This is a genomic window from Nonomuraea sp. NPDC003709 (genome assembly GCF_040610775.1).
Classification (GTDB): Bacteria; Actinomycetota; Actinomycetes; order Streptosporangiales; family Streptosporangiaceae; genus Nonomuraea; species Nonomuraea angiospora_A.
The window spans coordinates 57,672-99,891 of sequence record NZ_JBEXMW010000037.1 but is presented as its reverse complement, the minus strand read 5'-3'; the positions used below and the strand labels follow the sequence as shown (position 1 = coordinate 99,891).

General features: G+C 69.8%; 47 protein-coding genes (1 of these 47 running past the window's edge). 11 read left to right on the top strand and 36 right to left on the bottom strand.

Annotated features, from left to right (window positions below; translation table 11 throughout):
- The 10 genes from ABZX61_RS59125 to ABZX61_RS59080 form a co-directional block, all read right to left on the bottom strand.
- On the bottom strand, positions 1–491 hold a 491-nt coding region (locus tag ABZX61_RS59125), incomplete at its 3' end, for an NADH-quinone oxidoreductase subunit H (RefSeq protein WP_355210282.1).
- Positions 488–2,863: an NADH-quinone oxidoreductase subunit G gene (locus ABZX61_RS59120; protein WP_355210279.1), complete on the bottom strand. Its 2,376-nt coding sequence runs from the start codon at positions 2,861–2,863 to the stop codon at positions 488–490. The genes ABZX61_RS59120 and ABZX61_RS59125, both read right to left, overlap by 4 nt.
- Complete coding sequence (gene nuoF / locus ABZX61_RS59115) at positions 2,860–4,149, bottom strand: NADH-quinone oxidoreductase subunit NuoF (RefSeq protein WP_350739844.1); 1,290 nt, start codon at positions 4,147–4,149, stop codon at positions 2,860–2,862. Before nuoF ends, ABZX61_RS59120 begins: the two co-directional genes overlap by 4 nt.
- Entirely contained in the window at positions 4,146–4,802 is a 657-nt protein-coding gene (gene nuoE, locus ABZX61_RS59110; protein WP_350739842.1) for an NADH-quinone oxidoreductase subunit NuoE, read from the bottom strand. The genes nuoF and nuoE overlap by 4 nt, the downstream gene beginning before the upstream one ends.
- Positions 4,799–6,124 carry an NADH-quinone oxidoreductase subunit D gene (locus ABZX61_RS59105; RefSeq protein ID WP_350739839.1) on the bottom strand — a complete coding sequence of 442 codons (1,326 nt, stop codon included), beginning with the start codon at positions 6,122–6,124 and terminating at the stop codon, positions 4,799–4,801. Before ABZX61_RS59105 ends, nuoE begins: the two co-directional genes overlap by 4 nt.
- On the bottom strand, positions 6,121–6,726 hold the full coding sequence (locus tag ABZX61_RS59100; RefSeq protein WP_355210288.1) for an NADH-quinone oxidoreductase subunit C: 606 nt from the start codon (positions 6,724–6,726) through the stop codon (positions 6,121–6,123). Before ABZX61_RS59100 ends, ABZX61_RS59105 begins: the two co-directional genes overlap by 4 nt.
- Positions 6,727–6,821: 95 nt before the next feature.
- Positions 6,822–7,373: an NADH-quinone oxidoreductase subunit B family protein gene (locus tag ABZX61_RS59095; RefSeq protein ID WP_355210274.1), complete on the bottom strand. Its 552-nt coding sequence runs from the start codon at positions 7,371–7,373 to the stop codon at positions 6,822–6,824.
- Positions 7,374–7,375: 2 nt separating this feature from the next.
- Positions 7,376–7,771, bottom strand: a complete 396-nt coding sequence (locus ABZX61_RS59090; RefSeq protein ID WP_185069986.1) for an NADH-quinone oxidoreductase subunit A — start codon at positions 7,769–7,771, stop codon at positions 7,376–7,378.
- 64 nt (positions 7,772–7,835) lie between these two features.
- A complete protein-coding gene (locus tag ABZX61_RS59085) occupies positions 7,836–9,074 on the bottom strand; it encodes a geranylgeranyl reductase family protein (RefSeq protein WP_355210271.1) in 1,239 nt (412 codons plus the stop codon).
- A gap of 334 nt (positions 9,075–9,408) precedes the next feature.
- A complete protein-coding gene (locus ABZX61_RS59080; protein WP_355210269.1) occupies positions 9,409–10,125 on the bottom strand; it encodes a demethylmenaquinone methyltransferase in 717 nt (238 codons plus the stop codon).
- Positions 10,126–10,231: 106 nt separating this feature from the next.
- Here ABZX61_RS59080 and ABZX61_RS59075 point away from each other — a divergent pair, with 106 nt between their 5' ends.
- Positions 10,232–11,437, top strand: coding sequence for a hypothetical protein (locus tag ABZX61_RS59075; protein WP_350739831.1), 1,206 nt, complete (start codon positions 10,232–10,234; stop codon positions 11,435–11,437).
- Here the strand turns inward: ABZX61_RS59075 and ABZX61_RS59070 are convergent.
- Entirely contained in the window at positions 11,434–11,652 is a 219-nt protein-coding gene (locus tag ABZX61_RS59070; RefSeq protein ID WP_350739829.1) for a DUF4229 domain-containing protein, read from the bottom strand. The two genes, ABZX61_RS59075 and ABZX61_RS59070, sit on opposite strands and share 4 nt — an antisense overlap.
- 257 nt (positions 11,653–11,909) lie before the next feature.
- Here ABZX61_RS59070 and ABZX61_RS59065 point away from each other — a divergent pair, with 257 nt between their 5' ends.
- Positions 11,910–12,131, top strand: a complete 222-nt coding sequence (locus ABZX61_RS59065; RefSeq protein WP_026214226.1) for a BldC family transcriptional regulator — start codon at positions 11,910–11,912, stop codon at positions 12,129–12,131.
- Between the two features lie 136 nt (positions 12,132–12,267).
- Here the strand turns inward: ABZX61_RS59065 and ABZX61_RS59060 are convergent, their stop codons facing one another.
- Together ABZX61_RS59060 and ABZX61_RS59055 are read right to left on the bottom strand one after the other, a co-directional pair.
- Complete coding sequence (locus ABZX61_RS59060; protein ID WP_350739826.1) at positions 12,268–12,510, bottom strand: hypothetical protein; 243 nt, start codon at positions 12,508–12,510, stop codon at positions 12,268–12,270.
- 10 nt (positions 12,511–12,520) lie between these two features.
- Positions 12,521–13,303: a hypothetical protein gene (locus tag ABZX61_RS59055; protein WP_225963881.1), complete on the bottom strand. Its 783-nt coding sequence runs from the start codon at positions 13,301–13,303 to the stop codon at positions 12,521–12,523.
- Between the two features lie 414 nt (positions 13,304–13,717).
- Here ABZX61_RS59055 and ABZX61_RS59050 point away from each other — a divergent pair, with 414 nt between their 5' ends.
- Positions 13,718–14,008, top strand: coding sequence for a PLD nuclease N-terminal domain-containing protein (locus tag ABZX61_RS59050; RefSeq protein WP_185069979.1), 291 nt, complete (start codon positions 13,718–13,720; stop codon positions 14,006–14,008).
- A gap of 5 nt (positions 14,009–14,013) precedes the next feature.
- Here the strand turns inward: ABZX61_RS59050 and ccsB are convergent, their stop codons facing one another.
- The 6 genes from ccsB to ABZX61_RS59020 form a co-directional block, all read right to left on the bottom strand.
- Entirely contained in the window at positions 14,014–14,970 is a 957-nt protein-coding gene (gene ccsB, locus ABZX61_RS59045; RefSeq protein WP_355210262.1) for a c-type cytochrome biogenesis protein CcsB, read from the bottom strand.
- Positions 14,960–16,522 (bottom strand): cytochrome c biogenesis protein ResB, encoded by a 1,563-nt coding sequence (locus ABZX61_RS59040; RefSeq protein WP_355210259.1) that lies wholly within the window; start codon positions 16,520–16,522, stop codon positions 14,960–14,962. Before ABZX61_RS59040 ends, ccsB begins: the two co-directional genes overlap by 11 nt.
- On the bottom strand, positions 16,522–17,244 hold the full coding sequence (locus tag ABZX61_RS59035) for a cytochrome c biogenesis protein CcdA (RefSeq protein ID WP_350739815.1): 723 nt from the start codon (positions 17,242–17,244) through the stop codon (positions 16,522–16,524). The genes ABZX61_RS59040 and ABZX61_RS59035 overlap by 1 nt, the downstream gene beginning before the upstream one ends.
- Complete coding sequence (locus ABZX61_RS59030; protein ID WP_355210257.1) at positions 17,237–17,803, bottom strand: TlpA disulfide reductase family protein; 567 nt, start codon at positions 17,801–17,803, stop codon at positions 17,237–17,239. Before ABZX61_RS59030 ends, ABZX61_RS59035 begins: the two co-directional genes overlap by 8 nt.
- Before the next feature lie 71 nt (positions 17,804–17,874).
- Positions 17,875–18,513 carry a histidine phosphatase family protein gene (locus tag ABZX61_RS59025; RefSeq protein ID WP_350739810.1) on the bottom strand — a complete coding sequence of 213 codons (639 nt, stop codon included), beginning with the start codon at positions 18,511–18,513 and terminating at the stop codon, positions 17,875–17,877.
- Between the two features lie 54 nt (positions 18,514–18,567).
- Complete coding sequence (locus tag ABZX61_RS59020; RefSeq protein WP_350739807.1) at positions 18,568–19,488, bottom strand: LysR family transcriptional regulator; 921 nt, start codon at positions 19,486–19,488, stop codon at positions 18,568–18,570.
- A 184-nt stretch (positions 19,489–19,672) separates the two neighbouring features.
- Between ABZX61_RS59020 and ABZX61_RS59015 the strand changes: the two genes are divergently transcribed.
- A complete protein-coding gene (locus ABZX61_RS59015; protein WP_350739804.1) occupies positions 19,673–20,533 on the top strand; it encodes an EamA family transporter in 861 nt (286 codons plus the stop codon).
- Here ABZX61_RS59015 and hemL read toward each other — a convergent pair.
- From hemL to ABZX61_RS58980, 7 genes are all read right to left on the bottom strand, one after another.
- Positions 20,530–21,819 (bottom strand): glutamate-1-semialdehyde 2,1-aminomutase, encoded by a 1,290-nt coding sequence (hemL, locus tag ABZX61_RS59010; RefSeq protein WP_355210253.1) that lies wholly within the window; start codon positions 21,817–21,819, stop codon positions 20,530–20,532. The genes ABZX61_RS59015 and hemL overlap by 4 nt on opposite strands.
- 60 nt (positions 21,820–21,879) lie before the next feature.
- Entirely contained in the window at positions 21,880–22,509 is a 630-nt protein-coding gene (locus tag ABZX61_RS59005; protein ID WP_350739798.1) for a bifunctional DNA primase/polymerase, read from the bottom strand.
- Between the two features lie 273 nt (positions 22,510–22,782).
- Positions 22,783–23,766, bottom strand: a complete 984-nt coding sequence (gene hemB, locus ABZX61_RS59000; RefSeq protein ID WP_355210250.1) for a porphobilinogen synthase — start codon at positions 23,764–23,766, stop codon at positions 22,783–22,785.
- Positions 23,767–23,805: 39 nt separating this feature from the next.
- Complete coding sequence (locus tag ABZX61_RS58995) at positions 23,806–25,350, bottom strand: bifunctional uroporphyrinogen-III C-methyltransferase/uroporphyrinogen-III synthase (RefSeq protein WP_355210247.1); 1,545 nt, start codon at positions 25,348–25,350, stop codon at positions 23,806–23,808.
- Entirely contained in the window at positions 25,347–26,258 is a 912-nt protein-coding gene (hemC, locus tag ABZX61_RS58990) for a hydroxymethylbilane synthase (protein WP_355210244.1), read from the bottom strand. The genes ABZX61_RS58995 and hemC overlap by 4 nt, the downstream gene beginning before the upstream one ends.
- Entirely contained in the window at positions 26,258–27,514 is a 1,257-nt protein-coding gene (locus ABZX61_RS58985; protein WP_350739787.1) for a glutamyl-tRNA reductase, read from the bottom strand. The genes hemC and ABZX61_RS58985 overlap by 1 nt, the downstream gene beginning before the upstream one ends.
- The gene (locus ABZX61_RS58980; protein WP_350739785.1) at positions 27,511–28,188 is read right to left on the bottom strand and encodes a redox-sensing transcriptional repressor Rex; all 678 of its coding nucleotides are present in this window, start codon (positions 28,186–28,188) and stop codon (positions 27,511–27,513) included. The genes ABZX61_RS58985 and ABZX61_RS58980 overlap by 4 nt, the downstream gene beginning before the upstream one ends.
- 115 nt (positions 28,189–28,303) lie before the next feature.
- Between ABZX61_RS58980 and ABZX61_RS58975 the strand changes: the two genes are divergently transcribed.
- The gene (locus ABZX61_RS58975; protein WP_192789467.1) at positions 28,304–28,540 is read left to right on the top strand and encodes a glutaredoxin family protein; all 237 of its coding nucleotides are present in this window, start codon (positions 28,304–28,306) and stop codon (positions 28,538–28,540) included.
- On the opposite strand, the gene ABZX61_RS58970 is transcribed toward ABZX61_RS58975, so the two are convergent.
- Positions 28,530–29,993: an antibiotic biosynthesis monooxygenase gene (locus ABZX61_RS58970; protein WP_355210240.1), complete on the bottom strand. Its 1,464-nt coding sequence runs from the start codon at positions 29,991–29,993 to the stop codon at positions 28,530–28,532. The two genes, ABZX61_RS58975 and ABZX61_RS58970, sit on opposite strands and share 11 nt — an antisense overlap.
- Positions 29,994–30,171: 178 nt before the next feature.
- On the opposite strand from ABZX61_RS58970, the gene ABZX61_RS58965 reads away from it, so the two are divergent.
- Genes ABZX61_RS58965 through ABZX61_RS58955 form a run of 3 tightly spaced genes read left to right on the top strand, consistent with a single transcriptional unit; the run spans position 30,172 to position 32,396 of the window.
- On the top strand, positions 30,172–30,810 hold the full coding sequence (locus ABZX61_RS58965) for a sigma-70 family RNA polymerase sigma factor (RefSeq protein WP_350739779.1): 639 nt from the start codon (positions 30,172–30,174) through the stop codon (positions 30,808–30,810).
- Positions 30,811–30,869: 59 nt separating this feature from the next.
- The gene (locus ABZX61_RS58960; RefSeq protein WP_355210236.1) at positions 30,870–31,502 is read left to right on the top strand and encodes a DUF5667 domain-containing protein; all 633 of its coding nucleotides are present in this window, start codon (positions 30,870–30,872) and stop codon (positions 31,500–31,502) included.
- 18 nt (positions 31,503–31,520) lie between these two features.
- Positions 31,521–32,396 carry an HAD-IB family hydrolase gene (locus tag ABZX61_RS58955; RefSeq protein ID WP_350739774.1) on the top strand — a complete coding sequence of 292 codons (876 nt, stop codon included), beginning with the start codon at positions 31,521–31,523 and terminating at the stop codon, positions 32,394–32,396.
- Between the two features lie 16 nt (positions 32,397–32,412).
- On the opposite strand, the gene ABZX61_RS58950 is transcribed toward ABZX61_RS58955, so the two are convergent.
- The 9 genes from ABZX61_RS58950 to ABZX61_RS58910 all read right to left on the bottom strand — a co-directional run bounded on the left by ABZX61_RS58950 (position 32,413) and on the right by ABZX61_RS58910 (position 39,603).
- Complete coding sequence (locus ABZX61_RS58950) at positions 32,413–33,423, bottom strand: LCP family protein (protein ID WP_355210233.1); 1,011 nt, start codon at positions 33,421–33,423, stop codon at positions 32,413–32,415.
- A 2-nt stretch (positions 33,424–33,425) separates the two neighbouring features.
- Complete coding sequence (locus ABZX61_RS58945; RefSeq protein WP_185069958.1) at positions 33,426–34,004, bottom strand: sigma-70 family RNA polymerase sigma factor; 579 nt, start codon at positions 34,002–34,004, stop codon at positions 33,426–33,428.
- 59 nt (positions 34,005–34,063) lie between these two features.
- Positions 34,064–34,858 (bottom strand): SDR family NAD(P)-dependent oxidoreductase, encoded by a 795-nt coding sequence (locus tag ABZX61_RS58940; RefSeq protein WP_355210231.1) that lies wholly within the window; start codon positions 34,856–34,858, stop codon positions 34,064–34,066.
- A gap of 70 nt (positions 34,859–34,928) precedes the next feature.
- Positions 34,929–35,831, bottom strand: a complete 903-nt coding sequence (locus ABZX61_RS58935) for a lysophospholipid acyltransferase family protein (RefSeq protein WP_355210228.1) — start codon at positions 35,829–35,831, stop codon at positions 34,929–34,931.
- A complete protein-coding gene (locus ABZX61_RS58930; RefSeq protein ID WP_355210226.1) occupies positions 35,828–36,823 on the bottom strand; it encodes an NAD-dependent epimerase/dehydratase family protein in 996 nt (331 codons plus the stop codon). Before ABZX61_RS58930 ends, ABZX61_RS58935 begins: the two co-directional genes overlap by 4 nt.
- 22 nt (positions 36,824–36,845) lie before the next feature.
- Positions 36,846–36,944: an AURKAIP1/COX24 domain-containing protein gene (locus tag ABZX61_RS58925; protein WP_018654693.1), complete on the bottom strand. Its 99-nt coding sequence runs from the start codon at positions 36,942–36,944 to the stop codon at positions 36,846–36,848.
- Positions 36,945–37,128: 184 nt separating this feature from the next.
- Entirely contained in the window at positions 37,129–37,332 is a 204-nt protein-coding gene (locus ABZX61_RS58920) for a helix-turn-helix domain-containing protein (protein ID WP_026214222.1), read from the bottom strand.
- Between the two features lie 312 nt (positions 37,333–37,644).
- Positions 37,645–38,427: a phosphatase gene (locus ABZX61_RS58915; RefSeq protein WP_355210223.1), complete on the bottom strand. Its 783-nt coding sequence runs from the start codon at positions 38,425–38,427 to the stop codon at positions 37,645–37,647.
- A 12-nt stretch (positions 38,428–38,439) separates the two neighbouring features.
- Positions 38,440–39,603: an acetoin utilization protein AcuC gene (locus ABZX61_RS58910; protein ID WP_350739760.1), complete on the bottom strand. Its 1,164-nt coding sequence runs from the start codon at positions 39,601–39,603 to the stop codon at positions 38,440–38,442.
- Between the two features lie 107 nt (positions 39,604–39,710).
- Here ABZX61_RS58910 and ABZX61_RS58905 point away from each other — a divergent pair, with 107 nt between their 5' ends.
- The 3 genes from ABZX61_RS58905 to ABZX61_RS58895 all read left to right on the top strand — a co-directional run.
- Positions 39,711–40,832 (top strand): histidine kinase, encoded by a 1,122-nt coding sequence (locus tag ABZX61_RS58905; protein WP_350739757.1) that lies wholly within the window; start codon positions 39,711–39,713, stop codon positions 40,830–40,832.
- Complete coding sequence (locus tag ABZX61_RS58900) at positions 40,829–41,485, top strand: response regulator transcription factor (RefSeq protein ID WP_350739754.1); 657 nt, start codon at positions 40,829–40,831, stop codon at positions 41,483–41,485. The genes ABZX61_RS58905 and ABZX61_RS58900 overlap by 4 nt, the downstream gene beginning before the upstream one ends.
- Before the next feature lie 80 nt (positions 41,486–41,565).
- Positions 41,566–42,220: the 5' portion of an ABC transporter ATP-binding protein gene (locus ABZX61_RS58895; RefSeq protein WP_355210219.1), read on the top strand. Its footprint extends 236 nt past the window's final position; only the first 655 of its 891 coding nucleotides appear in the window; its start codon is at positions 41,566–41,568; its stop codon lies off the right edge, out of view.

Below are 42,220 nucleotides of genomic sequence, written 5' to 3'. Positions count from 1 at the left end.
AGACCACCGAGCAGCGCGTACGGCGAGCGCGACGACCATCCGGCCAGCACCACGCCGTAGACCGACACCGCGCCCATGGCGAGCATGAACAGCACCGCCACCGGCAGGTCCACCATCTGCAGCGGCGTCTGCACGCCGAACAGGTTGACCATCGGCGCGAACGGCACGATCGAGAAGGCCAGGAACGCCGGGACCACCATGATGACCGGGGCCAGCAGGTAGAGCACCTTGTCCACGGTCCGCGGGAAGAGGTCCTCCTTCAGGCCCATCTTCAGGCCGTCGGCCACCGACTGCAGGAGGCCGAACTTGCCGGCCCGGTTGGGGCCGTACCGGTTCTGCATCCTGGAGATCAGCTTGCGCTCGAACCAGACGCCGAACAGGATGCCCAGCATCAGGAAGGCGAACAGCATCACGGCCTTGATGATGGTGATCCACAGCGGGTCCTTGCCGAAGTCGGCGAGGGTGGGATCGGCCGCGAGAACGTAGGTCATGAGGCGCTCCCGATGGTGACGATGTCGCCGGCCACCGCGTGCAGGTCACGGGTGACCGAGCAGCCGCCGGAGTTCGCAGGCACCCAGACGACCCGGTCCGGCAGGTCGGCGACGCGCACGGGCAGCGTGACGCTGTCGCCGACGACGAGCTTGTCGCCGTCCGCGACCCCGAGCTCGGCCGCCGTGCTCTCGGAGACCAGCGCCTCGGCGGCGCGGGCGGTGCCCGCCAGGTGCGGCTCGCCGTCCTGCAGCCTGCCCTCGTCGAGCAGCAGGTGCCAGGTCGCCAGCAGCGCCTCGCCGGCCGCCGGGGCGACCTGGGCGCGGGTGGCGGTGTGCGGGGCGGTGACGCGGCTGCCGCGCCAGGCGCCCAGGCCGGACAGCTCCCGCCTGGCGGCCTTGGCGTCCGGCAGGCCCAGGTGGACGTCCATCCGGTCGGCCAGGTTGCCGATCACGGCCAGGTCGCTCTGCAGGCCGGGCACCTTCAGCGGCGCCTCGAACGAGCGGCCCCTGCCCTCCCAGTTGACGAACGTGCCGCCCTTCTCCTGAACCGCGGCGACGGGCAGGACCACGTCGGCGCGGTCGGTGACGGCGCTGGCGCGGATCTCCAGGCTGACGATGAACGGCGTGTGCTCGAGCGCGTCGAGCGCCGCCGCCGGGTCGGCCAGGTCGTAGGGGTCGACGCCGGCCACGACCAGCGCGTCCAGCTCACCGGCGCGGGCGGCCTCCAGGATGCCGGTCGTGTCGCGGCCGGGGGTGGCGGGCAGCGAGGCCACGTTCCACGCCCTGGCGACCTCGGCCCTGGCGGTCTCGTCGTCGACCGGGCGGCCGATCGGCAGCAGGTTGGGCAGCGCGCCGGCCTCGACCGCGCCGCGCTCGCCCGCCCTGCGCGGCACCCAGGCGAGCCTGGCGCCGGAGGCGTTGGCGAGCCGCACCACGGCGGACAGGGCGCCGGGCACGGTGGCCAGGCGCTCGCCGGCGAACACGATCGTGCCCTCGGCCAGCGTGCCGACCAGGTCGCCGATCGCGTCGGCCTCGGTGCCGGGCGCGGTGCGGATGAGCGTGCCGCCCATCTTGACCAGGCCGGGCGAGGCGAACGGGGCGATCGAGGTGACCTTGAGGCCCTTCTTCTGCCACGCCTTGCGCAGGCGCAGGAAGACGATCGGCGACTCCTCCTCGGGCTCGAACCCGACGAGCAGCACGTGGGGGGCCTTCTCGAGGTCGGTGTAGCTGACCTCGATCCCCTTGCCGGCCACCGCGTGGGCCAGGAACTGCGCCTCCTCGGCGGAGTGCGGCCGGGCGCGGAAGTCGATGTCGTTGCCGCCCAGGGCCAGGCGGGCGAACTTGGCGTACGCGTACGAGTCCTCGACCGTGACCCGGCCGCCGACCAGCACGCCGGCCTTGCCGCGGGCCTTGGCCAGGCCCTCGGCGGCCACCGCCAGCGCCTCCGGCCACGAGGCGGGCACGAGCACGCCCTCCTCGTTGCGGACCAGCGGCGTCTTCAGCCGGTCGGGCTGCTGGGCGTAGGTGAAGGCCCAGCGGCCCTTGTCGCAGTTCCACTCCTCGTTGACCTGCGGGTCGTTGCCCGCCAGGCGGCGGGTGACCCGGCCGCGCCGGTGGTCGGTGCGCTGGGCGCAGCCGGCGGCGCAGTGCTCGCACGCGCTCGGCGTGGAGACCAGGTCGAACGGGCGGGCCCGGAACCGGTAGGCGGCGCCGGTCAGCGCGCCGACCGGGCAGATCTGCACCGTGTTGCCGGAGAAGTAGGAGTTGAACGGCTTGCCCTCGGCGGTGCGCACCTGCTCCTTGGCCCCGCGCTCGAAGAACTCGATGAGCGGGTCACCGGCGATCTGGTCGGAGAAGCGGATGCACCGGGCGCACTGGACGCAGCGCTCGCGGTCGAGCAGCACCTGCGTGGACAGCGGCAGCGGCTTGGGGAAGGTCCGCTTCTGCTCCTGGAACCGGGACTCGCCCTGGCCGTTGGACATGGCCTGGTTCTGCAGGGGGCACTCGCCGCCCTTGTCGCAGACCGGGCAGTCGAGCGGGTGGTTCATGAGCAGCAGCTCCATGGCCCCGCGCTGCGCCTTCTCGGCGACCGGCGAGGTGAGCTGCGTCTGCACGACCATGCCCTCGGCGACCTCGATCGCGCACGACGGCTGCGGCTTGGGGAAGCCGCGGCCGTTGCCCGCGTCGGGGATGTCGACCAGGCACTGGCGGCAGTTGGCCGCCGGGTCGAGCAGCGGGTGGTCGCAGAACCTGGGGATCTGGATGCCCAGGAGCTCGGCGGCCCTGATGATCAAGGTGCCCTTGGGCACGCTGACCTGGAACCCGTCGATGGTCAGGGTCACCAGGTTCGTCTCGGTCTCTACGACTGTCACTGCTCACCCCAGAGAGTGGACTTCTTCGGGTCGAACGGACAGCCGCCGATCTCGAAGTGCTTGAGGTACTCGTCGCGGAAGTACTTCACGGAGGAGTGGATCGGGCTGGTCGCACCGTCGCCCAGGGCGCAGAACGAGCGGCCCAGGATGTTGTCCGCGATGTCGGTGATCGTGGTCAGGTCCTCTTCGGTGCCCTGGCCCTTCTCCAGGCGCTTGAGCACCTGCTTGAGCCAGTACGTGCCCTCGCGGCAGGGCGTGCACTTGCCGCAGGACTCGTGGGCGTAGAACTCCGTCCAGCGCAGCACCGTGCGGACCACGCAGGTGGTCTCGTCGAAGATCTGCAGGGCGCGGGTGCCGAGCATGGAGCCCTTGGCGCCGACCGCCTCGAAGTCGAGCGGCACGTCGAGGTGCTCGTCGGTGAAGATCGGCGTGGAGGAGCCGCCCGGGGTCCAGAACTTGATCTGGTGACCGGCCCTGATGCCGCCCGCCATGTCGAGGAGCTCGCGCAGCGTGATGCCGAGCGGCGCCTCGTACTGGCCGGGCCTGGTGACGTGGCCGCTCAGCGAGAAGATGCCGAAACCCTTGGACTTCTCGGTGCCCATCCCGGCGAACCAGTCGGCGCCGTTGCCGATGATCGAGGGAACACTGGCGATCGACTCGACGTTGTTCACGACAGTCGGCGAGGCGTACAGGCCCGCCACGGCGGGGAACGGGGGCTTGAGTCGCGGTTGACCTCTGAAGCCCTCCAGCGAGTCGAGCAGCGCCGTCTCCTCGCCGCAGATGTACGCGCCGGCGCCGCTGTGCACGACCAGCTCGAGGTCGTAGCCGGAGCCGAGGATGTCGGTGCCGAGGTAGCCCTTCTCGTACGCCTCCCGCACGGCCGCGTGCAGCCGCCGGATCACGTGGAGCACCTCGCCGCGCACGTAGATGAAGGCGTGGTTGGCCCGGATCGCGTAGGCCGTGATGATGATGCCCTCGACCAGCGAGTGCGGGTTGGCCATCATCAGCGGGATGTCCTTGCAGGTGCCCGGCTCCGACTCGTCGGCGTTGACGACGAGATAGTGCGGCTTGCCGTCGCCCTGCGGGATGAAGCCCCACTTCATGCCGGTGGGGAAGCCCGCGCCGCCGCGGCCGCGCAGGCCCGAGTCCTTGACGGCCTGGATCACGGCGTCGGGGTCCATGGCCAGCGCCTTCTTCGCCGCCTCGTACTCGCCGTAGACGTCGATGGTGAAGGAGTTGGGCTGGTCCCAGTTCGCGGTCAGGACCGGTGTCAAAGTCGTGCTCATGCCTCGGGGGCCTTCCATCCGTTGGCCTTGGCGACCTTCAGGCCCTCCAGCGAGGCGCCGGCGGCCGACGGGCCGTCGCCCGCCAGGTCGTCGGGCAGGCCGGCGAGCACGCGCGAGGCGTCCTTGAAGCTGCAGAGCTTCTTCGGGCCGCGGGTCGGCCGCACGTCCTTGCCGTCACGCAGGTCGTCGACGAGCTGCTTGGCCGACTCGGGGGTCTGGTTGTCGAAGAACTCCCAGTTGACCATCATGACGGGGGCGAAGTCGCAGGCCGCGTTGCACTCGAGGCGCTCCAGCGAGATCTTGCCGTCTGCGGTCGTCTCCTCGTGGCCGACGCCGACGTGCTCGGACAGCTCGTCCCAGATCTGGTCGCCGCCCATGACCGCGCACAGCGCGTTGATGCACACGCCGACGTGGTAGTCGCCGGCGGGCTTGCGCTTGTACATCGTGTAGAAGGTCGCGACGCCGGTGACCTCGGCCTTGCTGACGCCCAGCATCTCCGCGCAGAACTCCTGCCCGTCGTCGGAGACGTAGCCGTCCTCCGACTGCACGAGGTGGAGCAGCGGCAGCAGTGCGGAGCGCGTCTTCGGGTAACGCCCGATGATCTCCTTGGCGTCTCGCTCCAGACGCTCCCGGATCTCCGGTGAGTAAGTCACCGGTCCACACCTCCCATGACGGGGTCGATAGAAGCCACCGCGGCGATCACGTCGGCGACCTGGCCGCCCTCTGCCATCGCGGGGAAACCCTGCAGGTTGCAGAAGGACGGCTCGCGGAAGTGCACGCGGTAGGGGCGGGTGCCGCCGTCGCTGACCACGTGGGCGCCGAGCTCGCCCTTGGGCGACTCGATGCTGGCGTACGCCTGCCCGGCCGGCACCCGGAAGCCCTCGGTCACCAGCTTGAAGTGGTGGATGAGCGCTTCCATCGAGGAGCCCATGATGTGGGCGATGTGGTCGGGCGAGTTGCCGAACCCGTCGGGGCCGAGCGCGAGCTGCGCGGGCCAGCCGATCTTCTTGTCCTCGATCATCACCGGGTCGCCCTTGAGCGGGCCGGCGATGCGGTCGAGCGCCTGCTCAATGATCTTGAGGGACTCTTCCATCTCCTTCATGCGCACGAGGTAGCGCGAGTAGACGTCACAGCCACGCTCGGTGGCGACGTCGAACTCGTACGTCTCGTAGCCGCAGTAGGGCTGCGACTTGCGCAGGTCCCACGGGAGCCCGGCGGCGCGCATGATCGGGCCGGTGATGCCCAGGGCCATGCAGCCGGTCAGGTCGAGGTAGGCCACGTCCTTGGTGCGCCGCACGTAGACCGGGTTGGCGTCGAGGAGCTTGCGGATGTCCTTGATCCGCTTGGGCATCTCCTTGAGGAACTCACCGACCTTGTCGACCGCGCCCGCGGGCAGGTCGACGCTCACGCCGCCCGGCCTGATGTAGGCGTGGTTCATGCGCAGACCGGTGATGTACTCGAAGAGATCCATGATCATCTCACGGTCGCGATAGCCGAAGAGGAACGGCGTGGTCGCGCCCAGCTCCATGCCGAACGTGCCCATCGCGACCAGGTGCGAGGAGATCCGGTTGAGCTCCATCATCATCACGCGGATGGCCTGCGCCCGGTCCGGGATGCGGTCCTCGATGCCGAGCAGCTTCTCCACGCCCAGGCAGTAGGCGGTCTCGTTGAAGATCGGCGAGAGGTAGTCCATGCGGGTCACGAACGTGGTCCCCTGGGTCCACGTCCGGTATTCCATGTTCTTCTCGATGCCGGTGTGCAGGTAGCCGATGACGCTGCGCGCCTCGGTCACCGTCTCGCCGTCGAGGGTCAGGACCAGGCGGAGCACGCCGTGCGTGGACGGGTGCTGCGGGCCCATGTTGACGACCAGGCGCTCTTCTTCGGTGTCGCGCGCTCCGGTGACGACCTCGTCCCAGTCGCCGCCGTTGACCGAATAGACCTTGCCCTCGGTCGCCTCGTCATAAGCGGTGCTCACGAGTAGCTCCTCCTCTGGTCGGGCGCGGGGATGGTGGCGCCGCGGTATTCGACCGGGATGCCGCCGAGCGGGTAGTCCTTGCGCTGAGGGTGGCCGTCCCAGTCGTCCGGCATCATGATCCGGGTGAGCGCGGGGTGACCGTCGAAGATGATCCCGAAGAAGTCGTACGCCTCACGCTCATGCCAGTCGTGACCAGGGTAAACGCCCACGGTCGATGGAATGTGCGGGTCGGAGTCGGGAGCGCTGGCCTCGACGCGTACGCGGCGGTTGTAGGTGATCGAGCACAGGTGGATGACCGCGTGCAACTCCTCGCCCGTCAGGTGCGGGTAGTGCACGCCGGTGACGCCCAGCGAGAGCTCGAAGCGCAGGGCCGGGTCGTCGCGCAGCTTCTGGCAGACCTCGACCAGCCGGTCCCGCTTGACGTGCAGGGTCAGCTCGCCGCGGTCGACGACCACGCGCTCGATGGCGTCGTCGAGCGCCAGGCCGTCCACGACCTCGTCGAAGTAGCCGCCGTACGGGCGGGGCGTCGACAGCTGCGGCGCCCGGCGCACGACGAGGCCGCCGTAGCCGGAGGTGTCGCCGGAGTCCTGGGTGCCGAACATGCCGTGCCGGGCGATGGGCGCCTCGGGGATGGCGGGAACCGCGGCCTCGGGAGTCTCACCGCTTTCCGGGCTACCGGGGAGGTTGTCGGGCGAGGTCACTTCGAGGCTCCCTGGTCGATCAGCGGCAGCGGCCGCAGCGCCTGCAGCTCGAGCTCCTCGATCTGCTTGGCTCGGTGGGCGCCGAACTTCGTGTTCTGGATCTTGTCGTGCAGCTTCACGATCGCGTCGATCAGCATCTCGGGCCGCGGCGGGCAGCCCGGCAGGTAGATGTCGACGGGCACGACGTGGTCGACGCCCTGCACGATCGCGTAGTTGTTGAACATGCCGCCGCTGGAGGCGCACACGCCCATGGAGATGACCCACTTCGGCTCGGCCATCTGGTCGTAGATCTGCCGCAGCACGGGCGCCATCTTCTGCGAGACGCGGCCGGCGACGATCATGAGGTCGGCCTGGCGAGGAGACGCCGAAGCGCGCTCCATGCCGAAGCGCGCCAGGTCGTAGTGGGGGCCGCCGGTGGCCATCAGCTCGATGGCACAGCAGGCGAGGCCGAATGTGGCGGGCCACACGGAGTTCTTGCGCGCCCATCCGGCGGCCGCCTCGACCGTGCTGAGGATGAACCCGCTGGGGAGTTTCTCTTCAAGTCCCATTTTCAGTCCCAGTCCAGACCCTTGCGGCGCCACACGTACGCATAGGCGACGAGCACGGTGACGATGAACAGCACCATCTCCACGAGCGCGAACAGCCCCAGACCGGAGCTGAGCACCTGACCGGCGTCGTTCGTCTGCGGCGCGAACGAGACCGCCCATGGGTAGAGGAAGATGATCTCGATGTCGAACACGATGAAGAGCATCGCGGTGACCATGTACTTGAGCGGGAACCGTCCGCCACCGACGGGCTGGGGCGTCGGCTCGATGCCGCATTCATAGGCGTCAAGCTTGGCGCGGTTCCAGCGCTTTGGGCCGGTGAAGGGAGCGATGGCGACCGAGAAGATCGCGAAGCCCCCCGCGAGAACGGCGAGCACCAGGATGGGCACGTAAAGGTCCATCGCTACGCCTCCTCCGGAGTCGCCGCGCGCGCGGGCGCGCAGCCGGATCTGTCAGTTCTGAGATTCATGCTGGTGGGGCGACCTTCGAGAGAGCGTTAATGATCATGTCTGACGCATCGCCTCGCCGGTCGGTGAGATTACCAAGGAGTTTGATGGCGAAGCGCATCAGCCTCGGGTGAGGGAGACCGTGCCTGGTGCCGAAGCTCATCACGCCCGGCTTTCCGATGAGCTCGACGAACAGCCTGCCCAGGGTGAAGTATCCGCCGTAGGCGTCCTTCAGCACTTGAGGATAGGTCCTCAGAGCGCGTTCCCGGTCCGCGGGGGTGGTGCCCCTGAGGGCCTTGGCGATGACCTCCGCGGCGATCTCACCGGTCTCCATGGCGTAGGCGATGCCCTCGCCGTTGAACGGGTTGATCGACCCGCCCGAGTCGCCCACGAGCACCAGGCCGCGCGTGTAGTGCGGCTGCCGGTTGAAGGCCATGGGGAGCGCGGCGCCGCGGATGGGGGCCGTCATGTTCTCCTCGGTGAACTCCCACTCGGGAGGCATGGCCTTGCACCAGGTCCGCAGCAGGTCCCGGTAGTCGATGTTCTTGAACTGCGCGCTGGTGTTGAGGAGCCCGAGGCCCACGTTGGCGGTGCCGTCGCCGACGCCGAAGATCCAGCCGTAGCCGGGCAGCAGCTTCTCCTGCGCCCACAGCTCCAGCCAGATCTCGAGGTAGTCGTCGTCGTGGCGCGGGCTCTCGAAGTACGTCCGCACCGCCACGCCCATCGGGCGGTCCTCGCGCTTGTGCAGCCCCATCCCCAGGGCCAGCCGGGTGCTGTTGCCGTCGGCGGCCACCACCACGCGGCTGCGGTACTCGCGGCCGTCCTTGGTCGTCACGCCGACGATGTGGCCGCTGCGGTCGTCGAGGACGGGCCCCGTGACGGTCACGCCCTCCATCAGGCGCACGCCGTTCTTGACCGCGTTGGCGGCGACGATCTGGTCGAAGTCCTGGCGGGTGCGTACGAGGCCGAAGTCGGGGAAGCGCTCGAGCTGGGGCCAGTCGAGGTCGAAGCGGAGGCCGCCGCCGACGACGCGCAGCCCCTTGTTCCTGACCCAGCCGGGAGCGTCGACGTCGACGTCCATGTTGAGCAGCTGCTTGACCGCCCGCGGTGTCAGGCCGTCGCCGCAGACCTTCTCGCGGGGGAACCTGGTCTTCTCCAGGAGCAGCACGTCGAGTCCGGCCTGAGCGAGGTACCAGGCGGTCGCGGAACCGGCGGGACCTGCGCCGACGACGATGACGTCAGCGTCAACTGTGCTCATGGTCGCGCCCGCTTCGCCACTCGTTGGCTCCTTCGTCGCTCTCTCGCGACGAGCTCCTGCGCTCGGGGGCTCATGGTCGCGCCCGCTTCGCCACTCGTTGGCTCCTTCGTCGCTCTCTCGCGACGAGCTCCTGCGCTCGGCGGGTGGCTGTTGGCACGGTCACTGGACTGTCCTGTCCTACACGCTCGAAGGCCTCGGGGGTGGTGTGCTGCCTTCGTTCCTTTGTGAACCCCTTCACAAACTTGTCGGCCCGCAGTCTACTGCTTTTCCAGTACATAGTGGCAGTCGGGGTGCTGTTCTGTGATCCAAGAGGAACGGTGTGTCGCGTGTGGTCTCACGCCGTCTTGAACCCTCTGTGCAGGGCGACGATGCCCATCGTGAGATTGCGCCAGGCGACCCGCTCCCAGCCGGCGTCCTGAATGGTCCGGGCCAGTGTGCGCTGGTCGGGCCAATCCCGGATCGACTCAGCCAGATATTCATAGGAATCGTCATTCGAGCCGAACACCTTGGCCACTTTTGGCAGCAGCTTCATCAGATATTCGCGGTAGACGAGATCGAAGGGCTCGAACGTCACGTGGGAGAACTCCAAGATCACCAGTCGGCCGCCCGGCCTGGTGACGCGCAGCATCTCCCGCAGCGCCTGCCGGGTGTCGTGCACGTTGCGCAGCGCCACCGAGATCGTCACCGCGTCGAACGCGTCGTCGGCGAACGGCAGGCGCAGCGCGTCGCCCGCGATGAAGGGCACCCCCTCACCCGACAGCGCGTTGCCGCCGTGGCGGCGCACGCCGGTGCGGAGCATGCCCAGCGAGAAGTCGGACGCGATGGCCCGCGCGCCCAGCGTGGTGAACGCGTCGGTGGACGTGCCGGTGCCGGCCCCCAGGTCGAGCACGAGCTCCCCGGGGCCCGCGTCGATGGCCGCGGCCACCGCCTTGCGCCACATCCTGACCTGCCCGAGGGAGATCACGTCATTGACCAGGTCGTAGCGCCGGGCGGTGCGATCGAACATCGCGGCGACCTCGTCCGGCTGTTTGTCCAACTGAGCGCGCGTCATAGGCCAAGACTATGGGAGGCCCTCCAGGCCCGTTCCCAGGGCCGTGAACACGACATTCAACGGAAAGTAGCCACGAGACTACTGAACGTCTGCTAAAACTTGGCGAATGCTTGCCCGTGTCGCCCTTGCGGCGATCATCGCCTCGGCTCCCACGGCGCATTTCGGCGTCGTCTCGGCCGACCCGGTAGACAACACCCCGCACGTGCTCGACGGCATCGTCAACGCGATCACGGTCGTCGGCGACACCGTCGTGGTCGGCGGCTCGTTCAGCGAGGTGAGCGACGCCGCCCGCACCACCGCCTACCCGCGCTCCAACCTCTTCGCCTACAACCTGACCACGGGCCGCGTCCTGCCGGGCTTCGCGCCGATCGTCCCCGGCCCCGTGTACGGCCTGGCCGCCGGCGACCAGGGCACCGTCTACGTCGGCGGCGAGTTCATCGGCGTCAACGACTCGCCCGCCAGGTCGCTGGCCAGGCTCAAGCTCTCCGACGGCACGCTGGTGACCGGCTTCGCGCCGCACATCGGCGGCGGCATGGTCTCCACGCTGGCCAGGCAGGGCTCGAAGCTCTATGTGGGCGGCGACTTCACCAGCCCGCGCACCGCGCTGGCCAGGATCGACGTGACGACCGGCGCGGCCGACCCGGCGTTCGGCATCACGCCCGGCGGATCGCTCACACCCAGGGTGAAGGTCTACGCGATCGCCGCCACCCGCTACCGGCTCGCCGTGGACGGCTCGTTCACCACGCTCGCCGGCCAGTCCAGGCCGCAGCTCGGGCTCATCGACATCAGCGGCCCCACCGCCAGGCTCGCGCCCTGGCGGACGGAGGCGTACGCGCGCCCGTGCATGAGCGAGTTCCCCTCGTACGTGCGCGGCCTGGACTTCTCACCTGACGGCCACTATTTCGCGGTCGTCACCACCGGCGGCCCCAAGGGCGGGATGTGCGACACGGCCGCCAGGTTCGAGACGTACTCCAAGGGCTCCACCATCAGGCCGACCTGGGTGAACGCCACCGGAGGCGACTCGCTCTACGCGGTTTCCGTGACGGGCGCGGCGGTCTACGTCGGCGGGCATCAGCGCTGGCTGAACAATCCGCAGGGGCGTGACTCCGCCGGCCCCGGAGCGGTCTCACGTCCGGGGATCAGCGCCATTCATCCGACTACGGGAATGGCCCTCAGTTGGAATCCCACACGGGAGCGCGGCATCGGTGTGAAGGCGTTTTACGCGCATCGCAGTGGACTACTTGTCGGTAGCGACACAACCAGACTCGGACGGGAGTACCATGCCCGGATTGGCATGTTCCCCCTGCCCTAGTCGTCTTGCGGCTTCGGCCGGTCGATCTTGTTGCTGATGCGTTCGCTCACGGCATCACGCTGCTTGCTGAGCAGGACGTAGCTCGCTATGCCGCTGATCAAGAAAGACACCAGGATCAGCACGAACGGGTTTTGCAGGCCGAGCAGCCACAGCACCCCGAGAGTGACCGCAAAGATGCCGATGCGCGACAGTGTGTAAACGAGAACAGGAGGCACAGGTTCGAGGTTACTCGGACCCGTGGACCGGTCGCTCTTCGCATCGAACGCGAGCGATGCTACTGTTCCCAGTCAGGGAGTTTCGTAAAGAAACACCCACGAGAGCCCCAAAGAGGCTCTATCATATAACAATCGGGCAGTCAGCTGATAACAACCCGTGATCTTTGCAGAAAACCACGGATAAATCAGGCTTCGCTCGACACACTGGTTACCTGTCCGCCCGCTGGCAGGAAGCGGGATGCGAGGGGGAGAGATTGGTGGAGAGTAGCAGCGAGCGTCTGCTGACCCCAGGAGAGGTTGCCGCCCTCTTCCGGGTAGACCCAAAGACGGTTACACGCTGGGCTGCGGCAGGCCGCATCAGCAGTATCCGCACCCCCGGAGGGCATCGGCGGTTCCGCGAGTCGGAAGTGCACGCCCTTCTACGTGGCGAGGACGTTTTGACGGCCGACAGGCCGGCAGGTGAGTCCCCGCGCGTCTGACCGTGCAGACGGTGATCCTGCGACGGCAGGATCACCGCCGGCGCGCCCCACTGTTCGCGTGCTTTCGGCCACACTTCCGTCCGGCAGCATGAGGCGGCGCCAACCGCCGACCGTGGTTGGCGCCTGTCTGGTCGCCTCAGGCGTCCTCCTGCCGCGCCTTGAAGGCCAGGAACTCACGCTCCAGTTCGTCGTTCTCCTTCTCCCACTCGTTGCGGCGCTCGGCCAGCTCCTCCTCTGTCAGCGCCTCCGGCAACAACTGGTCGTAGTCCGGATCACCGGGCAGCACCTCGACGTACGCGTTCCCGATCAGACGCCCGTCTTCGCTGGTCAGGCTCTGCGGCACGCGCAGGGTCCCGTCCGCGAGCCGGATGACGTACATGTCCGATCACCTAGATTCCGTAGCGCCGGTTGAAGAAGAGCATGATGTCCAGCGCCATCCGCGTGTCTCCCCCGAGCATGTCCACGAGGGCCGGACGCTGGCGGGAGGCGATGGCGGCGAAGGCATCGGCGAAGAACTCCTTACGGCCGAGCCCCCCGCCCTGGCGGTGGAACGTCGAGGCCAGCAGCGGCATGGCCGTGTCGTAGAGGCGGACGAACTCAGGGGAGTCGGAGACCCAGCCACCGTACGCCGAGTCGATGTCGTCGATGGCATGGCCGACCTCGTGCATCATAACGTCCGGGGTCGGTGACGGGCGGTCACCCACGACGATCTTGCGGTCGCCGTACGCGCCCGCGCAGATGTCCCAGGTGGCGCGGCCCGACGGGAGCGGGGCGCCGCGTAAGTAGCCCATGTCGTCGAGGTCCGGGACGCCGCCGCGGCCGACGTAGATGCCCTCCAGCCCGGCCGCGAGCTTCTCCTTCAGCCGCTCCGGCAGGCGGGCGAGGCTCTCCACGGCGCGTACGACGTCCGCCGACGGCGGTCCCTGCCTGGCGTCCCACTGGCGGTGCAGGATGGACTCCAGCTTGCCGCAGTGGCGCAGGCCGTCGCCCATGGACGGAATGCCGGGCCGGTTGGGCTGGGCCCTGGGCTGGTCGTCGAGCTCGAAGTCGTACCAGGTGTAGCGGGGGCGTTCGACCACGGCGGCCGGCAGTCGCTCGCCGCGCTCGCGCAACGAGAACCCGTCCCAGCTCGTCTCGGAGGGCCGTCGTACCTCGTCGCCCGGCCACGCCATCCGCTCACCCCGCTCATTACCCGGCCATCTCGAACCATCGCGCTCTCCGGGTCGCTCAGGCTGGCCTCTGGGCACGTCGGGCCCCCGCCCGCGCTTCTTGCGTGCCTTGGCGTCCGCGCGGCTCTCAAAGGGCTTCTCACGGGCGTTGAACCAGACGGAACGGTCCGCGTCGGGGGGAGCCTCGCCGCGCCGCGAGAAGAGGTACGATCCGCGCCGCCACCAACGGCCGCGCCGATGCCGGCCCTTGTCACCAGACGCCTTGGAGTCAGAAAAGGCCATCGCACCTCTCAACGCCCGTGGAGTCCGGCGACTTCGCCGCATCGGCCTCCACGGTACGACGCATGTCTTCCCCTAGTCACCTGAAACGGGACATCGGGAAGCACGATCACGTCGCGGATGGCTTACAGTTCAGGAATGGCAGGTGTACTGATCGGCCTGGCGCTGCTGGTCTTCTGGCTCTTCTCGCTGTTCGACGTGGTCACCGCACCGGAAGATGAGGTTCGGAACGTACCAAAAGCCCTGTGGATCCTGATCGTCGTCCTGATCCCGGTGCTCGGCGGTCTGGTCTGGATGGCGCGCGGCCGCCCGCGGGCCCCGCGCGCCGCGTGGCCGGTGCCCCCGGGCCCGGGCATGCCCAAGGGGCCGGACGACGACCCCGACTTCCTGCGTGACCTCGACCGCCGCATGCGTGGCGACGACGTCTGAGCCGATCAGACGTCGGCGTAGCTGTGCAGGCCGCTGATGAAGATGTTGACGCCGATCAGGTTGAACATCAGGCAGGCGAACGCCACCAGCTGCACGATCGTCGCGGCCCTGCCCCGCCATCCGGCCGTCACCTTGGCGTGCAGGTAGGCGGCGTAGGCCACCCAGGTGATGAACGACCAGACCTCCTTGGGGTCCCAGCCCCAGTAGCGGCCCCACGCCCGGTCGGCCCAGAGCGCCCCCGCGATCACCGCGAACGTCCACAGCGGGAACGAGAACACGATCGCCCGGTGCGCCACCCGCTCCAGGTCGGCCCGCGAGGGCAGACGTGACAGCCCGTCACCGCGCATCAGGTAGAGGACCCCTGCGACGCCGGCCAGCGTGAACAGGCCGCTGGCGATGATGGCGGCGGTGACGTGGATGGCGATCCAGTACGAGTCCAGCGCGGGCACCACGGGCCCGGCCGCCGTGTAGAAGAACTTGACCGCCAGACCGAGCCCGAGGGCCGCCGTGATCATCACGAAGGCGCCGAGGAAGCGCACGTTGTAGCGGATCTGGGTGCCGAGGAACGCGGTCACGGCGGCGAAGCAGATGGCCACCACGAACTCGTACATGTTGCCCCACGGCCACCGGTCCACGGACATGCCGCGGGTGGCGATGGCGGCGAAGTTGGCCGCCCAGCCGATCCAGGCGAGCACCAGGGCCACCTTGCCGGCCCTGACTCCCCCATCTGACGGCTCCTTGGCCTCCGGGGTGGCGGCGACCACGCCGTCGGCTGAAGGCCCCCCACCCGCTCCGACCGTGACCGGCTGCTTGACCTCGGACCGCTCGACGGCGACCGCCTTGTCCGGCCGGGACCTGCCGAAGGCGAGCTCGATCGCGAACCCGACCATGGCGAGGAAGTAGAGCAGAACGGCGGCGACGACGAAAAGGTCGCTCAGCTCCGCGAGTTGCTCAGCGGACATCCTTTTCTCCTGCGGCTAGAACCTTGACGATGTCGGCGAACTCCTCGGCGAAGCCCGCCGCGGAGCCTTCGGTACGGGTCAGGCCGCCCACCTCGACCACGCCGTTCCCGATCCGCACGAACACCCTGCGGCGGCGGATCATCAGGGACAGCGCGATGGAGACGACGGCCGTGGCGGCGAAGACCAGAACCGGCATGCGGCCGGGGTCGTAGGCCGTCTGGAGCGTGATCCACTCCTTGACCCCGGTGAACTCCAGCTTGCCGGCCCCCTTGGGCAGGTCGATCGACTGGCCGACGGCGAGCGGCTTGGGGACGCTCTTGCCCATGATCAGCGGGGTGAGCTTCTTCATGAGCTCGGGCGGCGCGAGCTCGTACACCGACCGCGGCTGGCCGGAGCGCAGCCCCAGGTCGCCGGTGAAGGCCCCGATGAGCTGCACCTCGGGGTTGAGCGAGCCGGGGAAGGCCGAGGCGTACGTGCCGTCCGTGAGCGGCACGCTGGTGGGCAGGAACTGCAGCAGGAACCCGAGCTGCGCCGGCTGGGCGTCGGGCACCTTGACCACGCATCCCGAGGTCATCGTGCCCTTGGCCTCGATGAGGCACGGCACCGGGCCCTCGAAGGCGACCTGCCCCTTGCCGTCGGTGACCTTGAAGACGGGGGCGTAGCCGTTGCCGATCAGGTACGTCTGCGTGCCGTTGATCTCCAGCGGGTCGTTGACCTTGAGGTCGTACTCGCGGGCGGGCGACCCCGGCGAGTCGTTGACCTTCAGGCGGGCCGTGTAGTCGAGCGCCTGACCCCGCTTCTCGCCCGTCACCTGGTAGGCGACCTTGAAGTCCTCCAGCTGGAAGGAGAACGGCTCCAGCGACTCGGCCGAGACCTGGTTGCCCGGGATGAACCGGTCGTAGGCGGCCACCGTGTTGGCGAACCCGTCGCCCTCGACGACCAGGACGTTGCCGCGGTAGCCGAACAGCGAGCCGAAGCCGACCGCGAGCAGGATCCCCAGCAGGGCGACGTGGAAGAAGAGGTTTCCGGTCTCGCGCAGGTAGCCCTTCTCGGCCGACACCCACCCGTCGCCGGTCACGACGCGGAAGCGCAGCTTGCGCAGCCGCTCGGCGGCCCTTCCGGCCTCCAGATCGCCCTCGAAAGAGGCGAAGTGCGGCAGGCGGGAGACGTTCTTCGGCGCGGCCGGCGGCTTGCGGCGCAGCTCGCGCAGGTAGGTGGCGGTGCGCGGGAGGACGCAGCCGATCAGCGAGGTGAACAGCAGCAGGTAGATCGCCGCGAACCAGACCGAGGTGAACACCTCGAAGAGCTGGAACCTGTCGTACCACTCGGCCAGCGTGGGGCTCTTCTCGTAGAGCTGCGCCACCTTGTCGGGATCGACGCCGCGCTGCGGCACCAGCGAGCCCGGCACCGAGGCGAGCGCGAGCAGGAAGAGCAGGATCAGCGCCGTCTTCATCGAGGTGAGCGTGCGCCAGCCCCACCGCAGCCAGGCGACCAGGCCGAACCCCGCCTGCTGCGCCGCCCGCTCCCTCTCCTCCAGCTCCTTGACGCTCATCAGATCACCGGTACGAATCCGCCGATGAGGCCCTGCATGGCAGCGATCATCTCTCCCCACAGCCCGGTCACGAGCAGCACCCCGACGGCCACCATCATGCCGCCGCCGATCCTGGTGATCAGGCGCGAGTGCTTGCGGATGGCCCGGAACGTGCGCAGGGCCCTGCTGTACGCGAGCGCCGCGCCCACGAACGGCAGCCCGAGGCCCAGCGCGTACGCGACGGCCAGGAGGGCGCCACGCGCGGCGCTGCCCTCGTTGAGCCCGAGCGCCAGCACGACGGCCAGCGTGGGCCCGATGCACGGCGTCCACCCCAGCCCGAACACCACGCCGAGCAGCGGCGCCCCGGCCAGCCCGGCGGCGGGCACCTTGTGGATGCGCACGTCGCGCATCAGCCCGGGGACGAGCCCCAGGAACGCGAGCCCGAGCAGGATGGTCAGCACCCCGAGCACCCGCGTGATGATCTCGATGTGGCCCAGCATGACCGAGCCGAGCCCGCCGAACAGCGCCCCGCTGAGCACGAACACCAGCCCGAAGCCGGCCACGAACAGCACCGTCCCCAGCACCAGCCGCCCCCGCTTGGGGTCGGCGCTCATGCCGGTCACGTACGACAGGTAGCCCGGCACCAGCGGCAGCACGCACGGCGACAGGAACGACACGACCCCGGCCAGCACCGCGATCGGCACCGCGAGCAGCAGCGAGCCCGAGGCCACGACGTCACTCATCGCGCACCTTGGTCACGGTGTTGAGCAGGTCGGTGTACTTGACCGCGCCGAGCGCCCTGGCGGCGACCCTGCCCTGCTTGTCGATGATCAGGGTGGACGGGATGGCCGCCGGCGGCACCGTGCCCTGGAAGGCCAGCGCCACCTTGCCCGGCTGGTCGAAGATGTGCGGGTAGCCGGTCTTCTCGGTGCGCTCGAACGCCAGCGCGTCGGCCTGGCGGTCCTTGAAGTCGACGCCGATGAACTCCACGCCGCCGGCCTTGGTCTTGGCCGCGACCTCCTTGAGCACCGGCGCCTCCGCCCGGCACGGCCCGCACCACGACGCCCAGAAGTTGATCACCACGACCTTGCCCTTGTGCGCGGCCAGCGAGGCGGTGGCGCCGTCGAGGGTCGGCCCCTGGATCGCGGGCGCGGCCTTGCGCTCGGCCGCGTCGAACACCTGCATCTTCCCGTCGCCGGCGACGAAACGGGTGTCGCCGGCCTGCGGCTGGCCGCCCTGGTTGCCCGCGCAGCCCGCGACCAGCAGACCCAGGAGGACGAGAGAGATGGACTTGGCGCGCACGGAGGAAGATCTCCTTGTACTACAACCGGTAGAGCTTGCAACTCTACCGGCGAGCCCCCTCGCTCCGGACATCAGGCCCCGGGAACGGACGGACCGGTCTGAAGCGACCCCGCCGGCTCGCTGTAGCCGATGCTGACGAGGCGGTCGCCGTCGAAGGAGAGGGTGGTGAGGCTCGCCAGCGCGCACTGCCTGCGCCGCGGATCGTGCCAGAGTCGGCGGCCCTCGGCGGCCGACCTGATCGTCCAGATGGGGAGCTGGTGGCTGACGAGCACCACCTCGTGCCCGCGTGCGGCCGCCCTGGCGTCGTCGATCACCGACTTCATGCGCCTGACGATCGTCGGGTACGGCTCACCCCAGGACGGGCGCAGCGGGTTCCAGAAATAGCGGTAGTTGCGCGGGTTGCGCAGGATCGCCAGGCCCTGGCCCACCGGGCGGCCCTGGAGCAGGTTGCCCGCCTCGATCAGGCGCTCGTCCTGGACGACGTCGAGACCGAGCTTCTCGGCGAGGGGCGCCGCGGTCTCGAGGGCGCGCTCGAGCGGGGAGCTGTAGATGGCCACGATGTCACGGCCGCCCACGGCCTTGGCGACCGTCTCGGCCATGAGCTTTCCCGTCTCGGACAGGTGGTAGCCCGGGAGCCTGCCGTACAGGACGCCGGCGGGATTGTGCACCTCGCCGTGGCGCAGCAGGTGGACGACGGTGGTTTCAGCCATGGTGTGGCCCAGCCTATCCGCTCCCCCTCTATGAGCAGCGTGAGGCCCGGCGGCTCAGTTGACGGCCCAGGCGTTCTCCTGCTTCCTGCTCGCCTCGGCCAGCGCCTCCACCATGGCCCTGATCGCGGGACGGCGCGCCGCGTCCGTGCGCCACACGGCGTAGATCCGCCGCGTCTGGCGCGGCATGATCGGCACGAGCCGCACGCCGTCCGGCACGCAGTCCCGGCCGAGCCGCGGCACGATCGCGCACCCCAGCCCGCCCGCCACCAGCGCGAGCTGGGTCGGGTACTCGTCGGCCATGCACGCGATCACGGGCTCCACCGAGGCGTTGCGCAGGGTGAAGACGAGCCAGTCGTGGCAGACGGTGCCGGGAGACCCGCTGATCCAATGGTCGTCGCGGAGCTGGGCGAGCTCCAGCTCCCTGCTGTGGGCCAGCGGGTGGTCGGCGGGCACCGCGATGTCGGCCACGTCGTCGAGCAGCGTGGCCCTGGACAGGCCTTCGGGCAGGGCCATGGGCCGGTTGAGCCAGTCCTGGATGACGCCCAGGTCCAGCTCGCCCCTGGACACCTCGCGCACCACCCGCTCCGGCTCGCGCTCGCTGAGCTGGACCCACAGGTCGGGGTGGCGCTCCCGGAGCGAGGCGAGCGCGCCGGGCATGAGGCCGCGCACGGCGGTGGGGAAGGCCGCGATGTTCAGGCGGCCGACGACCTCGCCGCGCAGCGCCTCGAAGTCCGCCTCGGCGGTCTCGACCAGGGCGAGGATGCGCTCGGCGTGCTCGGCCAGGAGGCCTGCCGCGTCCGTGAGGCGCACGCCGCGCCCGTTGCGCTCCATGAGTCTGGCGCCGGTCTCGCGCTCCAGCTTGGCGATCTGCTGGGAGACCGCCGAGGGCGTGACCATGAGCGCGTCGGCGGCCGCGCCGACCGACCCGTAGACATGGACTGCATGAAGGGCCTTGAGCCGGTTCAAGTCCAACATGTAAGTCATCCTAAATGGTTTAGCGTAGAAAGTCTCGCTTGTCGTTGAATGTGTAGCGGATGAAAATAGATGCATGAGAATCCTTAAGACGAAGAAGCAGCAGCCGAGCTCCGTGTCCTACCTCAAGGTCCTGGCCGAGAAGGCTCGCGACCAGCGCATCCGCTACGAGAAGCCCGCTCGCTGAGTGCGGCCCCGCCACCTGGCCCTAGCCATCGGCCTCGCCGCCGTGTGGGGCTTCAACTTCGTGGTCATGCAGGCCGGCCTGCGGCACTTCCCGCCGCTGCTGTACGCGGGCATCAGGTTCGCCCTGGCGGCGTTCCCCGCCCTGCTGTTCGCCGGCCGCCCGGGAGTCCCGTGGCGCTGGGTCGCGGGGGTGGCGGCCACCATCGGGGTCGGCCAGTTCGGATTTCTGCTCGTGGGCATGCGAGCGGGCATGCCGGCCGGACTGACCTCACTCGTCCTGCAGACGCAGGCGATCTTCACCGTGTTGTTCGCGGTGACGCTGCTCAAGGAGCGGCTCACCGCCCGCCGCGTGCTCGGGCTGGGCGTCGCCTTCGGCGGCCTGGCCCTGGTCGCGCTCGACTTCGGGGTGTCGGGCCCGCTCGGGGCCTTCGCCCTCTGCCTGGCCGCAGCGGCCGCCTGGGGCCTCGGCAACGTGGTTCAGCGCAAGGCCGCGCCGCCCGATTCGTTCCGCTTCATGGTCTGGGTGAGCGCCTTCTCCGCGATCCCGCTCCTGCTCCTGTCACTCTGGCTGGAGGGCGTGCCGGTGCTGGACCCGGCCGCTGAGGGCTGGCTCTCGCTCCTGTACGTGGCGTTCGTCTCCACGCTCGGCGGCTTCGGCGTCTGGGGCTGGCTCCTGCGCCGGTACGACGCCTCCACGGTGGCGCCGTACACGCTGCTGGTGCCGGTGTTCGGCATGTCGTCGGCGGCGCTGGTGACCGGCGAGCCGATCTCCTGGCCGAAGCTGGTGGCGGCGGCCCTGGTCATCTCGGGCGTCCTGTACGCGGGCACGAAGCCCCGCCGCGCACTCGCCACCGCCCCTTAGAGCACGGCGGCAGCCGCCTTGGCCGCCGCGGGCAGCGCCTCGGCCACGCGGCCCAGCGCCTCCTCGTCGTGGGAGGCCGACAGGAACCAGGCCTCGTACGCCGACGGCGGCAGATAGACGCCCTGGTCGAGCATCGCGTGGAAGAACGCGGTGAACGCGGCCGTGTTCTGCGTCTTGGCCTCGGCGAAGTTCGTCACCTCGGCGTCCGTGAAGAAGATCGAGAACAGGTTGCCCGCCCGCTGCAGCCGGTGCGGCACCCCGGCGGCGGACAGCGCCTCGGAGGCCGCGTCGCCGACGGCGAGGGCCGCGGCGTCCACGCGCTCGTAGGCCTCGGCGTCCAGGGCGCGCAGCGTGGCCAGGCCGGCCGCGCAGGCCAGCGGGTTACCGGACAGCGTCCCGGCCTGGTAGACGGGCCCCTCGGGCGCGAGCAGGGCCATCACCTCGGCCCGTCCCCCGAAGGCCGCGGCGGGCAGGCCGCCGCCCATGACCTTCCCGAACGTCATCAGGTCGGCCTCCACCGGCTCCAGGCCGTACCAGCCCGCGGGCGAGACGCGGAACCCCGTCAGCACCTCGTCGACGATGAGCAGCGCGCCGTGGGCCGTGCACAGCTCGCGCAGGCGCGCGTTGAACCCGTCCTTGGGCGGGACGATCCCCATGTTCGCCGGGCAGGCCTCCGTGATCACGCACGCGACCTCCGCCTCCGCGAAGGCCGCCTCGACGGCCTCGATGGAGTTGTACGGCAGCACGATCGTGTCCGCCGCCGACGCCCCGGTCACGCCCGGCGTGTCGGGCAGCCCGAACGTCGCCACCCCGGACCCGGCCGCGGCCAGCAGCGCGTCGACGTGCCCGTGGTAGCACCCGGCGAACTTGATCACCTTCGACCGCCCGGTGAACCCCCTGGCCAGCCGCACCGCGCTCATCGTCGCCTCGGTGCCCGAGCTGACCAGCCGTACCTTCTCGACCGGCGCCACCCTGGCGACGATCTCCTCGGCCAGCTCCACCTCGCCGGGGGTGGCGGTGCCGTAGGAGAACCCATGGGCCACCGCGCCCAACACGGCCTCGACGACCGCGGGGTGCCGATGCCCGAGGATCATGGGGCCCCAGGAGCACACCAGGTCGACGTACCGGTTGCCGTCGACGTCGGTGATGTGGGGGCCCTGGCCGGAGACCATGAAGCGCGGCGTCCCGCCGACCGCGCCGAACGCGCGCACCGGCGAGTTGACACCCCCGGGCACGATCCGGCGGGCGCGGGCGAACAGGTCCTCGGAGTTCTGTGTACGGCTCACCCGACCCAGGTTAGCCGGGACACACAGCGCCCTTCGGAGCGGGCACCACGAGGGCCGCGCTCAGTCGGCCAGCCACTCCAGGATGCGCAGCGGGTCGGGCAGCGGCTGCCCGTTCGGGGGCCGGAGCCAGGAGACGGGCTGCCCCGTGGGGAGGGTCGAGGGGGGCGCGAGGACGTAGCTGTCGCGGCAGTGCCACCGCAACCCCGGCGTGTCGTCGATCGTGGCGGGGTCGCAGTCGAGCTGGCACGACCACCACTCGTCCTCGTCCTCCGGATTGCCCCGCGTGGCCACATAAAACAGGACCCGGTCGCCGTTGGCGGCGACCGGGCCAGGGTGTGCTCCGGCGTTGTCGATCCGGGTGAGAGCCGACAGGCCGATGGCGAGCGGTACGTCGAAGACGTCGAACACGCGTCCGGTGGGCAGGATCACGTTGGCCTCGGGCTCGACCTGCCACCAGCGCGTCAGCAGCGCCGTGTCCGTCGTGGCCTGCAAGTGCCAGGCGGGCGAGAGCGGATGGGCACCCGGGTCGGGACAGCCGAGGCGGTCACAGGAGCAGGCGCGCGGCCCGTGACGCAGCGGATAAGCCCCCGGCACGACGGGCCACCCCATGGCGGCGTATTCGAGCACGGTGCCGATGCGTGTCGGCCGCGACCGTTTTCTGGTACGCCGAGCCAGCGGTACCCCCACCATTGGTGTCTCCCGTCGAGTCCCCACAGTGCCTGAAGAGGTCCCGGCTCCGGGCAGCCATACGCGCCACGCGGGACACACCAGCACTTGTCATCGCACTCTAACGCACACGCCCCACGAGTTGACGGGAAACCCCTTGGTTAGCCGCGATGGATCCGCAGCGAAGCGAGGACATCCATCGCGGCACCGCGAGCGGAAGCTCGCCAATCAGATGCGCGATGGATCCGCAGCGTAGCGAGGACATCCATCGCGGCACCGCGAGCGGAAGCTCGCCAATCAGATGCGCCGGGCCACTTCCGTCGCCCAGTACGTGAGGATCATGTCGGCCCCGGCGCGCTTGATCGCGACCAGCGATTCGGTGATCATGCGCTCCCGGTCCACCCAGCCGTTGGCCGCGGCCGCCTCGATCATGGCGTACTCGCCGCTGACCTGGTACGCCGCCACCGGAACGTCCACCTCGTCACGCACGCGGGTGATGACGTCGAGGTAGGCCCCCGCCGGCTTGACCATGACGGCGTCGGCGCCCTCGGCGAGGTCGAGCCGGACCTCGCGCAGCGCCTCGTCCAGCGGCCCGGCGGGGTCCTGCTGGTGGGTGCTGCGGTCGCCGAACTGCGGCGCGCACTCGGCGGCGTCGCGGAACGGCCCGAAGAAGGCGGACGCGTACTTCACCGAATAGGACAAGATCGGGACATTTTCATAACCGGCCCCGTCCAGGGCGGAGCGGATCGCCCCCACCTGGCCGTCCATCATCCCGCTCGGCGCCACCATCTGCGACCCCGCGGCGGCCTGGGCCACCGCGATCGAGGCGTAGCGCTCCAGCGTGGCGTCGTTGTCCACGTCGCCGGACGGGGTGAGGATCCCGCAGTGCCCGTTGTCGGTGAACTCGTCGAGGCAGGTGTCGGCCATGACCACGACCGCGTCGCCGACCTCGGCGTTCACGTCACGCAGCGCCACCTGCAGGATCCCGTCGGGATCGTCGGCGGCCGAGCCCCGCGCGTCCTTCACCGCGGGGATCCCGAACAGGATGATCCCGCCGACGCCCGCCTCCGCCGCCTCGTGTGCGGCCTTGCGGAGCGAGTCGCGGGTGTGCTGGAAGACGCCCGGCATCGAGGCCACGGGGTGCGGCTCGGCGAGGCCCTCCTTGACGAAGGCGGGCAGGATCAGGTCGGCGGCGTGCAACCTGGTGCCCGCCACCATCCGGCGCAGGGCGGGGCTGCGACGCAGCCGCCGCAGCCGGGCCACAGGGTACTGCGCGGTCATACGCCACTCCTCAATCGCGAGAACGCGAAGACTGAGAATTCACCTGGCTCTTCTCCTGGCGCCCCGGCGGTTCTGCGACGGCCGGCGCGGGGTGTCGCCCGCCGCCAGCGCCGCCTGGCGCTGCTTGGCCCCGTACTCGGCCACCGCGGCGGCCAGGGCGGAGGCCGACGGCTTGTCGGCCATCACGTCGACCCGGAGCCCGAACTCCTCGGCCGTCTTGGCCGTCTGCGGCCCGATGACGGCGATCACCGTGACGTTGTGCGGCTTGCCCGCGATGCCCACCAGGTTGCGCACGGTGGACGAGGACGTGAAGAGCACGGCGTCGAAGCCGCCGCCCTTGATCGCCTCGCGGATGGGCGCGGGCGGCGGCGCGGCCCGCACGGTGCGGTACGCGGTGACGTCGTCGCACTCCCAGCCCAGCTCGGTGAGCCCGGCCACCAGCGTGTCGGTGGAGATGTCGGCCCGCGGCAGCAGCACCCGGTTGATCGGGTCGAGCATCGAGTCGTACGGCGGCCACTCGGCCACCAGCCCCTCGGAGGACTGTTCCCCCGACGGCAGCAGATCGGGCTTGACCCCGAACTCGACCAGGGCCTGCGCGGTCGCTTCGCCCACGGCCGCCACCTTGAGGCCGGCGAAGGCCCGCGCGTCGAGGCCGTACTCCTCGAACTTCTCGCGCACCGCCTTGACCGCGTTGGCGCTGGTGAAGGCCACCCACTCGTAGCGGCCCGTGACGAGCCCCTTGATGGCGCGGTCCATCTGCTGCGGCGTGCGGGGCGGCTCGACCGAGATGGTCGGCACCTCCTCGGGCACCGCGCCGTACGCGACGAGCTGCTCGGACAGGCTGCGCGACTGCTCCTTGGTGCGAGGCACCAGCACCCGCCAGCCGAACAGCGGCTTGGTCTCGAACCACGACAGCTTGTCACGCAGCCCCACGGCCTCGCCGACCACGATGAGCGCCGGCTCGGTGAACCCGGCGTGCTTGAGGTCGGGCTGGAGCCGGCCGAGCGAGGACACGACGGTGTACTGCTCGGTGGTGGTGCCGCCGCTGCTGACCGCGACGGGCGTGGTGTCGGGCTTGCCGCCCGCGATGAGCGCCTTGCCGATGGCCACGGCGTCGCCGATGCCGTTGTAGATCACCAGGGTGCCGCGGCAGGCGGCGTGCGCGGCCCAGTCCTGGTCCTGCGCGGCGTCCACGACCCGGAACTCGGGGACGCCGCTCGCGGCCGGGATGCCCGCGTAGGTGAGGACGGCGGTCGCGGGCGGCACGCCGGGAACGATCTCGAAGTCCACCTCCGCCGCGGCGCAGGCCGCGACCTCCTCGGTGATCGAGGAGAACAGCATCGGGTCGCCCTCGCACAGGCGCACCACGAGCTGGCCGTGTTTGGCCCGCTTGACCAGGTCGTCCTCGACGACCTCGACGCCTTCGCGGCAGTGGCGCAGCAAGGGGCGGTGTTCTTCGTCGCCGAGCACCACGGCGTCGGCCTTGGCGAGCAGCTCGGCGGCGCGGAGCGTGAGCAGGTTGGGATCGCCGGGTCCCGCGCCCACGAAGGCGACGAATCCGGAGGTTGGACTATCGGAGCTCAATGGGAATGCTCCCCCATCAATCTGTCGGCTCCTTCGGCGATCATCTCGGCCGCCAGGAGGCGGCCCAGGTTCGCGGCCTCCGAAGGAGATCCGGCGGTGGACTTGCGGACCGCCTCGCGGCCGTCGATGGCGACGACCACGGCGGTCAGGTTCAGAGTGTGCCCGTCATCGGCCGCGAAAGCACCCACCGGAGCGGCGCAACCAGCCTCGAGAGCCGCCAGCACGGCTCGCTCGGCGGTCACCGCGGAGCGCGTGCGCGGGTCGTCGAGAACACTCAGGAACTCGATGAGGTCGGCCCTGTCGGACCTGCACTCCACGGCCAGCGCGCCCTGACCGGGAGCCGGCAGCAACTCCTCAACCTCGAAGATCTGTGCGATTTCGGCGTCACGGCCGATCCTGGTCAGGCCGGCCGAGGCCAGCACGACCGCGTCGAGCTCACCTGAGGTTACCTTGCCGATACGCGTGTCGGCGTTGCCGCGGATCGGGACGTACTCCAGGTCGGGCCGGAGCGCGCTCAGCATGGCGACCCGGCGCGGCGATCCGGTGCCGACCCGGGCGCCGGGCGCCAGGTCGGCGAACTTGCGCGGGCCGACCAGCGCGTCGCGGTGGTCGTGCCGGGCCGGGATCGCCGCCAGCGTGAAGCGCGGGTCCTGCTTGGTCGGCAGGTCCTTCAGCGAGTGGACGGCGAAGTCGACCTCGTCCTCCATGAGCTTGTCGCGCAGCGCGCTGACGAACACGCCCGTGCCGCCGAGCTGCGCGAGGTGGGCCTTGGTCACGTCGCCGAACGTCGTGACGCCCACCAGTTCGACCGCGCGCCCAGTGAGCCGCGTGTAGTCGTCGGCCACCATCTGGGACTGCGTGGTGGCCATCAGGCTCCGGCGCGTCCCCAGCCGCAGAGCTCCCGACATCACAGCTCCACCTCCCTCACGGCCTCGGGCATCTTCGGATCGAGATTGAACAGCTCACGCAGCGCTTCCGCATAATGATCGCCGCCCGGGCAGGTGGCGAGTTGCTTGACACGCACCGTGGGCTCGTGGAGCAGCTTGTCGACGACCCGCTGCACGGTCATGGCCACCTCGTCGCGCGCCTTCTCGTCGAGGTCGGGCACCCGCATGAGCAGGCGGCCGAGCTCCGACTCGACCACGCTCGCCGCCTTGCTGCGCAGCGCCACCACGGTCGGGGTGACCTTGGCGGCCCGCTCCGCGTCGAGGTAGGCGCGCAGTTCCTCGGCCACGAGCGCGCGGACGGACTCGACGGCGTCGCCGCCGCGGGAGCCGATCCCGGACTCCTGGATGGTCTCCAGGTCCACCAGCGTAACGCCGGGGACGGCCCGCACGCCCGGGTCGATGTCGTGCGGCAGCGCCAGGTCCAGCAGGAACGCCGGCCGGCTCAGCATGTCGGGCGTGATGACGTGCCGCCCGGCGCCCGTGCAGGTGATGACGATGTCGGCCCCGGCCAGCTCGTCGGCCACGGCGGCGAAGCCCACCGCACGGCCGCCGACGGACTCGGCCAGCCGCGCGCCGCGCTCGTACGTACGGTTGGCCACCACGATGTCGGTGACCCCGGCGCGCGCCAGCGTGGCGGCGGCCAGCGAGCTCATGGAGCCCGCCCCGACCACCAGCGCCCGCCGCCCGGCCAGGTCGCCCGCCAGGGCCAGGCCGGCGGAGACGAGGGAGGCGCCCGCCTTGTCGATGCCGGTCTCGTGGTGCGCCCGCTTGCCGACCCGCAGCGCCTGCTGGACCAGCTCGTTGAGGGTGGCGCCGACGGTGCCGTGGCGCTGCGCCAGCTTGAGCGCCTGGCGGACCTGGCCGAGGATCTGGCCCTCGCCCAGGACCATGGAGTCGAGCCCGCACACCATGGAGAACAGGTGCTCGACGGCCCGCTCCTCGTAGTGCACGTAGAGGTGCGGCGTCAGCTCCTCGACCGGGACGCCCGAGTGGACGCCGAGCAGGCCGCTGACGGCGGTGACGGCGGCGTGGAAGCGGTCGACCGTGACGTAGACCTCGACCCTGTTGCAGGTCGAGACCACCATGGCCTCCGCGACGCAGGGATCCTGCTGCACGTCGTACAGGAGTTTGGCGAGCGCGTCACCCGTGATCGAGACGCGCTCCAAAAGCGCCACCGGAGCGGTCCGGTGGCTGAGTCCGATAGCCAGAACACTCATTGACTGTCCACCGCCATGAGTGGCCCCCCAGCCTTGCGTTGCTCGTGGAACGCGAGAATCTGCAGTTCGATAGATAGGTCGACTTTACGGACATCGACGCCGTCCGGGACGGAAAGCACAACTGGGGCGAAGTTCAGGATGCTGGTCACGCCCACGGAAATCACACGATCGCACACTTCCTGCGCCGCTGCCGCCGGTGTCGCCAGAACCACGATCGAGACTCCACGCCGCTTGATGACGGCTTCCAGTTCGTCGATGTGCTCAACATTCAACCCCGCGATGGTGTCGCCCACGACTCCGGGGTCGGCGTCCACGAGCGCCGCGACGCGGAAGCCCCTGGAGACGAAACCGCCGTAGTTGGCCAGCGCGCGGCCGAGGTTACCGACTCCGACGATCGCGACCGCCCAGTCTTGCGTCAGGCCGAGCTCGCGGGAGATCTGGTAGACGAGGTACTCGACGTCATAGCCTACGCCGCGCGTGCCGTACGAGCCGAGGTGTGACAGATCCTTGCGGAGCTTGGCCGAGTTGACGCCGGCGGCGACGGCCAGGTCCTCGGAGCTGACGGTCGCGATGCCCCGCTCGGCCATCCCGTGCAGCGCCCGGAGGTACAACGGAAGCCTGGCGACCGTCGCCTCGGGTATGCCGCGGTCACGGGGCTGGGACGGGCTCTTCACGTGCCGGAGCTCCAGGGGACGGGCGGTGTGGGGACCGCGTGAACGGAATCGAACCGTCTTTCAGGTTAATCCCTTTGTGAACCGATGCACAAAGTCGCGGCGGTAGCGTGTGCCCATGCATCGCATCACGTTGCTCGGGAAGCCCGGCTGTCACCTGTGTGAGGACGCGCGAGAGATCATCGCCAAGGTGGCGGGCGAGCTCGGGGTGCCGTGGGAGGAGATCAGCATCGAGTCCTCCGAGGAGCTTCAGGAGAAGTACTGGGAGATGATCCCGGTCACGCTGATCGACGGCGTGCAGCACGACTTCTGGCGGGTCGACGAGACCCGGCTGCGGGCGGCCCTCAGTACGTGACCGTCGGGAGCGGCACCACCTTCGCGGCGTTGACGTTGAGCTCGATGACGTTGGTGGCCAGCACCATCGCCTGCCGCTCGTTGACGAACCTCTCGACGTGGGGCTGGCGCTGGTGGTCGCGGTAGGCGACCTCGTCGCGGTAGAGCTCGTAGACGATGCGCTGCAGGGGGGCCGACTTGACCGCGTGGCAGGCGTACACGAGCGTGTCGGGCTCGCCGCGGCGCACGGCCTCGACGGTCGCCTCGGCCAGCCGGTCGAACGCCTCCCCGGCCCCGTCCATGATCGTGAAGACGGTGAGCAGGCCGTAGATGGTCGGTGAGGGCTTGCCGGAGCCGGGCTGCTGTTGCTGTTGCGGGGCGGGCGAGAACAGCTCGGCGCCCGGGTAGACCGCGCCGGTCCCCGGCATCGCGAAGTCGGGGCGCTGGGGCGGCGCCTGCGCGGCGGGCGGCGCGCCGTTCATGATGTAGCCGGTCGAGGGCCCCGAGTCGGGCGGCGGCGCCATGCGCGCGGCGTAGTCGACCCCCTGGTCGCCCGCGCGGTATTCGGCCACCAGATCGCCCAGGCCCGACGACCTGCGCGGCGGGGAGGGCGGGAGCCCGGGACCGCCGGGAACGGGCTCAGGCATGCCCCTGGGGCCCGGCGGGGGCTGCATGGGCGCCTCGTCGCGGAACATGGGGCGCTCGTCGTGGTGCTGCGCGCGCTCCTCGCGACGCTGAGAGCGATCGTCCCGGCGCGAAGGGCGCTCGTCGCGGTCGGAGTCGAAGTCGTCCTCGTCGTCGTCCTCGTACGGCGCCAGGGGCCGCAGCACGGTGTACCAGACGGCCGCCGCGGCGACGGCGAGCAGCGCCGTGGTGAACAGCGCCGGCACCGTGAACCTCATCGCGCCCACGAGCGCCATCCCCGAGGGGACGATGACCGCCGACGCGTGCAGGTTGTCGGTGTCGTATTCGTCACCCTGGCGCCACTTGATCCCCGCCACGACGAGCATGCCGAGCATGATCAGGACGGCGACGACGTGCACGCCGAGCAGCAGCTTGTCGGGGATGATCGCCCAGAAGTTGGCGGCCGTCGGCAGCGACTTGCCCATCTCCTCGCTCTTGAGCGGGTCGAAGATGAGGATGGCCACCGACACGATCGTCAGGGCGATGCCGATCAGCCACGCGAGGAACCTCGGCGGCGCCTTCTCCCCCAGCAACTGGACCATGCCGACGGCCAGCCAGAGCGGCGCCAGCAGCGATCCCGTGATCTGGTAGATCCGGAACGTGACCGAGCCGAACCCGAAGACGTAGCCGATGCCGATCACGGCCAGTGACAGGCAAAGAGACACGACTGCAACGGTCCAGGCGATCAACCACCCCTCAGGCTCGTCGCGAAGTCGTTGAATCAGGGCGCCCACCGCGATCGCGGCCAGGAGCGCACCGGCGAAAGCTATGACGGCAACGAGGATCTCCATGATGACTCCAATGCTGCCGGACGAACCTCCCAGACCGGTAGCCGAAGAGGGAACGGGTCGGGAGACACGGTATCTGCCGATTACGCCTAGTCATGCCAGCACGCTGTGGATTGTGGAATTTCCGGTTGATTTCTAGAGTGTTCGAGCACGCCGCACCCCTTACCCCTAGGGATACCGGATGCCTGACTCGTCACCGTTCGCCGGGCTGCTTGCGCCAACGGTCGCTGTGCCTGCCCGGACGGGCGAGCCCGCCGTGCGCGAAGAAGTGCCCGACGACATTCGCACGCTGGTGCTGCACGCCAAAAGTGGCTGCACCGATTCCTTTGGCACGCTCTACGACCGGTATGTGGATCTCGTCTACCGCTACATCTACTTCCGGGTGGGATCGCATCAATTAGCCGAGGACCTCACCAGCGAGACCTTCCTGCGCGCGCTGCGCAGGATCGGCGACTTCACGTGGCAGGGACGCGACTTCGGCGCGTGGCTCGTGACCATCGCCAGAAACCTGGTCACCGACCACTTCAAGTCCGGCCGCTACCGGCTGGAGATCCCGACGGGCGAGATCATCGACGTACCGCTCGACGGCTCGCACATCCCTGAGAACGCCGTGGTCAATGCGATCATCAACGACAGGGTGCTGCGTGCCGTACGAGATCTCAATCCCGAGCAGCAGGAGTGTGTGGTCCTGCGCTTTTTGCACGGCCTCTCGCTCGCGGAAACCGCGCTGATCATGGGGAAGAAGAGTGGAGCGATCAAAGCGCTGCAGTTCCGCGCCGTCCGGGCGCTGGCCAGGGCACTTAAGCACGATCTGGCGTAACTTCCCCCATCCGCATCTCGTTGTTCAGATGTCACTGCCGGATCAGTCAGGGAGCTGTCATGGGTAGGGCGCGCAGGGAGCGGGAGCTCGTGCTCGAGCACCTCGCGGAGCTGCGCAGCCTGCCGCTCGGGGGCATGCCCGAGCCCGCCTTCCGCGAGCGGCTGCGCGCGGAGATCCTGTCCGGCGCGCTCCTGGAAGCGCCCGAGCCGGAGGCACCCGCCCACCGCCGTCCGGCGCGCCGGCGGCCGCTGCTGTCGCAGCTGGCCACGCTGGGGCTGGCGGCGGCCTTGATGGTCTCCTCCTTCGCCACGTACCAGTCGGTGCCGGGAGACTCCCTCTACCCGCTCAAGCGCGCCGCGGAGAGCACGCTCGTACGCCTCAGCAGCGACGACGCCGAACGTGGCGAACGCGAGCTCGACTCGGCCAAGACCCGGGCCAAAGAGGTCGCCACCCTGCTCGGCTCGGCCGAGGGCGGCCCGCTGGTCGGCAGGACGCTGAAGGACATGGAGGAGTCGACGCGCTCGGGCATCAGCAGGCTGGAGCGGGCGGAGCCGCGCTCCCCTAAGATCAAGACCTTCGCCCGCGACCAGAAGAAGGTGGTCGGGCCGATACTCACGCAGCTCGACGACTCACAACTTGCCCAGGCGGAGGGATACCTTGACTACATCGAGGGTCTGGTCGCGCCTGACTAGGAAAGTAAGCTGAGCGCCATGTGGCGGCTTATTCGACGACGACACGAGATGGCGCCCGAGGCCGCCGGCGAGGCCGCGGCGCAGGCGGCGGCCACCGTCGCCCCGGTCGAGCCGGACCTGCAGGCGGCGGCGTTCTTCGACGTCGACAACACGATGATGCGCGGGGCCTCGATCTACCACTTCGCCAGGGGGCTGGCGACGCGGGGCATGTTCACGACGTCCGACCTGATGAAGTTCGCGGTCGGGCAGGCCGTGTTCAGGCTGCGCGGCAACGAGAACCCCGAGCACATCGCGGTCGCCAGGGAGACGGCGCTGGCGTTCGTGGCCGGGGCCAAGGTCGACGACGTCGTACGCCTCGGCGAGGAGATCTACGACGAGGTCATGGCCGACCGCATCTGGGGCGGCACCCGTTCCCTCGCCCAGAGCCACCTGGACGCGGGCCAGCGCGTCTGGCTCGTCACCGCCACCCCCGTGGAGCTGGCCCGCGTCATCGCGCAGCGGCTCGGCCTGACCGGCGCCCTCGGCACGGTCGCGGAGACCCGTGACGGGATCTACACGGGACGCCTGGTGGGCGACCTCCTGCACGGTCCCGCCAAGGCGGAGGCGGTGCGGGCCCTGGCCCGCCGCGAAGGGCTCGACCTGACCCGCTGCACGGCCTACAGCGACTCGGCCAACGACCTGCCGATGCTGTCGCTGGTGGGCTCGGCGGTGGCCATCAACCCGGACAGCGAGCTGCGGGAGCACGCCAGGAAGCACGACTGGCCCATCAAGGACTTCCGCACCGGCCGCAAGGCCACCCTGACGGCCCTGCCCATCGCGGCCGGCGTGGGCGCCATAGCCGGCGGCATCGCCGCCGGCATCGCCCTCCGCCGCCACTACCGCAACTCGATCTAGCCGTTACGGCGAGTCGTCACCCTCCGAGGCGTTTGAAGAGCTTTTCGGCCTCCGGTTGCTTCCACTGCAGGCGGTTCCTGTCCTCCGGATACGGCTCCCACGGGATCGTCGTGAGGTCCAGCTTGGTGCCCGACAGCTCGGTGGCCAGCTCGTACATCGACTCCAGGTTCAGATCGGTCTTGACCGACCTGCGCATCATCTCCAGGAACGGCTTGAGCCGCTCGGGCGAGGACAACCCTGACCTGGCCTTCTTCAGCATCGCCAGCACGAGGGTCTGCTGCCGCTTCACCCGCTGGACGTCCGACCCGTCGCCGTAGTGCCGCAGCCGAACGTAGCCCAGCGCGGCCTCCCCGTTCAGCAGGTGCTTGCCGGCCGACAGCTTGAGCTTCGACGCCTTGTCGTCCACGGCCTTGGGCAGCGTGACCTCGACGCCCCCCAGCGCGTCCACCATGCCCTTGAAGCCCGAGAAGTCCACCTCCACCGAGTGCTGGATCCGCAGCCCGGTCAGAGACTCCAGCGTGCGCTTGAGACAGCCCGCCCCGCCGGTGTCGTACGCGGAGTTGATCATGCCGAACCTCGCGGGCGACGAGTCGCAGCGCGGGATCTGGACCATCGAGTCGCGCGGGACGCTGACGACGGTGGCGCGGTCGCGGTCGGCCGGGACGTTGACGATCATGATGGTGTCGGACCGCTTGCCGACGTTCTGTCTGGCCTGCATGGGGCCGTACTTGGCGTTGCCGTCGCCCTCGCGGGTGTCGGAGCCGATCACCAGCACGTTCCGCGTGCCGCTCATGTCCACGGCCTGCGAACCGGCGGGCGGCGCGGCCGTGTGCCGGCCGCTGACGAGCACGGCGGGCACGGCGACGGCGCTCGCCGTGGCCACCGCGACCAGCCCCGCCGTCCACCAGCCGCCCCACCGGCGGCGGGGACGCGCGCGCAGCAGGCGGTCGCGCTGGCGGACGAGCGTCGCGGGCGGCTCGTGCCCGATCTCCTCCCCGAGGTCCCGGAGCAGCTTCAGGTCGTCCATCGTCACTCCTCCTCCATGGGGTTGGTGTCGCCGAGTGCGGCCCGCACCTTCCGCCTGCCCCTGTTGAGGCGGGAGCGCACGGTCCCGATGGGGATGCCGAGCGCCCGCCCGACCTCCTCGTACGTGAGATCGCCCCAGGCGATGAGCAGCAGCACGTCCCGGTCCTTGGCGGGCAGCGCCGCGAGGGCCCCGGCCAGCTCGGCGCGGACGGCCTGGGCGGTGACCCCGGCGGCCACCCGGTCCGCGGGCGACTCCACGTCGGAGTCGACAGGGGCGCGCAGGAGGGCCCGGTAACGGGCCGCCTCCTTGCGGTGGTGCCGGGAGATGAGCTTGGTGAGGATGCCGAAGAGCCACGGCCGGGCGTCCGGGTACGCCAGGTCGTAGCTCTTCCTGCGTGAGAAGGCGACCAGGAACGTCTCGCCGACGAGGTCCTCGGCCGGCTCTGGGCCGAGGCGTTTGGAGACGTACCGGTAGAGCATCGCGGAGTAGCGGTCGAAGAGCTCGGCGAACGCCTCGGGTTCGGTCCACGAGGCGCTCACGAGCTCCGCATCCGCACCCCTGGTGGCGGGTTGCGTGATCATCTCCGCCCTTCTTTGGGGGGATCGGTCACGGATGTCTTGCCACAACCCGCCCAGAGGGTTCACAGCTCCTTGAGCTGACCCCCGTCGATCACGAACTCGGCGCCGGCGGTGCTGCCGGAGCGCGGCGACGCGAGCAGGGCGATCGCGTCGGCGACCTCCTGCGGGTGGACGAGCCGACCTGTGACCATCTTCATCATGGTGGGCGCGACCTCGTTGATCACGCTCTCCTTGTCGGAGCCGGCCATGCCCGCGAAGACCTCGGCCGCGCCGCCCTCCTTGGTCCACCAGTCCGTCAGCACCGCGCCGGGCATCACCGTGTTGACCCTGACGCCCTGGGGCCCGTACTCCTCCGAGAGGGACTTGGTGAGCTGGTTCACGGCCGCCTTGGCGGCGCCGTAGTCGACGTTGACGGGCCCGGCCTGCCTGCTCATGGTGGAGGAGACGTTGACGATCGAGCCGCCGCCCCGCTCCAGCATGACGGGCAGGGCCGCCCGGATCATGCGTACGACCGCGAACAGGTTGAACTCGATCATGGCCGCCCAGTCCTCGTCGGAAGGCGTCAGGAACCCGGCGCGCGGCAGCGTCGCCCCGGGCGGCGGGCCGCCGGCGTTGTTGACCAGGATGTCCACCCCGCCGAACTCCTCCACGGCCCGCGCCACGACCCGCGCGGGCGACTCGGGGTCCATCAGGTCCACGGGCACGTGCACGACCTTGTCGGGCCACTCGTCCGTACGGGTCCGCGAGGCCGCCACGACGTGGGCGCCCTCCTCGGCCAGGGTGGTGGCCACGGCCAGTCCGATGCCCTTGGACGCGCCCGTGACAACGGCGACGCGGCCGGAAAGCTGAAGATCCATGGGATTCCTCCCGATGTTTTGGCGAATTTGTCTTTGTCGCCCGTAGAACACCGGAGGCACCCCGCAGGTTTCACACGAAGGGCGGGAAGGCGTGTCCTCGGCGCAATCGCAGCTCGTTGAGCATCTGCTGGATGACCTCGCGTACGTGGTCGGTGAGGTTGAAGACCACCATCGGGTCGTCGGCCGCGGACGGCTCGTACTCGTCGGTGCGGATCGGCTCGCCGAACTCGATCATCCACTTGGACGGCAGCGGCACCAGCCCGAGCGGCCCGAGCAGCGGGAAGAACGGCGTGATCGGCAGGTAGGGCAGCCCGAGCATCCTGGCCAGGAACTTCAGATCGCCGACCTTGGGATAGATCTCCTCGGCCCCGACGATCGCGGTGGGCACGATCGGCACCCCCGCGCGGATGGCCGAGGCCACGAAGCCGCCGCGGCCGAACCGCTGCAGCCGGTAGCGGTCGCCGAACGCCTTGCCGACGCCCTTGAAGCCCTCGGGGAACACCCCGACCAGCTCACCCTTGCGCAGCAGCCGGTCGGCGTCCTCGGGGCAGGCCAGCGTGTGGCCGGTCTTGCGGGCCAGGTGGCTGAGCACCGGGAGCTGGTAGACCAGGTCGGCCCCGAGCAGCCGCAGCGGCCGGGCGGCCTCGTCGTGCAGGGCCACCTGCAGCATCAGCGCATCGACCGGCAGCGTGCCCGAGTGGTTGGCGACGACCAGCGCCCCGCCCTCGTCGGGGATGTTCTTCAGCTCGACCGTCTCCACCCGGAACCAGTCGGTGTAGAGCGGCCTGATCAGCTCCAGGACCACCTTGTCGGTCAGCTCGGCGTCGTAGCCGAACTCGTCGACCTCGTAGTCGCCGTCGACGCGCCTGCGCAGGAAGGCCAGCAGCCTGGCCACCCGATCGGGCTCCTCGAACGACGGCGCCGCGCTGATCGGGATCACCACCGCGTCCTGTTGTTCCTGGGGAACGCTCAACTCCGCACACCTCCGAGCGGGTGCAGGCCGTGCGAGCGCAAGAAGTCGTCGAACGCCGCCCCGGTCGTGAACTTGGGCTTCCATCCGAGCGCCGCCTCCAGCGCGGAGGTGTCGACCGCGCGCCCATGGCACATCAGCCTGACCTGCTCGGGCGAGTATTCGACCAGCCCGATCCTGCGTACGGCGTTGCCCAGCATCTTGAACGCGGGCGAGGGCAGCGGCATCGAAGGCCGGCCCGCCCGCCTGGCGCACTGCGACAGCAGCAGCACGCCTGCCCCGGCCACGTTGAACGTGCCGGGGTGCTCCTCCGTCGCCATCCGGCGCAACACCTCGACCGCGTCGTCCTCGTGGATGAACTGCAGTCGCGGGTCGAAGCCGAACACGGTCGGCAGCACCGGCTGGGAGAAGTAACGAGTCAGCGGCGAGTCGACGCCGGGACCCATGAAGTTGGCAAAGCGCAGCATCGACACCGTCACGTCGGGACGTCGCCGGGCGAAGCCCCGGACGTAGCCCTCGACCTCGACAGCGTCCTTGGCGTAGCCGTGGGTGGGGCCGTCGTGGGGCTCCAGGTCCTCGGTGAACACCGCGGGATCCCGCGGCGACGAGCCGTAGACGGCGGTGGTGGAACGGACCACCACGCGCCGCACGGTCGCCGACCGCTGGCAGGCACCGAGCAGTTGCATGGTGCCTATCACGTTGTGCTCTTTCATGGCGGCCCTGCCACCGCTCCTCGACGGAGCGCTGACCAGGCTCATGTGCACAACGGTGTCGATGTCGGCAGCCGCGATCACCTGAGCGATGTCAGGGCTGCGCAAATCCACCCGAACGAACTCAGTCCGGCCGAGAGAGATGCCGCCGTCCCGTGTTAGCCAGGGGGGCGGCACGGTGTCAACTCCTATGACGCGGCTGATGTCCGGGTCGGACGAGAGAATGCTCGCCACCCGGGCGCCGATATGGCGCGAGACCCCGGTGACCAGCACGGTGTGGGTCATCAGCGCCTCGCAGCTGCGTAAGTTACTTCTTGTTACGCCGCTGGATGCGCGTCTTCTTGAGCAGCTTGCGGTGCTTCTTCTTAGCCATCCGCTTGCGGCGCTTCTTGATCACAGAGCCCACGGGACCCCCAGGTACTGATAGCAAGTCTGACCGGAGTGCGAGCGCACACCGGCTCACAGACTACCGGCGATCGACGGTGGATCGCCCCACCGGGGGGTGAGAGCCCGGTCGCGCCTTCCGGCGGCCGGGCCCCTCCCGGGACAGCTTTCACGACATTCACGACATGACGGGTCACGTCGCTACTTCAGCCTGCCTCGATGTAGGCCTCCCGCAGATAGTCGTGTACCGCCTGCTCAGGCACCCTGAACGACCGGCCGACACGGATGGCCGGCAACTCGCCAGAGTGGACGAGCCGGTACACCGTCATCTTGGACACCCTCATGACCGTCGCCACTTCCGCGACGGTCAGGAACTTCACCTCACTGAGAGGTCTTTCGCCTGCACCCATCGGACGCCTCTTCCGCACGTGTTTCCGGGTTATCCCCACTGGTGCCATTGCTCACGCACGTGTACTGCCGTCAGCGTAAGTCGGGACTCCGGGTGCGCAAACCCCCTAGTTTCTCAGTCGCCGGAGCCGCCTGTCAGCCGAACCAGCGAAATCGCTGGTGAGCAGCCGGGCAGAGCACCTCACCTGGACGTTGGAACTGTCCAAGTTGCCACACATAAGAGTCGCCGGAGCCCCATCAAAAGTTGGCAAAGGGACAGCGAGCCTCTTGGAATGCAGGCGCGAAAAGACGGTATCGGGAGGGCCGAATTCGACTCAAAGGGCTCGTGAGACCTGAGTGACGATCCGCTCTGTCAGCGGAGCGTAAAAGCGCGGTAGCACATTGTCATCGAGCGGGACGACCACGTCAATCTTTCCTTCGGCCTCGCCGAGGAAGAGTCCGGGGTCGTTGCTGTCGGCGAACGCCACTGTGTGCGCACCGGCCTCTCCCGCCGCTCCCGCCCAGCCGTGGTCGGCGATCACGAGGTCAGGAAGCTCTCCTCCGAGCTCGTCGATCATGTGGCACATGGGCGTGGCGTCGTGGGTGTGCACGAACGCGCCCCGGTCGTCGAGCATGGCGACATCCTGCAAATAGCGGATCTTCCGCCGACGCCCGAAATTGGGCCCGGAGTACGACCATCCCTCGCCCGGCGCGAGCAGTTCGGCCCCGCGCTCGGCGCAGAGCCGCGCCAGCGGCAGGTGCACGGCGAGCAGCCCGGTCGGGTGCCCGGTGGCGAGCAGGACGCGCGGGTTCTCCCGCGACAGCACGGCGGCGATGGACTCGGCCATGTCGTCGAGCGCGTCGATCACCAGCTCGGGGTCGATGGTGTCCTGGCCCCAGCGGTGGTCGGGGTCGGAGACCACGCCGGCCGACTTGGCCATCAGCGCCAGGATGTCGCGGTACGACCACGGCTGGTCGAAGGTCAGGCCCAGCTTGTAGTGCGGGTCGCCGTTGGCGAGCGAACTGTAGTGGTCGAGGTTGTTCTCTCGGGGGGTCGCGACGTCGCCGGCTATTCGAGTCTGGACAAGGTGCTCTCGTAGTTGGTCGCGGCTAAGCACAGCACTTCCTCGTTAGGGCATTGGATCGAGGCCGTGCAGGGGGAACACCGCATGTCGGGTCGCCATGACAGCACGGTCAATGGGGTCCGCTGGGTCATAACCACCAGAGATGTCACGAAATTCCGGATTGCGGCCATCCGTCATCGTGAGCGGCGGCGTCTCGCCCGTACGTTCCCTGACGAACTGGCGCCAGCTCTCGCTCGTCGGGGTGGCCGGATCGACCGGGTGACCCGCCAGCTCGGCGATGAGATGGGTCCACGCCCGCGGCACCACCTGCACCAGCTCGTAACCGCCGCCGCCGGTGGCGATCCACCGGCCGCCGGCGGTCTCGTGGGCCAGGTGGTGCAGGGCGGCGTACGCGGCCCGCTGGCCGTCGACGCTGAGCATCAGGTTGGCCAGGGGGTCGAGCGCGTGGCTGTCGCAGCCGTGCTGGGTGACCAGGATCTCCGGCCTGAACTCGTGCAGCAGCGGCGGCACGACCGCGTGGAAGGCCCGCAGCCACCCCGAGTCGCCGGTCCCAGCGGGGAGCGCGACGTTGACGGACGTGCCCTCCGCGCCGGTCTCCTCCGGGAAGCCGGTGCCGGGGAACAGCGTGCGCGGGCTCTCGTGCAGGCTGATCGTCAGGACTCTGGGGTCGTCGTAGAAGGCCGCCTGGACACCGTCGCCGTGGTGGACGTCCACGTCCACGTACGCGATGCGGCCGGCCCCCTGCCTCAGCAGCCAGGCGATGGCCAGCGCGGGATCGTTGTAGACGCAGAAGCCGCTCGCGGCGGAGCGCATCGCGTGATGGAGGCCGCCGGCGACGTTGACGGCGTGCTCGGCCGAGCCCTCCCAGACCGCGCGGGCGGCGGCCAGCGAGGCGCCGGCGATCAGCGCGGAGGCGTCGTGCACGCCCTGGAACGCGGGGTTGTCCGGGGTGCCGAGCCCGGCGCCGAGGTCGGGCCGCCCGGAGGCGGACACGCGCTTGACGGCCTCGATGTAGTCGCTCGTGTGGACCATGGCCAGCTCGGCGTCCGTCGCGGGCTCGCAGCCGGCCATCTCGACCTTGTCGAGCACGCCGAGCGCGCGGGCGAGCGCCATGGTCAGCTCGACGCGCACGGGGGCGAGCGGATGGCTCGGGCCGAAGTTGTAGGAGGTGAGAGCGTCGTCCCAGATCACCCGCGCCGACCGGCTCATCCCTGTCCTCTCCCTGGCCCTTGGGGCGACGTTACCCCAGGGCAGACGCGACGTTGTAGTCCAGGGCCAGCCAGCCGATCTAGAAATTTCATGATTAGGGTCGTAGCGTGCGGCGAACCTTCCTCAAGATCGTGCGCTACTTCAGACGCCCCAGGGTCTTCGACACGACGCTCGTGGTCGTGCTCTCCCTTCCCGCCCTGATCGCGCTGTTCTTCATGCTTCGCCGGGGCGACATGACATCCGTCCCGAGCGCGGTGTTCTACCTGGCGGGCATGCCGTTCCTGCTCATGCGCCGCCGCAGGCCGCTCGTCACCGTCGCGCTGGTGACCGCTGTGGACATCGCGAGCATCGCCACCGTTACGGCGCTGAACAGCGGCGTGGCCGCGTCCATCGCGCTCTACAGCGTGGGCCGCTACACCGCGGGCCGCACGACCGCGATCGCGACGGCGGCGGTGTTCGCCGCGTACGCGACGGCGGCGGAAGTGCTCAGGCAGATCACCGGCGGCTGGGTGATCTCCCTGTTCTCCGTCGGCGTGCCCGTGGGGATCGGGCTGATCGTCCGGCTCAGGACCGAGCTCGCCGAGCGCGGCCGGCGCGAGGCCGCCGACGCGGCCGTGCGCGCCGAGCGGCGGCGCATCGCCAGGGAGCTGCACGACGTGGTCGCCCACCACATCACCGTCATCAACGCCCTGGTCGGCGGCGCGCGGGCGACGCTCCCGCCCGAGCAGGAGGTCACCAGGAACGCGCTGGAGAGCGCGGAGCAGACCGCCCGGCAGGCGATGTCGGAGATGCGCCGCCTGCTGGACGTGCTCAGGGCCGACGGCAGCGAGGGCCCCGACGCCGCGACCGGGGTGGGCGCGGACCGGCTACCCTCGTTGATCAAGGAGGCGAAGTCGGCGGGGCTGCCCGCCAGCCTGGTCGTGACCGGCGAGCCCGTCGCCCTGCCCGCGACCGTCGACCACGCCGTCTACCGGATCGTGCAGGAGGCGCTGACCAACACCCGCAAGCACGCGACCAGCGCCAGGGCGAGCGTGCGGCTGGCGTACGAGCCCCGGGCCGTGGAGGTCGAGGTGGTGGACGACGGCCTGGCGGCGGGCGGCGGCACGCCGGGGTTCGGGCTCGGCGGCATGGCCGAGCGGGTGGCGTTATGCGGCGGCCAGCTCTCGACCGGGCCCCGCCCAGAAGGAGGCTTCCGCGTGCACGCCCGCATCCCCCTGGAGGCGCCGTGAAGATCAAGGTACTGCTGGCGGACGACCACGAGCTGGTCCGCAAGGGCTTCCGGCTGATGCTCGACGCGCAGCCCGACCTCGGCGTGGTCGGCGAGGCCGCGGACGGGGCCGAGGCGGTGGAGCTGTGCCGGCGGCTGCGGCCCGACGTGGTGCTGATGGACCTGCACATGCCGGGCCTCGACGGGGTGCGCGCGACCGAGCTGATCACCGCGGAGCTGCCGGAGGTGCGGGTGCTCGCGCTGAGCACGTTCGACCTGGACGAGAACGTGGTCGCGGCGCTCAGGGCGGGCGCCGGCGGGTTCCTGCCCAAGGACGTCTCCCCCGAGGAGCTCATCGAGGGGGTGCGCGTGGTGCACCGGGGCGAGTCGGCCGTCGCGCCGCGCCTGCTGACCCGGCTGATCGGTGCATTCATCCACGTGTCCCGCCCGAGGCAAGTACCCGCCGAGCTGGACGGGCTGACCGACCGCGAGCGGGAGGTCCTCGTGCTGATCGCCCGCGGCAGGTCCAACACCGAGATCGCCCAGGACCTGTCCGTCTCCCCCTCGACCGTCAAGAACCACGTGACGAGCCTGTTCGCCAAGATCGGCGTCAGGGACCGGGCGCAGGCCGTGATCGTGGCATATGAGGCGGGGTTGATCCGCCCAGGAGAGTAGGACCACGCTCCCAGACCCCCTCGCCGGAGACGGTTCCCGGGCAGGAGGAAACCGGGCACGCGCGACGGCACGCTGGGATCATGAGCGCGATACGAGCTACGAACCTGAGCAAGCGCTACGGCGGCACCGCGGCCGTCTCAGACCTGTCCTTCGACGTCGAGCCGGGCCAGGTGACCGGATTCCTGGGGCCGAACGGGGCCGGCAAATCGACGACCATGCGCATGATCCTCGGGCTCGACCGGCCGTCCGGCGGCTCGGTGCTCGTGGACGGCCGGCCGTACGGGGAGCTGAGGCATCCGCTGCGCAAGGTGGGCGCGCTGCTGGACGCCAAGGCCGTGCACGGCGGCCGGAGCGCGTACAACCACCTGCTGGCCATCGCCCAGAGCAACGGCATCCCCGCGGGCCGCGTGAACGAGGTGCTGGACGCGGTGGGCCTGCGTGAGGTGGCCAGGCGGCGGGTCGGCGGCTTCTCGCTGGGCATGTCGCAGCGGCTGGGCATCGCCGCGGCGCTGCTCGGCGACCCGGAGATCCTGATCTTCGACGAGCCCGTCAACGGGCTCGACCCCGACGGCATCCTGTGGATCCGCACGTTCATGCGCAAGCTGGCCGCCGAGGGCCGGACCGTGTTCGTCTCCAGCCACCTGATGAGCGAGATGGCGCAGACGGCCGACCACCTGATCGTGATCGGCAAGGGGCGGCTCATCGCCGACACGAGCGTGCAGGAGTTCATCGGGC

Excerpts from the sequence above, each read along its gene's own strand:
- hemB (WP_355210250.1), bottom strand. The coding sequence starts at position 23,766 with ATGACCGCGCAGTACCCTGTGGCCCGGCTGCGGCGGCTGCGTCGCAGC.
- ABZX61_RS58945 (WP_185069958.1), bottom strand. The coding sequence starts at position 34,004 with ATGATCACGCAACCCGCCACCAGGGGTGCGGATGCGGAGCTCGTGAGC.
- ccsB (WP_355210262.1), bottom strand. The coding sequence starts at position 14,970 with ATGTCCGCTGAGCAACTCGCGGAGCTGAGCGACCTTTTCGTCGTCGCC.
- hemC (WP_355210244.1), bottom strand. The coding sequence starts at position 26,258 with ATGTCGGGAGCTCTGCGGCTGGGGACGCGCCGGAGCCTGATGGCCACC.
- ABZX61_RS59005 (WP_350739798.1), bottom strand. The coding sequence starts at position 22,509 with ATGGTGGGGGTACCGCTGGCTCGGCGTACCAGAAAACGGTCGCGGCCG.
- ABZX61_RS58920 (WP_026214222.1), bottom strand. The coding sequence starts at position 37,332 with ATGGGTGCAGGCGAAAGACCTCTCAGTGAGGTGAAGTTCCTGACCGTC.
- ABZX61_RS59085 (WP_355210271.1), bottom strand. The coding sequence starts at position 9,074 with ATGAGCACAGTTGACGCTGACGTCATCGTCGTCGGCGCAGGTCCCGCC.
- ABZX61_RS59050 (WP_185069979.1), top strand. The coding sequence starts at position 13,718 with ATGGCAGGTGTACTGATCGGCCTGGCGCTGCTGGTCTTCTGGCTCTTC.
- ABZX61_RS59040 (WP_355210259.1), bottom strand. The coding sequence starts at position 16,522 with ATGAGCGTCAAGGAGCTGGAGGAGAGGGAGCGGGCGGCGCAGCAGGCG.
- ABZX61_RS59075 (WP_350739831.1), top strand. The coding sequence starts at position 10,232 with ATGCTTGCCCGTGTCGCCCTTGCGGCGATCATCGCCTCGGCTCCCACG.
- ABZX61_RS59095 (WP_355210274.1), bottom strand. The coding sequence starts at position 7,373 with ATGGGACTTGAAGAGAAACTCCCCAGCGGGTTCATCCTCAGCACGGTC.
- ABZX61_RS59080 (WP_355210269.1), bottom strand. The coding sequence starts at position 10,125 with ATGACGCGCGCTCAGTTGGACAAACAGCCGGACGAGGTCGCCGCGATG.
- ABZX61_RS58940 (WP_355210231.1), bottom strand. The coding sequence starts at position 34,858 with ATGGATCTTCAGCTTTCCGGCCGCGTCGCCGTTGTCACGGGCGCGTCC.
- ABZX61_RS58975 (WP_192789467.1), top strand. The coding sequence starts at position 28,304 with ATGCATCGCATCACGTTGCTCGGGAAGCCCGGCTGTCACCTGTGTGAG.
- ABZX61_RS59060 (WP_350739826.1), bottom strand. The coding sequence starts at position 12,510 with ATGTACGTCATCCGGCTCGCGGACGGGACCCTGCGCGTGCCGCAGAGC.
- ABZX61_RS58930 (WP_355210226.1), bottom strand. The coding sequence starts at position 36,823 with ATGACCCACACCGTGCTGGTCACCGGGGTCTCGCGCCATATCGGCGCC.
- ABZX61_RS59090 (WP_185069986.1), bottom strand. The coding sequence starts at position 7,771 with ATGGACCTTTACGTGCCCATCCTGGTGCTCGCCGTTCTCGCGGGGGGC.
- ABZX61_RS58965 (WP_350739779.1), top strand. The coding sequence starts at position 30,172 with ATGCCTGACTCGTCACCGTTCGCCGGGCTGCTTGCGCCAACGGTCGCT.
- ABZX61_RS58970 (WP_355210240.1), bottom strand. The coding sequence starts at position 29,993 with ATGGAGATCCTCGTTGCCGTCATAGCTTTCGCCGGTGCGCTCCTGGCC.
- nuoF (WP_350739844.1), bottom strand. The coding sequence starts at position 4,149 with ATGAGCACGACTTTGACACCGGTCCTGACCGCGAACTGGGACCAGCCC.
- ABZX61_RS58955 (WP_350739774.1), top strand. The coding sequence starts at position 31,521 with ATGTGGCGGCTTATTCGACGACGACACGAGATGGCGCCCGAGGCCGCC.
- ABZX61_RS59025 (WP_350739810.1), bottom strand. The coding sequence starts at position 18,513 with ATGGCTGAAACCACCGTCGTCCACCTGCTGCGCCACGGCGAGGTGCAC.
- ABZX61_RS58950 (WP_355210233.1), bottom strand. The coding sequence starts at position 33,423 with ATGGACGACCTGAAGCTGCTCCGGGACCTCGGGGAGGAGATCGGGCAC.
- ABZX61_RS59100 (WP_355210288.1), bottom strand. The coding sequence starts at position 6,726 with ATGTTCGGCACCCAGGACTCCGGCGACACCTCCGGCTACGGCGGCCTC.
- ABZX61_RS58960 (WP_355210236.1), top strand. The coding sequence starts at position 30,870 with ATGGGTAGGGCGCGCAGGGAGCGGGAGCTCGTGCTCGAGCACCTCGCG.
- ABZX61_RS58910 (WP_350739760.1), bottom strand. The coding sequence starts at position 39,603 with ATGAGCCGGTCGGCGCGGGTGATCTGGGACGACGCTCTCACCTCCTAC.
- ABZX61_RS59055 (WP_225963881.1), bottom strand. The coding sequence starts at position 13,303 with ATGGCGTGGCCGGGCGACGAGGTACGACGGCCCTCCGAGACGAGCTGG.
- ABZX61_RS59020 (WP_350739807.1), bottom strand. The coding sequence starts at position 19,488 with ATGTTGGACTTGAACCGGCTCAAGGCCCTTCATGCAGTCCATGTCTAC.
- ABZX61_RS58985 (WP_350739787.1), bottom strand. The coding sequence starts at position 27,514 with ATGAGTGTTCTGGCTATCGGACTCAGCCACCGGACCGCTCCGGTGGCG.
- ABZX61_RS59035 (WP_350739815.1), bottom strand. The coding sequence starts at position 17,244 with ATGAGTGACGTCGTGGCCTCGGGCTCGCTGCTGCTCGCGGTGCCGATC.